Here is a 57,671-nt window from a genome sequence, read left to right on the forward strand (position 1 = left end):
GTACAGTGCGGTCAGCAGGGCGTCCAGGTTGTTCGTCACACAACGATCTTGGACGCCCTGTCTGCGTTCCCGGACACACCGTCAGCATTCGGAATAACTCGTCTAGTCGGGGAGCCGCCGCCCGTGCGTATCCCGGCGGTGGAGTGGGCGGCCTGGCTGGCCGACGAGGCGGTGCGGGCCCGCTACTGGGCCAAGGTCCACCGCACGTCTTCGACGTCGGGCTGCTGGTTCTTCTTCGGCGGCATCTCCAGTACGGGCCACGCGAGTTTCCGGGCGGCGTCACTGCCCGGCCGGACCCGGCGCGGCACGGTGCCAGGCCATTTGTACGGCTACCAGCTCGCGCACGGAGTGATCCCGCGCCTCGGCTGGGACCACGAGAGCCCGACCGTCTGCCACACCTGTGACAACCACTCGTGCCAGCAGCCGACACACCTTCGCCTCGGAACGCCGAAGCAGAACCGGGCGGAATGGCTGGCCCGGCGCCGGGACCCGGGCAGCCCGCTGGCCGACCTGCGCGGTCCAGCCGGCCGCTCGCGGGCGATCGGCGCCGCGATACGAGCCGGACGCGCGGGCGGCAAGTCCGAAGCGGAGATCACCCGTCGGGTTCAGACGGTGATCTCCGCGGGGCGCCCTCTGAGCCTCTGGTGATCACAAACCGCGAACCAGCCATCCGCCCTCGAACCGGAAAGGATCAATAGGGATGAGCGACGACTACCCCTTCTACGAGCCCTTCGGGCCGGACTACGTGCGCCCGTCGCCGGCCGACTGCCCGCACTGCCCGTGCCACACCCTCCGCGTCTGTGAGGGTTTCCAGTGGCACCGCGCCGAGCGGCCGGTTTACAGCGACGGCAGTGCGTACGACGAGCCGTGCCCCTGCGAGAAGGCCGCGGCTCAGCCGGAGGACCGCACCGTGCTGATCGAGCTGGACGGCATCCCAATCGGCGGAAGGCCCCCGGGTTCCGCTTGTTCCCTTCAGGGTCCGTGAACAGCAGCGCATCTTTAGCAAGACGCTTGGCGCGGCTCCGAAGTGTCTGGTCAACCTCGTACAGGGTCCTCGCATGCGCGGGGACCACTCGTCCCTTTAGGGGAGCGTCTGCGCGAGCCGGGAAAAGCCCCGCGTCCACGAGCACGGAGTCATGATGCCCCATGTCGGGTCCAGCCCCGCGTGCGCGGGGACCACTTGGTCGGCAGGCACAGGATGTCGGAGGCCCTGGGTCCGGCCCCGCGTGCGCGGGGACCACGTCGGGGTCGGCGGGCCGGTGCCAGTGGTCGAGGGTCCAGCCCCGCGTGCGCGGGGACCACATCCGCACCCCCACCGTGGTCGCCTGACGGCCGGGTCCAGCCCCGCGTGCGCGGGGACCACGACGTCTACGACACCCCCGCACACACCCTGATGGGTCCAGCCCCGCGTGCGCGGGGACCACATCGCGTCGACCACCCCGAAGCCGCGGACCGAGGGTCCAGCCCCGCGTGCGCGGGGACCACCGTGACGCAGCCGACGTGAACGCGGCGCCCTCGGGTCCAGCCCCGCGTGCGCGGGGACCACGCCTGGCGGTCGAGACGGTCGCGCTCCTGCGTGGGTCCAGCCCCGCGTGCGCGGGGACCACGAGCAGCCTGACCGGGACACGGTGAGCGACTCCGGTCCAGCCCCGCGTGCGCGGGGACCACACCGGCAACGGGGCATGTTGCTGGCGGTCCGGGGGTCCAGCCCCGCGTGCGCGGGGACCACGGTTTCCTCGCTGGCCGTCCCCGTGTCGGTGGGGGTCCAGCCCCGCGTGCGCGGGGACCACCGTCCGCCGCGCGGACGGCGCTGCGGCTTTCGGGGTCCAGCCCCGCGTGCGCGGGGACCACGCAATTATCATCGGCCGCAAAGAGGGCGTCTGGGGTCCAGCCCCGCGTGCGCGGGGACCACAGGCGCCGACCTGCAGTTTCATTTCACGGGAGGCCGGATTTTACCCACTACGGCAGACTCCGACATTTGCCGCATTGCACTCCTAGAGTGACCTCGCGCCGGCGGTTCACAGGTCTTGGCGGTCAGACCGATACAGTGACGGGTGGAAGGGTAGCGCCATGCGCCACCCGGGGAATTGACGCCGACCGCTCCGCAACCCTCCGGAGGGGTTCACGCCCCGAACAGCCCCCATCCACACGAACGAGTGCGGCTCCGCGTGAGGGGCCTACCAGGAGTAGCTACTGTCATCTTCTGCGGCCAGCCTCAAACCGTGGAGTATGGATTGGTCCCCGCACACGCGGGGCTGTCCCGTGGGGAGGTGACGACCCTGGGTGATCCCCGCGTACGCGGGGCTTTCTCCGCACCCCGGTCGACGCCCGCAAGCCTTACATCTCGCTCCGTCCGTGCGGGATGGTTTTCACCTCGTGCAGCCGGGCTTCCTGCGCACCGGAAACGCCCCGCACGTACAGCGCTTCCATCGGAAGCGAACCTGCTGACGGGGCCCAGGCAAGCCCCTTGTGTGCCCCCGGGGGCTCCTGCCCGCGTCGCCTGACAGCCCTTCGGCGATGTGGCTGATGATGTCAACGCGTTCGGGATTGGTTCGCATGGGACGCATCGGCAGGCAAGGGCACTGTCCGGGAGGACCGCGAAAGCGCCTGGGAAGCAACCAGGTTGGGACGACGGCGATGCCAGTGAGGGTGTGCATCGAGTTACAGGACGAGAGCGAACTGGGGAGGTAAAGATTCACCCGCCACCCTGCAACTACCGTTTCACGCAGGGGACTTCAGGTGCGCTACGATCCCCATCCGCCGCTCCAGAGCGGGTCTTCACGCCAACGCGCGTGAGGCCCGCTCCCTCCTCGTAGTGGCGAGGAGAGGCGGGCCCCAGCATGTCCCTAACCCAACACAGGAACGCGAGGAGCTTACCAATGCGCCCTCCCACCCCACTTGACCGCACCCTCGAACGACCCCCGGCCGCCAGCGCGATCGGGCTGGTCGTCACTTCCCTCACCGTCGCCCCGGCTACGCCATCGCCGCAAGCGCCATGGCTGTGGGGAGCGGTCGTGGTCATGGTCGTAGTGCTCGTACTGGTCGACTCCAGGTTCTCGACGCGCCGAGCTTGACCCGAGCGGCAGGGCCGGGCGACGTCGGAGTTGTCCGATGTCGCCCGGCCAGCTTGGAACCGTGCCCCCCTACACCGGTTCCGGGCACCGCGAGAAGGCTTTTGGCGTATCGGCTCCGATGGAGGGTTCGGGATGTCTGATGCTTCTATGAGTGTGGCGGCTGAGGCCCGTTCCTCGGCGTTTCAGGGGTTGCCCTCGGCGGCGCGAGTGGCGTGGGCGAAGCACGACCGTAAGACGGAGGGCTGGCTTCCGTTGTGGCGGCACATGGCTGACAGTGCGGCTGTGGCTGGGGAGTTGTGGGAGCGCTGGGCGCCCCGGTCGGTCAGGGGGCTGGTGGCTGACGCTTTGCCGGGCGCGGAGGGAGATGCTCTTCGGCTGGTGCGGTTCCTCGCAGGGGTGCACGACGTCGGGAAGGCCACGCCCGCCTTCGCCTGCCAGGTCGAATCTCTTGCTGTAGGCATGCGGGACGCCGGGCTCGACATGTTGACCATGAAGGAGTACGGGACGGACCGTCGTCTGGCGCCGCATGGGCTTGCCGGGCAGTTGTTGTTGCAGGAGTGGCTGGAGGAACGGTTCGGGCTCGCGGGCCGGGTGGCAGGGCAGTTCGCGGTTGTTGTGGGTGGGCATCATGGGGTACCGCCGGAGCATCAGCACATTCACGATCTCCAGCTTCGCCCTCATCTCCTGCGGCATCCCGGCGCGACTGAACAACGGTGGCGCGAAGTGCAGTTCGCGCTGATGGACGCGTGCGCGCAAGCCGCCGGGGTGACGGACCGGTTCGCGCAGTGGGCGGGGGTGCGGCTGCCGCAGACGGCGCAGGTGCTGCTGTCCTCGGTGGTGATCGTCTCCGACTGGATCGCCAGTGCGCCGGAGCTCTTCCCGTACGACCCGCAGCCGTGGCAGCCGGCCGGTGCGGTCGGGGAACAGCGTCGGCTGCGGGCCGCCTGGGTAGGGCTGGACCTGCCGGGACCATGGAAGCCGGAGATGCCGCAGGAGCCAGTGTCGGAGCTGTTCGCGGCGCGTTTCCCGCAGTTGCGAGGCTTCGAAGTGCGTCCGGTGCAGGTCGAGGCCGTAAGGGCGGCGCGCGCGATGCCCGAGCCGGGCCTGCTGGTGATCGAAGCACCCATGGGAGAGGGCAAGACGGAGGCCGCACTGGCCGCTTCGGAGGTACTCGCCGCGCGGTCGGGGGCGGGCGGGGTGCTGGTGGCGCTGCCGACGCGGGCGACCAGCGATGCGATGTTCGGCCGCTTGACGGGGTGGCTGGATGCGCTCCCGCGCGAGGAGGAGGATCCGCTCTCGGTCGTACTCGCGCATGCCAAGGCCGCCTTGAACGGCACGTGGAGCGGCATGCTGCGAGAAGGGCGGCGGGCCATCACCGCAGTCGATCCGGACGGGGAGGCCGAGGGTGCGGCCACCGGTGGCCGGCCGGCGGGGCTGCATGCGCACGCGTGGTTGCGGGGGCGGAAGAAGCAGCTCCTGGCGTCGTTCGCGGTGGGGACGATCGATCAGGTGCTGTTCGCCGGGCTGAAGAGCCGGCACCTGGCACTCCGGCACCTGGCAGTGGCCGGCAAGGTCGTGATCATTGACGAGGTGCACGCCTACGACGCGTACATGAGCCGGTATCTGGAGCGGGTGCTGGAGTGGCTGGCGGCCTACCGCGTACCCGTGGTCCTGCTGTCCGCGACGCTCCCGGCCGAGCGCCGACGCGCACTGGCCGCCGCGTACGCGGGGAAGTCCGGGGCCACGGGGGTCGAGACCGACGCCGACGCCTATCCCTTGGTGACTGCGGCGTCGCCGGGCTGCCAGACCGTGAGCGTACGTCCGCAGGCGGCCTCGGAGCGCCGCACCGAGGTGGTGGTGGAGCGGTTCGACGACGACGTGAGCAAGTTGGCCGACCGGTTGGAGGAGGAACTGGCCGACGGGGGCTGTGCGCTAGTCGTCCGCAACACGGTGGCCCGGGTGCTGGACGCGGCGGAGGTGCTGCGCGAGAGGTTCGGGGACGAGGCGGTGACGGTCGCGCACTCCCGTTTCCTGGCTGCTGACCGGGCGGCGAAGGACGCGGACCTGGTGCGGCGGTTCGGGCCGGGCAGCGACGAACGCCCCAGTCGGCATGTGGTGGTGGCCAGCCAGGTGGTCGAGCAGTCGCTGGACGTCGACTTCGACGTGCTGGTCACCGACTTGGCACCGGTCGACCTGGTCCTGCAACGCATGGGACGGCTGCACCGGCACCCGAGGTCTCGCCCAGCCCGGCTGCGCCAGGCACGGTGCCTGATCACCGGAGTAGACGACTGGCAGGCCGCGCCTCCCCTCCCCGTCAAGGGCTCACAGGCGGTCTACGAGGGCGCTTTCACGCTGCTGGCCTCGCTCGCCGTGCTCGGCCCGTACCTGGACGGCGCGCCCCTGTGCCTGCCGACCGACATCAGCCCGCTGGTGCAGCGGGCCTACGGCACTGATCTCGCGGTACCGCAGCCGTGGGCACAGGCGCTGGAGGAGGCGCGGGCAGTCCACACGAAGATGCTGGGCAGCAAGCGGGAGAAGGCGGAGGGCTTTCTCCTGGGGCCGGTACGGCGGGCTGGACGGCCGGTGTACGGGTGGCTGGAAGCACAGGCCGGGGACACCGACGACACCGGTAAGGGCCGGGCGCAGGTACGCGACACCGAGGAATCCCTGGAGGTCCTCGTCGTCCAGCGCCGCGCGGACGGGAACCTGACCACCGTGCCGTGGCTGCCCGACGATACGGAAGGTCCGCGGGCCGGTCTCGTCCTGCCCACTGACTTCCCGCCCGGGCGGCGCGCGGCAGAAGCGGTGGCGGCGAGTTCCCTCACCCTGCCCGCAACCTTCAGCAAGCCCTGGATGATCGACCCCACCATCGCTGAGCTGGAGACCTTGCTGGTCCCGGCCTGGCAGGTGAAGGAATGTCCGTGGCTGGACGGGGAGTTGCTTCTCGTCCTGGACGAGAAATGTCAGACCCACCTGTCAGGCTTCACTCTCCAGTACAGCCCCGTCGAAGGACTGCGGTACGAGCCCGCCGCACCATCTGATACCGACCCGCCGGCGGACGGCGAGCGGGTCTCGGCGGCGGGCGGCGAGGGCGATGGAGGGGACGGTCGGAGTGAGCAGACGAAGGACGAGGGTCGTGGTGCCGAGTGCGTTACGGAGCGGCGGAGTTGGCAGGGCGGTGCGGTGACCAGGGAGCGGCCGGCGGAGGTTGGTCCCGCCTCCTTCAATCTGGTCTCCGAGCCATGGCTGCCCGTACAGCGACAGGACGGGTCGGTGGAAGAGGTCTCTCTTACCGGGCTGTTCGCCGAGGCCGGAGAGATTCGCCGCATGGTGGGAGATCTGCCGACCCAGGAGATCGCTCTGCTGCGGCTGCTGCTGGCCATCGCCTACGACGCGTTGGCGGACGTCCACGGCGCCGCGTTCCCCGGCACGCTGGAGGACTGGGAGGAGCTGTGGCTGTCCGGCGATCCGTTCGCCGAGGTGCCCGCCTATCTCGAACGTCACCGTGACCGCTTCGACCTGTTCCATCCGGAGCAGCCCTTCTACCAGGTGGCCGGGCTGCGGACCGGCAAGGACGAGCTGGCTCCGCTCAGCCGCATCGTCACGGACGTCCCCGTCGGCTCGGTGTTCTTCAGCATGCGGCGTCCCGGCGTCTACAGCATCCCGTACGCGGAGGCGGCCCGCTGGCTGGTGCACGCGCACGCCTTCGACACCTCCGGCATCAAGTCGGCCCTGGTCGGCGACGAGGAGCGGGCGAAGGCGGGGAAGGTCTATCCACTGGGAGTGGGCTCCCTGGGAAATCTGGGCGGCATCTTCGCCGAGGGCGACTCGCTGCGCGAGACGCTGCTGCTGAACCTCCTCGCTCCCGATGAACTCGATCTCGTACAGGACAACGCCGAGGACGACCGTCCCGTGTGGCGCGGCCCGCCGTCCGGAGCCGCGCCGCGTGACTCCGGACGTCCGCTGGGGCTGCGCGACCTGTATACGTGGCAGTCCAGGCGACTGCGGCTGCACCCGGAGAACGGCGAGGTTACCGGCGTCGTTCTCGGCTACGGGGACCAGCTCGCTCTCGCGTCCCCCTGGAAGCTGGAACCCATGACGGCCTGGCGCCGCAGCCCCGTCCAGGAGAAGAAGCAGCAGCGCGGGCTGGTGTACATGCCCAAGAGGCACGACCCCGACAAGACTGCCTGGCGCGGCCTGGCCTCCCTCCTCCCCGCGCGCCAAGGCGCCGATGAGAGGGGAAAGAAGGGGGAAGCACCCCTTGAACTGCGCTCGGGCATCAGCCGGTGGTTCACCCAAGTGATCACAGAGGGGGACGTGGCCCCCGGCAAGCTGGTGCGGCTGCGCCTCGTCGGGGCCGTCTACGGCACACAGCAATCGGTGGTGGACGAGATCGTGGACGACTCCGTCGTCCTCCCGGTAGTCACCCTGCACGAGAAGAACCCGGTGTACGGCGCCGCGGCCCTGGACGGCGTCCAGTGGGCCGAGGGCGCCGTCCTCGCCCTGGGGCAACTCGCCGCAAACCTCGCCCGGGCCGCCGGGAGCGACCCCGTCCCGCCCTCCGGCGCCGCGCGGGACGCAGGGTTCGGCGCGCTCGACAGCCCTTACCGGGCGTGGCTGAGGGACCTGCTGTCCTATCCCGACCTGGAGGCGGCGCGCCAGGCGTGGAAGACCATCGTGCGCCGCCACATCGCGCGTCTGGGGCGCGAGTTGCTCGCCTCCGCCGGACCGGCGGCGGACGAGGGACGGATGGCCGAATTCCCCGGCCTCGGCTTGCGATGGGTGGACGCCGGCCGGGCCAACGTGTGGTTCGCCGGGCGCCTGAACAAGGTGCTGGGCCCGGCCGCCGGCAAGCCCCGCACCGGCCGCTTCCCCGGCGGCCTCCAGAAAGGCGACTCATGATCAGCAGCACGAGTTACACTTCGTACGCGCCGGAGGCTGGTGCGTCCGAGCGCAGCGTCGCCTTGGTGCAGCGCGCCGCCCGCCATACGATCGGCCGTCTGCAGAGCGGCTACCGCCAGGACGTCGCCTTCGCGGTTGCCGCCGTAGCGCGGCTGCGGCGCGAAGCGGGCCGCGATCCGCATGCCTCCCCTACCGCGTGGGGGCTCGACGACCTGGAAGACCTCTCCTATCTGCGGGACAAGGCGGAGCAGGAGGCGCAGGAACGCGAAGAGGGCCGGGCCGCGCCGGAGCGCCTCTCGGCCCGCGCGCGGCAGCGGACCGAGGCGCGGCAGGAGCAGGAGGAACAGGCCGTACACCTGGCGGTGACCCTGTGGGCCCTGCACCAGCAGTCCGTCCGCGACGCCCCGATGCACCAGAGCGGCTGGTACCTCGGGCGGTCGGTGCGGCGGCTCGCCCACGGCAGGACCGGCACCCAGCACCCGCGCCAGGGCGAGGCGCCCGACGCTGGGGAAGGCGGCTCCGAAGACGGCAGCCCAGGGAAGGGCGGTTCCGAAGACCGCAGCCCCGGAGCCAGTGGCCCCGGAGAGAGCGGTTCCGAGGGCAGTGGGTCCCGGTCCGATCGGCAGCCCGTCGAAGACGTCAACGAGGCAATCCGCAAACGTTTCGTCCGGCTCGGCACGTCGACGGACTTCGACGTCCTGAGCGGACGCCTTCGCCAGATCGTGCTCCTGCTGCGGACCGCACGCATCCCCCTGGACTATAGCTACCTCGCGGGCCAGCTCTGGCTCTGGCAGAACGAACCGCTCCAGGACGGCGTACGGCGCGCCTGGGGCCGCGAGTTCCACCTCACGTACGCCGCGCAGTTCCCGGCCGACGACGCCGACGCTGTGTGACGCTCTCCAGCGCGCGCACCACCGGACACGCCTCCGGGACACCCCCCTCCATACGTCATCCGACGGGCCCGACGAGCAGGGCCGTGAGCAGAATGGATCCACGGTGACTCGAACCATCCTCGACATCCATATCCTCCAGACCGTCCCCCCGAGCAATCTCAATAGGGACGACACCGGTACCCCCAAATCTGCCATTTTCGGCGGGGTGCGGCGTGCTCGTGTGTCCAGCCAGGCGTGGAAGCGCGCCACCCGGCGGGCGTTCCAGGACCTCCTGCCTCCGGCGGATCTGGGCGTGCGGACCAAGAAGGTAGCCGCCGCGCTGGCCGAACGGATCGTCGCGCGGAACACGGCATTGGAGCCGGTGGCCGTGCAACTCGCCACCGAGGTACTCAAGGCCGCGACCGGCTCGGCCATCGTGGAACCTAAGCGCAAGTCCAAGGCCGCCGACGGGGAGGAGAGCTCCGAGGCTCCCGAGTCGTCGTACCTGATGTTCCTGAGCAGTCGGCAGTTGGACGCTCTCGCCGAGCTGGCCATGACGGGAGGCGGCGAGGACGGGGACCCGAAGGCACTCGCCAAGTACCTCAAGGACAAGGAGAACAAGGCCCGCGCCAGGCAGGCCGTCGACTCCCAGCACTCGGTCGACATCGCGTTGTTCGGCAGGATGGTCGCCGACTCCGCCGATCTGAACGTGGACGCGGCCACGCAGGTGGCCCACGCCCTCAGCGTGCACAAGTCGGACATCGAGTCCGACTACTACACGGCGGTCGACGACCGCAGCCGGGAGGACGAGAGCGGCGCGGGAATGATCGGCACCATCGACTTCAACTCCGCCACGCTCTACCGCTACGCCGCCGTGGACGTCGACCGGCTGCGACACAACCTCGGGGACGGGCTGCGCGACAACGAGTCGCCCACCACGCCGGTGGAGAAGGCTGTCGGGGCCTTTCTGGAAGCATTCATCACCTCCCTGCCGACCGGGAAGATCAACACCTTCGGCAACCACACCCTCCCCTCGGCCGTGCTCGTCAAGGTGCGCGACCGCTGGCCCGTCAGCTTCGTAGGCGCCTTCGAGGAGCCGGTGCCCAAGACCTCGGCCGGTGGTTACCTGCGCCAGAGCTGCCGCAAATTGGCCGAGTTCGTACCCGAGCTGGAGCGCCAGTACGGGATCACCGACCAGGAACAGAGCTGGGTGTTCCGGGTGGGCGAGGAGACCAGTGCCCTCGGCGAGCTCGGCACGGAAGTCTCCCTGGCCACGCTCGTGGATGAGGTCTCGGAGGCGGTGGGCCGACGGCTGGGGCGTGGCGCATGACCGCGCTGCTGCTCCGGCTGGCGGGCCCGATGCAGTCCTGGGGTGCTGCCGCGCGCTTCGCCCGCCGCAGCACGGAGAACGCCCCCACCAAGAGCGGAGTGCTCGGCCTGCTCGCCGCCGCACAGGGCCGGCCCCGGGACGCTGACCTGTCCGACCTGGCCGCGTTGCGCTTCGGCGTACGGATCGACCAACCCGGATCCCGCATGCGGGACTTCCACACCGCGCACCACGCCGACTCCGGCAAGGCCATGCCGCTCTCGGAGCGCTACTACCTCGCCGACGCGGTGTTCGTCGCGGGTGTGGAGGGCGACGCCACGCTGCTCCAACAGCTGCATGAGGCGCTCCGGGCTCCGTACTACCTTCCGTACCTCGGGCGCCGCTCCTGCCCGCCGTCCCGGCCAGTGGAGATGGGCCCGCCCGCGGACACCTCCCTGGAGGACGCGCTGCGCGGCGTTCCATGGCAGGCGTCCCGCTGGTACGTACGGCAACTGGAGCACGCTGCTGAGTACGATGGCGGACCTTCCGGAACGGAGCCACTGGAGCTGCTGCTCGACTGCCCGCCGGACGAGATGCCGCACCTCTCGCAGCGCGATACCCCGGTCAGCTTCGACCCCCGCCACCGGCGCTACGAACTGCGCGGCCTGATCACCGACCGGGCCGCGCCCGCGTCCCACGACCCGACCACCGGTCTGCGGCCGGTGGGCCCTGGTGACGAGAGCACCACGGAGAGCCTCCCGAGGACCGACTGATGTACCTGACGCGCTTCCGCATCAACACCGCCCGCACCGAGGCCAGGCGGCTGCTGGGTTCACCGCACTTCATGCACGGCGCGGTCAACATGGCCTTCCCCATGCCCCCGCCCCGCCAGGGGCAGGGCCCCCGTGTGCTCTGGCGGCTCGACCACAACCCCTCCGGCCGCCCCGACCTGTTCATCGTCAGCCCCGGCAAGCCGGACCTCACGCACCTCGTCGAGCAGGTGGGCTGGCCCACCGCCGAAGAGCCGGGGTGGACGACGTTCGCCTACGCGGAATTCCTGGACACCCTCAAACAAGGAGACACCTGGGGCTTCCGCCTCACCGCCAACCCCGTCCACCACATCCGTAAACCGGGCAGCACCGAGGGCACCCCCACTAAGCGGACCGCGCACCTGACCCCCAAACACCAGGTGCGATGGCTCCTCGAACGTCAGGAGACCGCCGGCTTCGAGATCACACGTACGCCCGACGCGCGACGCCTGCTGCCCGGCACCGACGGCAATCCCGGCGACGAACACGAGGTGATCGTGCACAACCGCGTCCCCCACCAGTTCCGCAAACGCGAGCCCGGCTCCCGCGGCGACGTCCGGTTCGTGCGCGTCACCTTCGACGGCAGGCTGCGCATCACCGACCCCGACGCCCTCCGCCGCACGCTCACCCAGGGCCTGGGCAAAGCCAAGGCATACGGCTGCGGCCTGATGACCCTGGCCCCGGCCCGATGAGCACCGTCAGCCGCCGGGCCGCCTCCACACCCCGCGAACTCCACCGGGTCGGCGACCGGCTCTCCTTCGTCTACCTGGAGCGGTGCACCGTCCACCGCGACGACAACGCCATCACCGCCACGGACACCGATGGCATCACCCACATCCCCGCCGCCACCATCGGAACGCTCCTGCTGGGCCCCGGCACCCGGGTCACCCACCAGGCCATGTCCGTACTCGGTGAGTGCGGGGCCGGGGTGGTGTGGGTGGGCGAGCACGGCGTGCGCTACTACGCCGGCGGCCGGGCACTCACCCGCTCCTCCGCCCTCGCCGAAGCACACGCCACCGCCTGGGCGAATCGCCGCACGCGGCTGGAGGTCGCCCGGGACATGTACCGCCTGCGGTTCCCCGACGAGGACCCGGGCGGGCATACCCGCGACGAACTGCTGCGAATGGAAGGCCGCCGCCTCAAGGATTGCTACCGGCGGGAATCCGCCCGCACCGGGGTCCCCTGGCGACGCCGCGAATACCACCACGGCGACTTCTCTGCGGGCGACGCGCCCAACCAGGGCGTGACCGCGGCCGCACAGTGCATGTACGGCATCGCGCAGGCGGTAGTCACAGCACTCGGCTGCTCACCGGCGCTCGGCTTCGTCCACTCCGGCCACGAACGCTCCTTCGTCCTGGACATCGCCGACCTCTACAAGACCGACATCGCCATCCCCGCCGCGTTCGACGCGGCCGCACACGGCCCCGACGACGTCGCCACCCGCACCCGACGAGCCCTGCGCGACCGCATCAACGAAACCGCCCTGCTGGACCGCTGCGTACGCGACATCAAGCAACTCCTGCGCCACGACGAGCCCCAGACCGGCGAAGCGACGGAAGCCCAGGACCGCGTCACCCTCCAGACCGACGGCGGCCTCCACCTCGACAGCGGCCGCAACTACGGGGAAGAGCCCATCTGGTGACCGTCATCATCCTCGCCAACTGCCCCGCAGGACTCCGAGGCTTCCTCACCCGCTGGCTCCTCGAACTCTCGCCCGGCGTCTTCCTCGGCTCCCCCTCCGCTCGCGTACGGGACGTCCTGTGGGCCGAGGTACGCGAATACTCCGGCAAGGGCCGCGCCCTGCTCGCCTACCAGACCAACAACGAACAAGGCTTCACCTTCGAAACCCACGACCACGCCTGGCACCCCACCGACCACGAAGGACTCACCCTCCTCCGCCGCCCCAACCCCACCCAACCGCACAAGACCACCCGCCCGACCGACCCCCCGAAACAGGGCTGGAGCAAGGCCGCTAAGCGACGCCGATTCGGAAGAGGTTGAAAGCGATTGGGATATTTGATTCCTATATGGCCGCCATGCCGGAATCTGCAGTAGTGGGTAAAATCCGCTGTCCAGCGCCATAAAACCCCAGGTCGCGCCCTGTGGTCCCCGCGCACGCGGGGCTGTTCCTTCTTCGGCGACTTCGGCTTGCCGGGAACGGGAGTGGTCCCCGCGCACGCGGGGCTGTTCCCGAACGGAAACTCCATGACCATCGTGGATCGCGGTGGTCCCCGCGCACGCGGGGCTGTTCCCATCACTCGGGATTCCAAGAAAGCCACGGTGTAGTGGTCCCCGCGCACGCGGGGCTGTTCCCTGTCCCCCGACGCTAGGAACGCCATGCACCGTGTGGTCCCCGCGCACGCGGGGCTGTTCCCCGTACGGCACTCGCGATGGTGATCACCGTCGCGTGGTCCCCGCGCACGCGGGGCTGTTCCCGCTCCTGGACACGCTGGTGAACCCGGAGGTGCGTGGTCCCCGCGCACGCGGGGCTGTTCCCAGCCTCGGCGCGGAGCGGCAGTGCAACATCTTGTGGTCCCCGCGCACGCGGGGCTGTTCCCTCCACCGCCTGACGCCAGCTCTCCGGAAGGTGGTGGTCCCCGCGCACGCGGGGCTGTTCCCTCCCCGGTGAAGCCGTGGATGCGCACCGAATTGTGGTCCCCGCGCACGCGGGGCTGTTCCCCGGCCGCGCAAGCGCATTCCGTGTGGTCTCCTGTGGTCCCCGCGCACGCGGGGCTGTTCCCTCACCAGGGCCGAACCGGTCAGCGCCGTGTTCGTGGTCCCCGCGCACGCGGGGCTGTTCCCGAGGCTCTGGAGATCGCCGGGATCGTGCGAAGGTGGTCCCCGCGCACGCGGGGCTGTTCCCTGTCACCCTCGGAATGTTCACGGTGGGATTTCGTGGTCCCCGCGCACGCGGGGCTGTTCCACCGATCGCGCGCGCACGACGGGCAGAGGGTCAGTGGTCCCCGCGCACGCGGGGCTGTTCCCCCACCGGTCCGGGGCGGGCGGCCCCCGCCCCGGTGGTCCCCGCGCACGCGGGGCTGTTCCCGACAAGACCACCACCCCCGAGCCGCAGCCGGTGTGGTCCCCGCGCACGCGGGGCTGTTCCCTGCGCGCCCGCGCGCTGCTGTGGCGAGTGCTGGTGGTCCCCGCGCACGCGGGGCTGTTCCTCAGGGAGTGCAGCGCTGCGGGTGGGGTGGTCAGTGGTCCCCGCGCACGCGGGGCTGTTCCCCGCAACGCGGACGCCGTACGGCCCTTCGCCGCGTGGTCCCCGCGCACGCGGGGCTGTTCCCTGCTGCGCGGCCAGGCCGTCGCCGACGCACGGGTGGTCCCCGCGCACGCGGGGCTGTTCCCTGTTCGCTGCCGGGTTCCAGGCCGAGGCGGGCGTGGTCCCCGCGCAGCGGGGCTGTTCCCGGACGCCAGGCCGGTGACGCGCTGTACGTTGAGTGGTCCCCGCGCACGCGGGGCTGTTCCCCCGGCCCTCCTTAAGGAACACACCCACAAGACGTGGTCCCCGCGCACGCGGGGCTGTTCCCTGACGGAGCACTACTTCGGTCTCAAATACGATGTGGTCCCCGCGCACGCGGGGCTGTTCCTCGTGGCGACGCTCGCCCGACAGGACGGCCGAGGTGGTCCCCGCGCACGCGGGGCTGTTTCGCCGCCCGCGTGGAACTTCTTGACCGACTTTGCGTTCTCCTCGCCAACGCGCCTTCCCCGCGGGAACACAATCGGGAGCCGACGCCCTCACATTGTCCCCACATCACCGACTTCTCTTCGCTCGACGGTCACCCCCGATCAATGCGCCCAAGGCCCAAGCCCGTTACCGAAAGTCATCACCATCAAGGCAGGTCAAAGCTCTGGAAACCCCCTGCACACACCCTCCCGTCAGGGGGTTTCCAGGGAGTTCGACCGCTACTCAGGGGGTATCCAGGGGGCGTCAGCGCGGGACGAGCCGGGACGCTGTGGGTGCGGTGTTCCCGGTGTTTTCGCAGGTCAGCTGCCCATTGGATGAAGATCTTCGCAGGTCGACCGTCTGCCGCATCCATGAAGGTGAAATACAAGGAGACGGCGCGGGGCGGGCTCGCGGTCAACGTCATTGAGTGCTGACTGACCTGCGGAGACTCCGTCGTTTCGGCCGGAACGACGTCGCGCATGAGTACGCGTACTCATGCGCACCGCCGCCAGGCTCGGCACTCTGCCGCCATGACGAACACCCTTCCGGCGTCGGAGCGCCGGCGCCCCTGGTCGCACCGAACACGCCAGGGCGTGGACCTCGCCCTCGCCATCCCGCTGCTCCTGCTGGAGACGGCGTGGCTCGTGCTGGACTGGATGTTCGGCCTCGGCTTGGAGGCATGGGCAGCGCAAGGGGACCAGGACCGGATCGACGCGGCCGCCCTCGCGCACATCGGGCGGGTGTGGGTGGTGCTGATCGGCGTACTCGTCGTGGCGGTTCTCGCGGGAGTCTTCCGTGCCCGCTGGACGGTGATCGCGCACCTGCTGGTTGCCCTCCTGGCCTGCGGGGTGCTGGTGACCGCGCAGCACCAGCGGGACCATAGCCACGCCCCGCCGCCGGGGTGCGTCCGCTACAGCGCGCACTGCTGAGTGAGTCGGGCGCGGCTCCGGGCTCGCTGTAGGCGTTGCGGCGCCCGCGTTCTTCTCCGCTGTTCGGAAAATGTCCGTCTGGAAAATGTCCGTTCGGGCCCTGGCGGGCTGACGCCGGCAAGAGGAGGCTCACAAGGACTCGGCCCTCCGGACCCGGCCGTGACGGCTCCCGAGAGGAGCCCGGCGTTGTCCGCGCCCTTGCCGGCCCGCATGGGGAACGCACATCAGCACCGGTCATCGGCGCACGTCGGTACGGTTTCCGTGATGACAGCACGGAGGAGAATGCGCATGCCGCACAGGAAAACCGCCATTCTCGTGGGGCTGCTCTTCATCTCGTCCACGATCACCTTCGCGGCGGGCAGCTCCCTCGTGCAATCCTATTTCTCCGATGCGAAGCCGAGCAGCATGCTGTTCTTCGGGGTTTTTCTTGAGTGGTACACGGCTTTGGCGATAGCCGCAATCGGCATCGCGTTGCTCCCCGTACTCAAGCCGCACGGGAGGCGCCTGTCGGCTGGTTATCTCACTCTTCGGGCCGCGGAAGGAACAGCGATCCTCGTGGTGGGGGTCTATTTCCTGGCGAGCAAACATCAATTCGCGGATTACGACCTGATCATCTATGCCCTGTCCGGCGTCGGGGGACTCATCCTTTCCTACCTGCTGCTGCGCTCCGGGCTGGTCGCCATGTGGCTGTCGCTGCTCGGGCTAGCGGGCTACGCGGCACTCCTGGCAGGAGTGCTGGCCGATGCACTGGGAGCGGCTGATCTCGACGCCGGCGCCGGGATCGCGTTCCTCGTTCCCGGCGGCCTGTTCGAAATAGCGTTTCCCCTGCTGCTCATTTTCAGGGGTTTTCGCGCTGTCGAACCGGCCGCCTCCGCGACGGCCGGTAACGCGGGAGTGTCGTCCCGCAGACCTCGCGGGTGACTTCAGTCGCCCAGGAGCAGCCAGGGGCTCCCCGTCCAGACATTGTCATCCGGGAGGGAAGCATGGAGGCTTCGGATTCAGCGAAGCGAGAGATGCGCGGAGCGGCACTGGCCGCAGGGATCGGGATTCTGGCGATGGCCGTACTCGCCGCCTTCGCCAATTTCGCCGCCGTGGAGAATCTTGTCACCGAAGGAGATGCCGAGAGGACAGCGCACGACATACACAATTCCGAGGTGATGTTCCGCTGCGGTGTCGCCGCGTTCGCGTTGGTGGTCGTTCTCGATGTCATAGTGGCCTGGACACTGCTGACTTTCTTCGCTCCGGTGCACAAGGGCCTCTCCACGCTTGCGGCGTGGTTCCGGCTCGCGTACGCGGCGGTGCTCATGGTCGCCGTAGGCCAACTGGCCGGAGTGCCCGCGCTCACTGGGGACGACGCACGGTCGGGTGCGTCGAGTGCGTCGAGTGCGTCGAGTGCGTCGAGTGCGGGCAGGATGCATGAAGAGGCGCTGACGAAGGTCGACGCCTTTCACGACACCTGGGATGCCGGGCTCATTCTCTTCGCCTTCCACTTGCTGACGCTCGGGTGCCTTGCCTACAGGTCGGGGTACGTACCCAAGGTCCTGGGCCCCCTGCTCGTGATCGCGGGGCTGGGCTACTTGGTGGACAGCTTCGGCGCCCTGCTCTCGGCCGGCTATTCGGCCGAGATCGCCATGTTCGCCTTTGTCGGTGAGTTCCTGCTGATGGTGTGGCTCTTGGCCAAGGGCAGGACAGTCACCTTGAAGGGGGCCCCGGCCTGACCGAGCGGGCCGGGGAAGCCCGCTTCGTCCTGCATCGCCAACTCCTAAGGCACGCCCGGGGCGTCGGGTTCCGGTGGTTGCCGCGGGGTGATTCGAGCGTGTTCGGTGACGCCTTCCTGCCGCAATTCCTCGCGCCGGGTCTCGCCGTCCTGGCGAAGCCGCTCACGTTGTGTTTCGCCGCGTTGCGTGATGGCTGTCTTGGCGAGTTCCGTCCCGTACCGCAGGGCGGCAGCGGAATCGGCCTTTCTGTCGCACGTCTGCTGACGGCCGAGGGCGCTCGGGTCATGGTCACGGGGCGCAGGGAGGCCACGCTGGAATCGGCGAGCCGAGAAGGGCTCGTGGCGGTGCGCAGTGCGCAGCGATGCCACCTCAAGATCCGACCTCGACGCGTTGGCGGGGAAGGTCGAGGAGGCGTTCGGCCAACTGGACGCGGTGTTCCTGAATTCGGGCATCACCGACTCGGTGTCGTTCGAGGCGACGGCCGAGGAGATGTACGACACCGTCTTCGCGGCCAACACCAGGGGGCCCTACTTCACCTTGCAGCGGCTGCTTCCGCTGCTCGCCGAGGGCAGCAGCGTGGTGCTGACCACCTCGGTCTCGAACGTGCTGGGGCAGTTGGACCACAGTGCCTACGCGGCGAGCATGGCGGCCCTCCGGTCGATGACGCGGTCCTGGGCCCGCGAGCTGCTGCCGCGTGGCGTACGCGTCAATGCGGCGAGCCCTGGGCCGATCGACACGGGAATTCTGCACAAGAGCCTGCCGGCTGAGGTGGCGGATGAAAGGGCGGCGGGTTTCGCCGCCCAGATTCCGATGCAGCGCATAGGGCATCCGGAGGAGGTCGCGCGTGCTGCCGTCTTCCTCGCCTTCGACTCGACCTACACGACTGGCGCCGAACTCGCCGTGGACGGCGGTGGCGCCCAATTGTGACGCCGCCCACGTGAACACCCTTCCAGATCAGGGGTGTTCACGTGCCGTGCCGGAGCGGGCCCGCGCTTCCCGCGCGGCCCGTCACGGCCGGGGCGTTCGTCGCCCGCTCACGGCCGTAGCGTTTGCGACCCGCTCACAGCCGGGGACGTCTGCGAGCCGCTCTCGGCCAGAGCGTTTGCGACCCGCCCTCGGCCTTTCCTGGTCGGCGGCAGCCTACGGAATTCCCGGCGTAGCCGCTGTTCCAGTCGCCGGCCTGGACAGTGCTCAGCGGCGCCGTCGAGATCGCTCTCTACAGGCGATCGCCCCCGACAGGAGATAGCCGTCGACAGGTGATCGCAGCCGATCGGCGTTAGAGTCGTACATAGAATTCCCATAAGTCCGCGCATTGCTTGATTCCGACCGGTCTCCCCCTCCGGTGAACCTATTCGGCGCAATGGAGTGCGGTGATGGAACCGTTTCGTATCAAGGCCGTGGAGCCTATCCCCTTGCGTACCGTCGAGGAGCGGGAGCAGATTCTGGCCGAGGCCGACTACAACGTTTTCCGTGTGCATTCCTCCGATGTCACCATCGACCTGCTGACCGACTCGGGAACGACGGCCATGTCGGCCAAACAGTGGGCCTCCATGTTTCTGGGGGACGAGTCCTACGCCTGGGCCTCGTCCTATGAGCGGTTCGAGCGGACCGTGCGGGAGCTGACCGGCTTCCCGGAGGTCATCCCCATTCACCAGGGGCGCGCGGCCGAGCGGCTGCTCTTCACCATGCTGCTGCGTCCCGGCCGGATCACCGCTGCCAACGGCCATTTCGACTCCACGCGCGCCAATGTCGAGCTGCTGGACTGCCAGGCGCTGGATCTGCCGTCCCCCGAGGCCGCCGATCTCGTCAGCGAGGCGCCTTTCAAGGGGAACATCGACCTCGACCGGCTGCGGGAGCTGCTGGACGGCCCGGCCGGCGGGCAGGTGGCCGTGGTGATCATGACGGTGACCGACAACGGCGGCGGCGGCCAGCCCGTGTCGCTGGAGAACCTGCGGTCCGTACGGGAAATGTGCCGGCGGTACGAGGTGCCGCTGCTGCTGGACGCGTCGCGGTTCGCCGAGAACGCTCACCTGATCATCGCGCGGGAACCGGGCCAGCAGGGCCGCACCCCGCGTGAGGTGGCGCGCGCGATGTTCGATCTCGCGGACGGCTGCTGGGCCTCGCTGAAGAAGGACGGCATGGCCAACACCGGCGGTCTCATCGCGCTGCGCGATCCGGAGACGGCGGCGCGCTGCCGTGAGCTGCTGACCACCTCGGAAGGGTTCCCGACCTACGGAGGGCTCGCGGGACGTGACCTGGAGACCTTGGCCCAGGGGCTGCAAGAGGTCACCGACCCCGCCTACCTGGCGCACCGGGCCGACACCGCGGCGTGGTTCGCCGACGCTCTGTCCAAGGCGGGCCTCCCCACCCTGCGGCCGGCCGGCTGCCATGCCGTCTACGCCGACGCCGGGCAGCTTCTGCCGCATATCTCCCCCGCGAACTTCCCCGGCCAGGCGCTGGTCTGCGAGCTGTACCGGCTGGCAGGGGTGCGCACGGTGGAATTCGGCACGCTGACGTTCGGCCACGACGGCCAAGAGGCCCAGCACGAGCTGGTGCGGCTGGCGCTGCCGCGCCGCGTCTACACCCGCTCGCACCTGGAGTACGTGGTGGAGGCGGTGAGCGACCTCGTCGGCCGGGCCGGGGAGCTGACCGGCTTCACGATCACCGGCCCGGAGCCGCCGATGCGGCACTTCACCGTCAAACTCATCCCGCTTCAGGGAAACCAGGAAGGCCAGGAAGACCACGGGAACCAGGTAGGCCACGCAAGCCAGGAAGACCCGGAAAGCCAGGAAGACCCGGAAAGCCAGGGAGACCAGGAAGGCAGGGACCCCCAGTGACGCGCCTGATCACGCTGATCAACCCGAACAAGGTCCACCCGCCCATCACCCCGTACGCGCTGGACGTCCTCACCACCCAGCTGGAGCGGCACGGCTACACCGCGGAGGTCGTGGACCTGTGTTTCGCGCGGGACGCCTGGCCGGAGCTGCTGGAGGAGTACTTCACCTCACGCCCGCCGCCGCTGCTGGTGGGGACCTCGATGCGCAACACCGACACCCTCTACGCGCAGCAGCAGCGCGTCTTCCTCCCCGAGCACCGGCAGATCGTGCGGAAGATCCGCTCCCTGACCTCGGCGCCCCTGGTGGGCGGCGGGGTGGGGTTCTCCACGATGCCGTTCGCGTGCGTGGACTACCTCGGTCTGGACTACGGCGTCAAAGGTCCGGGGGAACGCATCCTGGTGGACCTCGCCGACCGGCTGTCCGACCACGCCGATCCGTCCTCGGTGCCGGGCCTGCTCGTCAACCGGGGGAACGGCCGGGTGACTCGTTCCGCCACCCCCGATCCCGACACCCCCCTGGGCGGTGTGGGGGAGGTCGGCGCCGGGCAGTCGCGCGCCTGGCAGGTCGACACCGACTCCTCCTACACGCGACGCTCCGGCGACCGCTGGAAGGTCGACAACCTCGGCTACTACGAACGCGGCGGGCTGGGAAACATCCTCACCAAGAGCGGCTGTCCCTACGCGTGCGCGCACTGCGTGGAACCCGACGCCAAGGGCACGTCGTTCGCGAAACGGTCCGTGCACGCGGTGGTCGACGAACTGTCCAGGCTGGTGGACCAGGGGGTGTGCGACGTGCACACCGCCGACTCCGAGTTCAACCTCGCCATCGCGAACACCAAGGCCGTTCTGCGCGAGATCGGCCGCCGCAAGGACACCGCCCCCGACTCTCCACTGCACCGGCTGCGCCTGTGGATCTACGCCCAGCCCAAGCCCTTCGACGAAGAGTTCGCCGAGTTGCTGGCGGCGGCCGGCTGCGTCGGGGTGAATGTGGCGCCCGACCACGTGCGCGACGACATGCTGGACGGCTGGAAGGTCACCGCCAAGGGAACCCGCTACTACACCTGGTCCGACACCGAGAACCTGGTGAAACTCTGCAACAAGTACGACATGGCCTGCATGGTGGAGGTCCTGGCGGGGATGCCGGGAGAGACCTGGCCGACCCTGCGCGAGGCCATCGACCGCACCCTGGCGCTGGACGCGACCGTGTCCGGGTTCAGCCTGGGGCTGCGCTGCTTCCCCTACCAGCCGCTGGGCCAGTGGCTGGCCCAGGAGAGCGCGGGCGTACGGCACGTACCCGGCACGCAGTCCGACACCGCCACCGAACCCATCGTGCTGCGCACCGCCGACCAGTGCCACTCCCCCGTGGAGTACGAGCGGCAGTTCATGTTCCAGTCCGACGGCACCGTCCGCCCGGTGTGCTACTTCTCGACCGGCCTCCCCGAGGACCCCGCCACCATGGCCGACCCCGCCGGACGCTGGCTGCACACCGTCGAGTTGATGTGGGAGCACATCGACCCCGCCGACTACCCGCGCGTCATGCTGCCGACCGCTCCCGGCAGTTCCAAGGACGACAACAACTACGCCGACAACCCCTTCCTCACCGCGCTCACCGCCATGGGATACCGAGGCGCGTTCTGGGCGAAGTGGAGGGAACGCGACGCCATCCTCGCCGAAGCCGAGCGGCGGGGGATCGCCTGACGGCCCGGCGCGCCGCCATCCGCACACGTGCGAGCCCCGCCGACTGAGCCCGTACGGGCCCTGAGCACGTACGGGCCCTGTCGCCAGCGCACGTACCGGCGGCGGCACCACCTGCGTACGTACCGGCGGCACCACCCGCGTACGTACGGGCTGCCCGTCCCCGGAGTCGGAGGCCGGTCGGCACCGCGCCCGGCCGTCGAAGGGCCCCCGGGCCCGTGCCCGTACAGCCGGGCGCCCGTGGTATATCCGGCCCCGCACCCCCTGCTGTTACGCTGGCAGAGACCTTGATCGTGCGTTGAGTCGAGGAGCCCAGACATGGTGGTGGACGACGACATCTCCGGGTGATACCCGGACCCGACAGGCCACCGGCCGGTGCGTGGAAGCGCCGCCGTCGTGGTCTCTCTGTCGTCCCCTCCTCCCCTGTCTGCCGCCGGGGCAGAAGTGTCTTCCGCGCCCCGGCCCCCTCCCACGAGGTCACCTCCATGTCCGACGCCTTCGTCGTCTGCTCGAACCTGTCCTTCGCCTGGCCCGACGACACCCCCGTCTTCCAGGACCTGTCCTTCACCGTCGGCTCCGGCCGCACCGGCCTCGTCGCACCCAACGGCGCCGGCAAGAGCACGCTGCTCAAGCTGATCGCCGGTGAGCTACGGCCCAGCGCCGGGTCGGTCTCCGCGGCCGGCACTCTCGGCTACCTCCCGCAGAGCCTCCCCCTGACCGGCGATCTCACGGTCGCCGAGGTGCTGGGCGTCGCCGCGGTCGTCCAGGCCATCGACGCCGTGGAGTCCGGGGACGTCGACGAGAAGCACTTCACGACCATCGGCGACGACTGGGACATCGAGGAACGCACGCGCGCCCAGCTCGACCGCCTCGGTCTGGCCGACCTCGCCCTGGACCGGGGGTTGAGCACCCTCAGCGGCGGTCAGGTCATCTCTCTCGGTCTCGCGGCCCAGTTGCTGAAGCGGCCCGATGTGCTGCTGCTGGATGAGCCCACCAACAACCTCGACCACGATGCCCGGCACAAGCTCTACGACGCCTTGGAGGACTTCAACGGCTGCCTCCTCCTGGTCAGCCACGACCGCGCCCTGCTCGACCGCATGGAACGCATCGCCGAACTCGACCGGGGTGAACTGCGCTTGTACGGGGGCGACTTCACCGCGTACGAGGAGGCCGTGCGGGCCGAGCGGGAGGTCGCCGAGAAGAAAGTCCGCAACGCCGAGCAGGAGCTGAAACGGGAGAAGCGGGAGTTGCAGCAGGCCCGCGAGCGCGCCGAACGCCGGCAGAGCAACGCCGCCCGCAACCTGAAGAGCGCCGGTCTGCCCCGTATCTTCGCCGGCAACATGAAGCGGGGCGCGCAGGAGTCCGCGGGCCGGGCGGGCCAGGTGCACGCCGGGCGGGTCGGCGAGGCGAAGGCCCGGCTGGACGAGGCCGGGCGCGCGCTGCGCGAGGACCAGCGCATCACGCTCGACCTGCCGGACACGGACGTGCCCGCGGGGCGCAATCTGTTCCTCGGCGAGCGGCTCCACGTACGCCTCGGCGACAAGGACGTGTTCGCCGGTCAGGGCGTCGACCTGACCGTACGGGGCCCCGAGCGCATCGCGCTGACCGGCCCCAACGGCGCCGGCAAGAGCACGCTGCTGCGCCTGCTCCACGGCGACCTGACACCGCGCGGCGGCACGGTCAAGCGGGCCGACGGCCGCATCGCCTACCTCTCGCAGCGCCTCGATCTGCTGGACCCGGATCGTACGGTCGCCGAGAACTTCACCGACTACGCCCCCGAGCGGCCGGAGGCGGAGCGGATGAACCTGCTCGCCCGCTTCCTCTTCCGCGGGCCCCGGGCGCATCTGCCCGTCCGGGTGCTGTCCGGAGGCGAGCGGCTGCGCGCCACCCTGGCCTGCGTGCTGTGCGCGGAACCGGCTCCGCACCTGCTCCTGCTCGACGAGCCGACGAACAACCTCGACCTGGTCAGCGCGGGCCAGTTGGAGAGCGCCCTGAACTCCTACCGGGGGGCCTTCGTGGTGGTCAGCCACGACGAGCGGTTCCTGCGCGAGATCGGCGTGAACCGGTGGCTGCGGCTGGCCGCCGGGGAGCTGACGGAGACGGCGGCCCCTGAGGTGTGAGCCGACGGCGTGTCGAACCGGCCCGCGTACGAGGCATTCCGCCCCGCGGGCCGCACATCGATCGTGTTGGACGGACACCGATCACGTTGGACGGACCCCATGCCTCAGCCCGCTCTGCTCGCCCATGACCTCATCCGCACCCTCGGCGACCGACGGGTGCTCGACGGTGTCTCCCTGACCGCCTCGCCCGGCCGCCGCATCGGGCTGATCGGGGAGAACGGTGTCGGCAAATCGACCCTGCTGCGCCTGTTGGCCGGCGCGGACGAGCCCGACTCCGGCAGCCTCACACGCCCGCCCGACCTGGGCTTTCTTCAGCAGGAGATGCCGTACGACGCCGACGCGACGATCGCCGGAGTACTCGACGACGCCCTGTGCGAGGCCAGGGAGGACCTCGCCGAACTGGAACGGCTGGCCGAGCGGCTCGCGCGGACCGCGCAGAACGCGCCCGAGTACGCCGGCCTCCTCGACGCGTACGGCGTACGGCTCGAACAGGCCCGGGAACGGGAGGCATGGGACGCCGAGCGGCGTGCCGCGCTCGTACTCGACGGCCTGGGCCTCGCCCCCTTCGAACACAACCGGAGGCTCGGGACCCTCTCCGGCGGCCAGCGCGGCAGGCTCGCACTGGCCGCGCTGCTGGTGCGGCGGCCCTCCGCGCTGCTGCTGGACGAACCGACCAACCATCTCGACGACGGCGCCGCCGCCTTCATCGAGGAACAGGTGCGCGCCCTGCCCGGGGCCGTCGTCCTGGCCAGCCACGACCGGGCCTTTCTCGACGCCGTGTGCACGGATCTGATCGATCTGGACCCGGCGGTGGACGGCCCGGTCCGCTACGGCGGCAACTACAGCGCGTATCTGGCGGAAAAGCGTGCCGAGCGGGACCGCTGGGAACGGCGCTGGGCCGAGGAACAGGAGGAACTGGCCGCGCTGCGGGTCTCCGCCGGGACCACCGCGCACCGCGTCGCACCGGACCGGGGGCCTCGCGACAACGAGAAGATGGGCTACGGCCGCCGAGCCGGCCGGGTGCAGCACCAGATCTCCCGGCGGGTGCGCAACGCCGCCCGCCGCCTGGAGGCGCTGGAACGCTCCCAGGTCGGCGAGCCGCCGAAGCCCCTGCGGTTCGAGAGCACCGGGCTCGCCGCCGCGCCCTCGGCGGAGGGCGACGGTCCGCTGGTGTCCCTGGACGGCGTATGGGTGCCGGGTCGGCTCGCGCCGGTGAGCGCGGAGCTGTCGGCGGCCGACCGCCTGCTGGTCACCGGCGGGAACGGGACCGGAAAGTCGACTCTGCTGGCCGTACTCGCCGGGCGGCTCGCGCCCGAGGGCACGATGCGGCGGCGGCACGGACTGACCGTGGGGCTCCTCGCCCAGGACACCGTCTTCGCCCGGCCGGAGCGGTCCGCCCGGGACACGTACGAGCTGACGCTGGGCGCCCGGCGGGCCGAGGCAGTACCGCTGGGCTCGCTGGGGCTGATGCACGAGGCGGACCTGGACAAGCCGGTCGGCCGGTTGTCGGTCGGCCAGCGGCGACGGCTCGCGCTGGCGCTGCTGGTGGCGCGCCCGCCGCAGTTGCTGCTCCTCGACGAACCCACCAACCACCTGTCGCCGCGTCTGTGCGACGAGTTGGAGGCGGCCTTGGGGCCCGGTTCCGGCGCGGGAGGCTCCGGCTCCGGCGCGGGAAGCTCCGGGGGCGTTGCGGGAAGCTCCGGCGCGATCGTGCTGGCCAGCCATGACCGCTGGTTGCGGGAGCGCTGGCAGGGGCGGGAACTCCAGCTCCACACCGGCTCTGGCCGCTCGGCCACCGAACGCTCGTACAGCGCCGACCACCACCCTCTCACCGCCGTAAGTCGCGGCACCAGCAGGGGATTTGACCAGGACAACGGCCGAAAGGACTGACAGAGTCGGCCCGCGGGCCACGCACACCCCAAGGCCAGAACAGCCATTCTGGTAGGGTCAGAATGGCCATTCTAAGAATGGTCATTCTTGGGGCTCTCGGCTCCGACACGCCCGTTTCGGGCACCCCCGTGAAACGCGAAGGAGTAGCTGTGCGACTGCGACGTATGGGATGGGCGGGCGTCGAGCTCGAACACGACGGTCAGACGCTGGTCATCGACCTCATCGAGGACGCCTCACCGCTGTTCTCGGACGAGAGGTTCCCCGAGGCGTCACGCCCCGGGGAGACGACGGCGGCGCTGGTGACGCACCTGCACTCGGACCACGCCGACCCGGTGGCGATCCGGAAGGCGCTGGCCGCCGGGGCGCCGACATACCGGCCCGAACCGTTCCCCGGATCGGGCGACGATCTCAAGTGGACCTGCGAGACCGAGGATTCGTTCCGCGAGCACGGCATCGCGACCGAGGCCGTACGGCCGTGGGAGGAACGCACCGTGGGCCCGTTCCGCATCGCGGCAGGTCCGTCCATCGACGGGCTGGGCGACCCGCAGCTCTGCTGGGTCGTCGAGTGCGACGGAATCCGCGTGTTCCACGGCGGAGACACGATCTTCCATGGATTCTGGTGGGCGATCGCGCGCCGCTTCGGGCCCGTGGACATCGCGTTCGTCCCCATCAACGGCGCGATAGTCGAGCTCCCCCACCTCCAGCCGCCGAGCCCCTTCAACGCCTCGATGCTGCCGGAGGAGGCGGCGGTCGCGGCGCACATCCTGGGCGCCCGTACCGCGGTCCCCATCCACTACGACACGCTGCACAAGCCCCCGATCTACATCGAGACCCCGCGAGCGGTCGAGCGTTTCGAGGAGCGCGCGACCGAACTCGGGATGACCCCGCTGGTCACGACGCCCGGCGAGTGGTTCACTCCGCAGCAGCCGGCGCCAGTACACTAGAACCAGCGTTCTAGTACGGGAGGGTTCCGAGGTTGAGAGTGGACGACGACGAGGCGCGGGCGCGCGTACTGGAGACCGCCGAAGAGCTCTTCTACCAGCGCGGCATCCACGCGGTGGGGATGGCCGAGGTCCGGGACGGCGCGGAGGTGTCGCTGGCGCGCCTCTACAAGCTCTACCCGTCCAAGCACCACCTCGCCGCCGCCTACTTGCGGACGCACGGCCGGCGGCTGCGTACGCGGCTGGCCGAGTCCGTCGAACGGGCCGCCCCGGCCCCGGACGGCTCGCGGGCGCGGCTGCTCGCGGCGTTCGACAGCCTCCAGGAAACCATCGACGCACCGGACTTCCGGGGCTGCGCCTTCGTCAACGCCTGGGCCGAACTCGGCGGGCGCGGAGCCGAAAGCCATCCGCTGGTGACCGAAGCGGTGCGGGAGCACAAGACGCTGTTCCGCGACTACCTGATCGGGCTCGCCGAGGACTACGACGACCCGCGGGCCGTCGGCGAGAGCATGCACGTACTGGTGGAAGGGGCCCTGGTGACGTCCGCCATCCTGGGCGCGCGCGCCGCCGACCAGGCCCGCGGCGCCGCGTCGGCCGTACTCGCCACAGCCGAGGCCGCGCACAAGGCGTGAAACTCCGTCGGCAGCCGCCGAATATCGACACGCAGCAGCCGACCAAGGCGCTCCCACTCGCCGGATGAAAATCCATTCGGCGCGGAATCGCGCGGCCGAGCCCGGCGTCCGTCACATGATCTTTGCGGCGCGGGTGTCATCGAGCGGCCATAATAATGAATACGCCCGGGAGCACGCCCCGCCGCCCGGAGGAATTCCCCACTCAGCGCCACCGCCGTCCCGAAACGGGCGTACCCGCGATTCCGCTGATTCGTTATCGCGGACATGATCCTTAGCACGAACCTCCGGTTGAGGAGTGAGTTCCCGTGGCCGTGAGCTGGGCGAAACGAATCGCCACCACGGAGCCCGCGCCGAAAGTCGTCCGTTACGCCCGGTACCTCGCGCCCCATTGGCAGGGGTTGCACCGGATGGACAGCGAGAACGGGATCGGCCTGATTCCGGCTGTCGCGTTCTTCGTCACGGTCGCGGCGATTCTGTTCGGCGCGGGCGGCGCGGGCGCGGCCTTCCTCGTCGACGCGGCCCTGGGACGCCACAGCCTGTCCCGCTGCTGGGCGGCGTTCGACGCCGCGGCCGCCGCGGCGCTCGCCGTCTCCTACTGGCTCGTGGGCCGGTACGGGCTGCGGTTCTACGATGCCGATCCGGCGTCCAACGACCTGTGGCGGCTGGCCACCGTCGCCAATACCGCCTGGCGCTCCCTGCCCCGCGCCCACAGAACCGCGCAGAAGCCGCGTCTGCGCGCCGCCAATACAGCCGCTCGCATCCTGCTGGCGGACCCGGGCGACGCCCGGACCCGCCAGACCCTCAGCGTGCACGCGGACGCCTTGCGGCAGCTGTCCGTCACCGTTCTCACGGACGTCCGACGCGGGCAGATCGAACAGAGCGAGGAGACACCCTCCGCCTTCATGGCACACCCCGCGGACCCGGGGACCGTTGACGAGGCCGCCCCTACCACTTCGTCACCGACGAATCGCATCATCAGAATGCGCGCACAGTCGTGATCCGACACCACGCGACGCCTGGTACAACAGCGCGAACGCGTGGTGCGGACGAGGCTCGTACGGGCGGGGCTGGTACGGAGTCGACGGGGGACGCCTGATCCCCCCCCCCAGAGCAGACCGTCCACGGCCCACAGTCCACGTCCCACAGCAGCCCACGAACCACAGCCCACACCCCACCCGAAAGCTTCATCCGAGAAATTTGATAATCACTGGGATATTGTGAATTAAGTAGAACCAATGGATCCGAATGGCCGATATCTGATTCCCGGCAGTCGTCGTTTCAGTGGTTATGACAGATATCGCCCATGCTCCCCACCCTCCTGTTCGACCGACTCGATCCATGGGCAAGTGGCTCCTCAAGCCGATCACGGCTCCCTCGACCGTTGACCGCCCCGCGTCGTCCTACCTGGCATGCGGGAGCGAAGAGGTCCGACTGGAGCACTCCGCCGACCTTGTGGAGCGCCTGCTCGCCGAACTGGACCGCATCGAGGCCGCTCTGTGTGCGCGGACGCTCATCGCGGGCCCTCGCCCGCCCGCGGGACCACCGCCCGTGTACCGGCCCCTGCCGGTCGCGGTCTGAGCGCACCGCTCCCGTTCCGCACCCCTTACTCACAGCACGGAGTCACCGTGTACGACCCCAACGTCTCCCCCTTGTTCCAGCCCTCGCCCACCGACGCGCACTGGGCCTCCGAGCCGCGGTACGGCCTGGGCGACGGCCCGCTCTTCAACGGCGCGGCCCCGCACGAAAGCCTGGCGGACGCCTGTGACGCGATCGCCGCGACGAACGGCACCTACCTGGACGCCGAGCTCGCCGACCTGCTCAGCACCGCCGAACACCCGCCCGTGGCCGCCGACGTGCCGCACGCCGCCGCCCCGCACAGCCACCGCAAGGCCACCTGTCTGCCCTCCCGCCGCGACGGCGAGGGCGGCCGGGCCTGGAAGCGGCTGCTCGGCCTCGTATCCATCGCGCTGACCACCGTGCTCGTGGCCGCCGTCGGCATCCTCGGCGCCGCGGCGTCGTACCCGGCGCTGCACGGTCTCGCCAGCGGCGTCGCTCCCGGCGGAGTCGCGCTGCTGTGGCCGCTGCTCGTCTACGGGCCGTGGCTCGCCGCCACCCTCTCGATCCTGCGGGCCCGCGCCTACCGGCGCCGCACCGCCCACTCCTGGTGCGTCATCGTCCTCTTCGCCGCCATCGCCATGGCCCTGTGCATCATCCACGCCCCCACCACCCCGGCGGGCATCATCGTGGCCGGACTGCCACCCGTGACCGTGCTGCTCTGCTTCCACCAGCTCATCCGCCAACTCGACCTCACCCCCGGCCCCACCCCGACCACCCGCCACGCCTCCACCGCCCGCGGCGCCCACCGCCAACGCGTCACGGGCTGAGGAATCCATTCAGCAGACGGTGCGTCGTTGCGTCCGTGCGTCCGCGCACGGCGCCGCGCGGTGAGCGGGTCGGGGGAGGCGTAATTCGATGGCATACGCCGAACGGTGCGTCCACCCTGGTCCTCATGGCAGAACCCAAGTACCGCGTGCGCGCCGTGCACACAGACTCAACGGTCACCGTCTACCAGGCGTACGCACCGGAGATCGGCCTCCCGGCGGCGCGGGAGGGCCGATTCCCGGCCGCGTGGAAACGCGACCGGATGACCTGGATCAAGCCGTCGTTCCTGTGGATGATGTACCGCTGTGGCTGGGGCGCCAAAGAACGCCAGGAAACCGTCCTCGCCGTGGAGATCACCCGTGAGGGCTTCGAGTGGGCGCTGGAAAACGCCTGCCTGTCCCATTACGAACGCGGCCTCCACGCCGACCACGCGACGTGGAAGCGCCGGCTGACACAGGCTCCGGCCCGTGTGCAATGGGACCCCGAACGCGACCTGCGCCTCCAGCCCCTCCCCCACCGCTCCCTCCAGCTCGGCCTCACCGGCGAAGCCGCGCGGCTCTACGCCGACGAGTGGACCGTCTCCATCACCGACGTCACACCGCTCACCCATGCGGTCCACGCGCACGTACGCACCGGGGACCTGGACGCCGCACGGCGACTCCTGCCCCGCGAACGGCCCTACCCCGTGAACGAGGAGACCTTGGCTCACCTGCTGGCGACGCCTGAAGCCACTCCCGCGGCGATCACCGGCTCCGACACCCGCTCTTAAGACGACACCCGCTCTTGAGACCGGGCCCTGCGCGCCCCGGGCGCCAGGCCGCGCACGCCTCGACCTCATGAAGTGACGGCGCGTACCAGGCTGCGCGTACCAGACTGTGTGTACCAGGCCCGGGAGTCCGACGGCCGCATCAGGTCCGGTACGCGCGCAGCGCCTGCGACAGCGCGTCGACGGTCACGCCCACGATGGCCAGGAGCTGCGCCGGGCTCGCCCCGGCCCTGCTCATGACGGCGAGCGACTGGTTCACAGCCGCCGCGTGCACAGCGAAGGTCTCGGCGTCCCGGTCGGCCAGTCCGCCGGCCTTCAGCGCGGCGCGCAGGCGCAGGAGCTGGAAGCCGAGCGCCTGCTCGGCGTGGGCCGCGACGTTCGGACTCAGCACTGGAATCGCCATGGCCGACTGCGCGATCAGGCATCCGTCGGGCAGCTCGGGATCGGCGATGCGATCGAGAGTGACGCCGAAGAACGCACGGACGGCGGCAACGGGTTCCGAGGCCGCACACGACAGGGCTGCGTCGTACTTCTCGCCGTAGCGCGCGGCGTAGAGATCCAGGCAGCGCAGGAAGAGCGTGTCCTTGTCGCCGAGGGAGGAGTAGATGGAACTGCGGTTCAGGCCGGTCACCCGGGACAAATCACCCAATGAGGTGTCGGCGTAGCCGGCGCGCCAGAACTGGATCATCGCGGCGTCGAGCGCCGTGCCCATGTCGAACTGCTTCTTGCCTGCCACGCGGTACTTCCTTGCCGATGCGTCGATGGTTCGGGCTGCGCTGCGTACCATCCTATCTTGAACCAATCAGTTCAAGATGAGTTAGCCTTCAAACGTGGTCATCGCCAGGCAGGCCGCGCACTTCGCGACCGCGCCGTCGTGCCACACCGTCCCGACCGCAGACCGCAGACCGCACGCCTGACGCCTGACACCTGACACCTGACACCTGACACCTGACACCTGACACCGATGGAGGACCCCCGTGACCGGCCCAGCAACCAGCACTCCGCACGTCTCCGAAAGCAACCCCATCCGCGACCTCCCTCTACAGGATCTGGCCGGATTCACTCACCGCTGGATCGACGCGGACGGCGTCCGTCTCCATGCCGTCGAAGGCGGACGGCCGAACGGCCCGGCCGTCGTCCTGCTCGCCGGATTTCCGCAAACCTGGTGGGCCTGGCGGAAGGTGATGCCCGGCCTCGCCCACCGGTTCCGCGTCATCGCGATCGACCTGCCGGGCCAAGGCCACTCAGAGCGCCCGGAGCACGGCTACGACACGCACACGGTCGCCGCGTACGTCCACACCGCCGTGAAGGCTCTCGGAGTGTCGACCTACTCCCTGGTCGCCCACGACATCGGCGCCTGGGTCGCCTTCTCCCTCGCCCTCGGCTTCGAGAGCCACCTGCGCGGGGTGGCCCTGCTCGACGCCGGAATTCCCGGTATCACTCTCCCGGAGTCCATTCCCACCGACCCGGACCGAGCGTGGAAAACCTGGCACTTCGCGTTCCACCTCGTGCCCGACCTGCCCGAGACGCTGCTCGACGGCCGCGAACGCGAGTACGTCGGCTGGTTCCTGAAGGCGAAGGCCCTGTCTCCCGACACGTTCGACGACGCCGAACTCGACCACTACGCGGCGGCCATCGCCGCCGACGGCGGTCTGCGCGCCTCGCTCGCGTACTACCGAGACGCCGCGGAATCGACGCGCAAGAACCGCGAGGCGCTCAAGCGGCGCCACCTGACCGTGCCCGTCCTCGGAATCTCCAGCAGCCACGGCTCCATTCCGGACATGGCCGCCTCCATCAGCCCATGGGCCGACAACACCACCCGCATCGTCGTGCCCGACGCCGGACACTTCATCCCCGACGAGCAGCCCGAAGCCATCGCCGCCGCGATAACAGACTTCATCGCCGACGACGACTGACACCCGCCGAACCCACCCGGCCGCGTCGCCCAAGGCCGCGCGATCTGTGAAAGCGCTGCCCATGCGATCGGCAGATGCCGCGCTTTTCTTTGAAGACGAAGCGGGGCCGCTGGGCCGCAACGGCTCGGGTAGGGCTTGCCTCGTCAGCCCGAGAGCGCGATTTTCGTCGCCAGCGCGACGATGAGAGCGCTGGACAACAGCGCGGTGACAGTGCGGCCTCGTTGGCTCGTCAGGAAGCGGCCCAGTATTGCCCCTCCCCCGGCCAGGAGGAGTTGCCAGCTGCCGGAGGCCGCGATGATGGCGGCGACGTAGACGGTTTCTTCCGCCGGCGTACGTCCGTGGGATTGCCTGCCCAGAACCAGTGCCACAAAGTAAATGGCCGGCCAGGGGTTCAATGCCGTCAGGCCGAGGAATGCGAAGTAGGAGTGCAGGGGTTTCATCCGCTCCGGTTCGGACTTTCGGGCCTCGTGGATATCGTGGCGCTGCTTCAACGCCGACACTGCGATGCGAATCGCCATTCCGATGAGGATCAGCGCGGCGACCGAGCGCAGCGGTCCCGCGAACGGCGCGACCGCGGTGGCCAGTGCGCTTCCGCCCAGAACTGCCGCCACGGCATAGAAGGCGTCGGCTGTGGTGGCGCCGATGGCAGCGGCGGCGCCTACTCGGAACGACGTACGGGCCGTTGTATTGATCATGAGCACAGCCACCGCGCCCACCGGTACGGAAAGACCGTAACCCGCCCACATTCCAGCGATTATGGACTCGGTCATGAAATCCCATAACGATCGGGAGATTCACTTCGGGGCGGATTCCATCCGATGCGAATGGCAGGCGGATAACCGGTCGTCAAAGTCATGTGATCAGTCTCACCGGAATGAACTTCCGGGTCCATCGAATCTTTCCGAACAGTATCGTGTTGTCTGGTCGAATGATCGACTCTCGGCTACAGACCCTGCGCGTGCTGAACGAGGAGAAGACCATCACCGCGGCCGCAGCGGTGCTCCATCTCTCCCCCTCCTCCGTCTCGCAGCAACTGCGTCAGCTCTCCGCCGACCTCGGCATCGAGCTGTTGGAGCATTACGGGCGCAACGTGCGGCTCACGGCCGCCGCGCGGACCCTGCTCGGCCACGCACACACCCTGTTCGCCCAATGGGAGCGGGCCTGCGGGGACCTGGCCATGCACCGGGAGGGCGAGGCCGGGGAGCTGCGGGTGTCCGGGGTGGCCACGGCACTGGCTTCGGTGGTGGCGCCGGCCGTCGCGAAGCTGCGGGGCCGGTATCCGCAGATGTCGTTCCACCTCGGCGAAGACCCTGACGAGGACCGTTTCCACCTGCTGCTCATGGACCGTACGGACATCGCCGTCGTCATCCCCGCGTCGAGCACCCCGGCGCCCGACGACGAGCGGTTCGAGCAGCATCCTCTGCTCGAAGAGCCGCAGGATCTGCTCGTTCCCACGGGCCACCCCTTCGCCGGATCGGGGTCCGTCGCGCTGGCGGACGCCGCCGGGGAGGACTGGCTGCGGGCGGGCGACCCGCGGGACCAGCACCAGCTGTTCGTCACGGCGTGCGCTTCAGCGGGGTTCGCGCCTCGGGTCAGGCACGGCGCGGTCGACTGGAGTGCGGTGGCGGCGCTGGTCGCGCAGGGCTTCGGGATCTGTCTGGTGCCGCGCCTCGCGGCCGTCCCCGACAGTTTCGGCGTCGTCAGGGTCCGGCTGCACGGCGAACCCACGCCCGTACGCAAGGTGGTGGCGTGCGTCCGTCGGGGCAGCAGTGCCGTGCCCACGATCGCCCGCGGACTCGACGCCCTCAGGGAAGCAGCGTCGGACTGGCAGCTCTCGGCAGGCTCGGGCCGCCGGTGGCACGGGCACGTCAGTGGGCCGTACGGGTGAGCAGGGACGATTCTGCTTGACCCCTTCGGGTGAAGCAGGGCTTTTTGAACACTGACTTGGGCAACGTCGAGGAGCCATATCACCGCCTCGAACCAACTCGAACCAACTCGAACCAAAGGGGTTGCCCTCGTGCGTATTCGAACCTTCACGGCCGCCGTCGTCAGTGGACTTGCGCTGCTCGCCGCCGTGCCCGGCTCCGCCTCCGCCGCCGAAGGGCAGTTCCGGTACACGTACAAGACCACCGAGGGGTACGAGGCCGTCGGATTCCTCAACGACCCGCGGAGCGGGAAGTGCATCAACCTTCACGGCGTCGGCTCCGACTCCCTTCCGCCCGGATACTCGCCGAAGAACCGGACGGACCGGACGGCCACCGTCTTTCTGCACGCCAACTGCGCAGGCGGGGAGTACTTCTCCTTGCGTCCGCACACCGGTGGCGGCTCGGAGCGGCTGAAGGTGCGTTCGGTCGTATTCTCCTGAGCAACTGAGGACTGAGCGACTGAGCGGCTGAGCAGCCGCCTCCCCCGGACGCCTGCGCCCGGGTCCTTCCCGTCGCGGACGTACCGCTTCGGCCAGGGCCCGGGCGCAGGCAGTAGGGGGTGCCCTGTTCGTAGATCCGCCGGGTCCGTGACCGCTGGGTCGCCCCGGATACGGGACCGGGCGGCCTCGTCCGAGAGGCGGAAACGCTTCCGGCGCGAGACGGTGAGCATGAGTACAGGCATCGGGCGCGACAGCTCCCGAGGAGTGCCCGAGGAGTGCCCGAGGAGTGCCCGGGGAGTGCCCAGGGAGTGCCCGAAGAGCATGTGACGGACGGCGGAGACCATGAGTGACGGCGGATCGCGGCGCTGCCTGGTGACGGGCGCCACGGGCTACATCGGCGGCCGGCTCGTACCCGAACTGCTGGCGGCCGGGCACCGGGTGCGCTGTCTGGCCCGGTCCCCGCAGAAGCTGCGCGACCATCCCTGGGCCGACCGGGTCGAGGTCGTACGCGGCGATGTCACCGATGCCGACTCGGTCGGCGACGCGCTGCGCGGCATCGAGGTGGCGTACTACCTGGTGCACGCCCTCGGCACCGGTTCCGGGTTCGAGGAGACCGACCGCCGGGCCGCCCGTGTCTTCGGCGAGCAGGCCCGTGCGGCGGGGGTGCGGCGCGTCGTCTACCTGGGCGGCCTCACCCCGGCGGGCGTCCCGGACCGGGAGCTCTCCCCCCACCTGCGCTCGCGCGCCGAAGTGGGCCGGATTCTCCTCGGCTCCGGCGTACCGGCCACCGTGCTGCGCGCCGCCGTCATCATCGGGTCCGGCTCGGCGTCGTTCGAGATGCTGCGCTACCTCACCGAACGGCTGCCCGTGATGGTCACCCCGAGCTGGGTGCGGACCCGGATCCAGCCGATCGCCGTCCGGGACGCCCTGCGCTACCTCGTCGGCAGCGCGACCATGCCCGACGACGTCGCCCGCTCCTTCGACATCGGCGGCCCGGAGGTCCTGACCTACCGGGACATGATGCGCCGGTACGCGGCCGTGGCCGGGCTGCCGGACCGCCTCGTCGTGCCCGTACCGATGCTCTCGCCCGGGCTGTCCAGCCACTGGGTCGGCCTGATCACCCCCGTGCCCCGGTCCATCGCCCGGCCGCTCGCGGAGTCCCTGCGCCATGAGGTGGTGTGCGCCGAGCACGACATCGCGCGGTACATGCCCGATGCCCCCGGCGCGCCCCTCGACTTCGACGCGTCCCTCTCCCTGGCGCTCCAGCGGGTACGGGACGCGCAGGTCAGCACCCGCTGGTCGTCGGCGTCCGTACCCGGCGCGCCCAGCGACCCGCTGCCCACGGACCCCGGCTGGGCGGGCGGCAGCCTCTACACCGACCGGCGCGAACGTACCGTCGAGGCCCGCCGGGATCAGCTGTGGCGGGTCATCGAGAGCATCGGCGGCGACAACGGCTGGCACTCCTTCCCGCCCGCCTGGGCGGTACGGGGCTGGCTCGACCGGCTGGTCGGCGGGGTGGGGCTACGACGCGGGCGCAGGGACGCCCAACGGTTGCGGGTCGGGGACTCGCTGGACTTCTGGCGGGTCGAGGAGATCGAGCGCGGCCGGCTGCTGCGACTGCGCGCCGAGATGCGGCTGCCGGGGCTGGCGTGGCTGGAGATGTACGCGGACGAGGACGACGCGGGGCGGACGCGGTACCGGCAGCGGGCCTTGTTCCACCCGCGCGGCCTGCTCGGACACGCCTACTGGTGGAGCGTGGCGCCGTTCCACGCCCTGGTCTTCGGCGGCATGGCCCGCAACATCGCCCGTGCGGCCGAGACGTCGGACGAGGAGGCCGAGCGTCCAGAGCCTGCGGATCGAGAGGGAGCCGCACGGAGCCGACCGCGCCCCTGACCGTATCCGGCCCGGGGCCATTCCCCCAGGCCCATTTCCCAAAGCCCACACCCCACCCGGCATAAGGAGCCCGCTCGCGTGAGTGTTTCCGTGGTGCTGTTCACCTCCGACCTGCGCGTGCACGACAATCCGGTGCTGCGCGCCGCGCTGCGCGAGTCCGACCAGGTCGTGCCGTTGTTCGTGGTGGACGACGGGGTGCGCGACGCCGGGTTCGACGCGCCGAACCGGCGCGCGTTCCTCGCCGACTGCCTCGCCGACCTGGACGCCTCGCTCCGCTCGCGCGGCGGTCGCCTGGTGCTCCGCCGGGGCGACGTGGTGGACCGGGCGTGTTCCGTCGCGGCGTCCGTACGAGCGTCCCGACTGCACGTCGCGGCCGGGGTGAGCCGCTACGCGCTGCGGCGCGAGGAGCGGCTGCGGACCGCGCTGGCGGAGGCCGGCTGCGAGCTCACGGTGCACGACGCGGTGGTGACGGCCATCGCGCCCGGCCGGCTGACGCCGTCCGGCGGCGATCACTACGCCGTGTTCACGCCGTACTTCCGGCGCTGGAGCCAGGAGGGCGTACGGGCCGCGGTGGGCGCCCCGCGTACGGTGCGCGTGCCCGACGACGTGTCCAGTGAGCCGCTGCCGTCCCGCGCGAAGGTCACCGGGGTGTCCGAGGGGCTGGCCGAGGGCGGTGAGACGGAGGCTCGGCGGCGGCTGACCGCGTGGTGTTCCGGCGGTCTGGCCCGGTACGAGGCCGGCCACGACGACCTGGCGGGCGATGCCACCTCCCGCCTCTCGCCGTATCTGCACTTCGGCTCGGTGTCGGCGGCCGAGGCGGTCCAGCGGGCGCGACGGAAGCCGGGGCCCGGCGGCGAGGCGTTCGTACGGCAGATCGCCTGGCGGGACTTCCACCACCAGGTGCTCGCCGCCCGGCCCGAGACGTCCGCGGCCGACTACCGGCCGCGGGGCGACCGGTGGCGCGGGGAAGCCGGGGAGATCGCGGCCTGGCGTACGGGGTGTACGGGCTATCCGCTGGTGGACGCGGCGATGCGGCAGCTGCGGCACGAGGGGTGGATGCACAACCGGGGCCGGATGCTGGCGGCGAGTTTCCTGACCAAGACGCTGTACACGGACTGGCGGGTGGGCGCCCGGCACTTCCTGGACCTCCTGGTGGACGGGGACATCGCCAACAACCAGCTCAACTGGCAGTGGGTGGCGGGCACCGGCACCGACACCCGGCCCAACCGGGTGCTCAACCCGGTGACGCAGGGCAAGCGGTTCGATCCGCGCGGCTCGTACGTGCGCCGGTGGGTGCCGGAGCTCGCGGAGGTGCCGGACCGGTACATCCACGAGCCGTGGCGGCTGGAGGAACAGGGCGGCGCCCCGGACGGCTACCCGGCTCCGATCGTCGAACTGTCCCGCGGCCGCGACCGTTTCGAACGGGCTCGCAACGCGTCGGACGGCTGAGCACGCGACCTGCCGCCCCGGCCTCCGCCCCTCTGTTCCGGCCGCTGTCCCTCTGCCCTCTGGCCCTCTGTTCCGGCCCCTGTCCCTCTGCGCCGCCCCTGCTCGTACCGCCCGAGCGGCAGGCGGCGCGGTCGGCGGGTGGGGCGTTGTCAGTGGTGGCGCGTACGCTCCGGAGCATGAGTTACGCAGACCTGCGCGAACTCCAGAGCGCGCTCAGCACCGCCTCGGACATCGCCTTCTCGATCGAATCCGCGCCCGCGGCGCACGAGGCCGACCAGCTCGTCGACGCCCTGCGCCGGGCGCTGGCCGCCGCGACCTCTCTCGGAGCGGGCGGCGGGGCCACGGGCTGCCCTGAGCATCCGCGAGGGGCGGTGGACCCGCTGTTCGGCGACAAGAACGACCCGCTGCCGCAGGGGTGGGGCCGGTGCCTGCTGTGCAACGACCGGCGGCGGCGGGCCAGCGCACAGCGCCGGGGCTGGCGCTGACCCGCACCGGCGCGGCGGTCGGCGGTTGACGCCGGCCCGCACCGGCGCGGCGGTCAGCGGTTGACGCCGGCCCGCACCGGCGCGGCGGTCAGCGGTTGATGGCGGCCCAGAACTCCTCGAAGGACAGCACGCCGTCGGCGTCGGCGTCCTTGGCGTTGATGACGGCCTGGGCCACGCTCTCGGTGACGTAGGGGTCGCCCAGCTCGGCCATCACCTTCTTGTACTCGGCGGCGGTGACCAGCCCGTCGCCGTCCTTGTCGTACCGCTCGAACGCTGTACGCGCAGCCTCGATGTCCGCCACGGGTCCACCCCTGTCTGTGTACTGATCCCAAGCCGGTGTGCTTGTCCGACCGGCACAGATTAGCGGTAGCGCCGGGCGCCGCCGCGGGGCGGACGCCGCCCGGAGCCCCGGCTCCGGCGGACGGCTCCGACGGGCGGCACCGACGGGTCAGGCCGCGTTGACGAGCCGCATGTACCGGTTCCAGTCCCAGTACCGGCCGGGGTCGGTGTGGTCCGTGCCGGGCACTTCGACATGGCCGATGATGCGGCTGCGGGTCTTGGGGATGGAGTACCGGTCGCAGATGGCCGCGGTGAGCGTCGCCGAGGCGCGGTACAGGGCGTCCGTGAAGTACTCCGGCTTGTCGACCCAGCCCTCGTGCTCGATGCCGATGCTGCGGGTGTTGTGGTTCCAGTTGCCGGCGTGCCAGGCGACGTCCTTCTCGCGGACGAACTGGCCGATGTAGCCGTCGGCGGAGGCGATCGCGTAGTGCGCGGAGACCTTCGAGGACGGGTCCTTGAAGATCTTCATCGTGTTGGGGAACGTCGCCTGCGTCACGTGGATGACGACGAAGTCGAGCGGGTACGCGGTGGGGCGGTTGGAGACCGTGTAGTTGGCGGGGCTGGCCGGGATCCAGTGGAGCGGCGGGTAGGACGGGGCGGGCTTCGGCGCGGCGGACGCGCTGTGGTCGGCCATCCGGGCGGCGGCGGTGAGGCCGAGGCCCGCGGCGCCGATGAGGGTCGAACCGCGCAGAAGGCGCCTGCGGGACAGGCCGGGTCTGTGGTGCTCTTGCTCTGCCATGCGTTCTCCCGAGTCCGTAGCTGCTGGTACAGGCAGGTACATGCCACTCACTGGCGCCCCTCCATGCTGAGGTTTCAACGACTCCACGCCAAGAACCGCACGGCACGGAGAGTTTCCTCCACCCCTCTTATGGGAGGCAATTCCGTTGAGGCGAAGGGGAATTGGACACGGGCGTTCTGGGCGGCGGCGTGTCCGCCGTCCAGCGCTCCATAATCCCGAATGTCGCAACCAGATTCCCTTGGCTACATATCCATTCACCCATTGTTTGCAAGGCTCGTGTCACACGTCACCTTTGATTCACTTTTCTTTTGTCTAGTTTGGTGCGGTATTTTACGACTATGGCCCATTAGCGGGACAGCGCACCGTCTGCCATAGTCGGTCTCACGACCCCCATTGACCCGGGCAAGGTCGACCACAACGCCGTGGACAACACCCCTTTCGTCCGCGGCGGCACACAGAGGCCCCCGCACCGCCGCAAGACGACGGATGGGGGCCTCTGTGTTTCCGGACGCGTTTCCCGCGCGCCGGGGTCAGCGGTCGCCTGCGCGCATCTCGAACCAGGTCGTCTTGCCGCGCGGCAGCAGGTCAACCCCCCAGCGGTCCGAGAGCTTGTCCACCAGAAAGAGGCCGCGACCGCTGATGTCGAGCTCTCGCACCGGCATCAGGCAGGGCAGCCCCCGGGAAGGGTCACGGACCTCGATCCGTATCCAGCCGCGTCGCCGGAGTATCCGCAGCCCGAAGGAGCGGGCGCCCGTGTGCCGGACCGCGTTGCCGACGAGTTCGGACACCAACAGGACCGCGTATTCGGAGAGTTGAGGAGAAAGCCCCCACTTGCGCAGCACCACGCACTGGGTCAGCCGGCGGGCGGAGGCCGCGGATTCGGGGCGGGAGGGCAATCGCACCTCTTGGGTCGCCGGATCGCCGAACAGCTCGAACGCCCTGACCGTCAGTTCATCGTCGACGGCCGGCGTCCACCGCGCCCCGGCCATAGCGGCTCGCGGCTGCGGCTGCCCCATTTCCTCCAAGCCCGCCATGGCACCATCATGGCCGTCAAAAAGACCCCCCGGGGTGGAACGGGGGGATTCATGCGGCCGGAATCCGCCGTTCCACGCAACCCTCCCGACATATGCCAACGGCAGTTAATCTCTTGCATCACCCCGCTGACCTGCGGTGACTTTTCACGCATGGAAGATCACCAAACGTCCGCGGGAGGGGAAAATTAGGCTGGCGCAAGCCCGGGATAATTCCCCCGCAAGGAGCACGGCACGTCGAGCACTGCCCATAACTCACAAGGGATCAGCGGAACTTGGCCTTGCCGGGACCGTCCTCGACAAAACTCCGCATCCCGGTCTCCCGGTCCTCCGTCGCGAACAGCCCGGCGAACCAGCCGCGCTCGATGGCCAGCCCGGTGTCGATGTCGGTCTCCAGCCCCGCGTCGACGGCCTCCTTGGCCGCGCGCAGCGCGATGGCGGGCCCCGCGGCCAGCCGGGCCGCCCACGCGTGCGCCTGCTCGTAGACCTCCTCGGCCGGTACGACCCGGTCCACGAGCCCGAGCGTCAGCGCCTCGTCGGCCCGCACCTGGCGGCCGGTGAAGATCAGGTCCTTGGCCTTGGACGGGCCGACGAGCCGGGACAGCCGCTGGGTGCCGCCCGCGCCGGGGATCAGGCCGAGCAGGATCTCGGGCTGGCCGAGCTTGGCGTTCTCCGCGGCGATCCGGTAGTCCGCGCAGAGCGCCAGCTCGCAGCCGCCGCCGAGCGCGTAACCGGTGACGGCCGCGACGACGGGCTTGGGGATGCGGGCGACGGCGGTGAAGGCGCCCTGGAGGTCGCGGGCACGGGCCACCATCGCGGCGTGGTCCATGTTCCGCATCTCCTTGATGTCCGCGCCGGCCGCGAACACCTTCTCCCCGCCCCAGATCACCACGGCGCGCACGTCCTCGCGCCGCGTCGCCTCCTCGGCGAGCTCGCGCAGCCGGTCCTGGGTGGCGGCGTCCAGGGCGTTCATCGGCGGGCGGTCCAGGCGGATGGTACCGACGCCCTCGGCGGCCTCAAGATGCACAGTCATGGCAGCAGGTTAGCTGCCGTTAACGCCGCGCGCGCCGGTGCCTTCGGTCACATGGACCCGGCCGCCCCGCCCCATCCCGTCCCGTCCCGCTCAGCGCCGGTTCCAGTCGGCCCAGGACATGTTCCAGCCGTTGAGGCCGTTGTCCGGCTGAACGGTCCGGTCCTTGGAGTTCTTCACGATCACGACGTCGCCGATGAGCGAACTCCCGTAGAACCAGGCCCCGGGGGTGGACCGGTCGCCCCCGCCGCGCTGGTCGGAGAGGCCGACGCAGCCGTGGCTGGCGTTGACCGATCCGAAGGTGCCGGCCCCCGACCAGTAGTTGCCGTGGATGAAGGTGCCCGAGTTGGAGAGCCGCATCGCGTGCGGCACGTCCTTGATGTCGTACTCGCCGCCGAAGCCGACCGTCTCGCCGTTCATCCGCGTCACGTCGTACTTCTCGCTGATCACCATCTGGCCGTTGTACGTGGGGTTGGAGGGGCTTCCGGAGGTGATCGGGATGGTCTTGACGACCTTGCCGTCACGCTTGACGGTCATCTCCTTGGAGCTCGCGTCCACCGTGGACACCTGGGAGCGGCCGACGGTGAACTTCACGGTCCGCGTCTGGGTGCCGTACACGCCGGGCCGGCCCTCGATGCCGTTGAAGTCGAACGACAGCGTCACCTTGGTCCCCGCCGCCCAGTACTTCTCCGGGCGGAAGTCGAGCCGGTCGTTCCCGAACCAGTGCCCCTTGACCGGCACGGACGGCTCGGCCATGACCTTGATCGCCGACTCGACGGCCTTCGGGTCGGTGATGCCGCGGTTGAACCGGAGCGAGACCGGCATGCCGACGCCGACCGTCGAACCGTTCTCCGGGGTGTAGTAGCCGACGAAGGTGTTCTTCGGCGTGAGCGTGGTGAAGGTCGAGTGCTTGGCGGACTCCCGGCCGTCCTTGTCCCGCGCGACGACGTCCACCGTGTACTTGGTGGCGGCGCCCAGGTGCCCGGTCGGCGTCCAGGCCGTCCCGGCGGCGGCTATCTTCCCGTCGACCTCGTTCCCCTTGGAGTCGACGACCTTCACGGTCTTCAGCGTGCCCTTGTCGGCGGTGACCCTGAGGGCGCCGCTGGTCGCGGCGTCGGCCGTGCCGTCCTTGGGCACGATGGTCACCACGGCCCGCGACTCGGCCTTGTCGCCGAGCTTCGCGCCCGCCTTCTTCCCGTCGTCCGAGCCGCCGCCGCCCCCGCCGCACGCGGTCACCAGCAGCAACAACGCCCCGAGCAGCAGTGCCACCAGGCCCTGCCGCCGCCTCCCCGATCCCGGCTGCGCATCCAAAGCGGTCGTCTCCCCTCGAACGGCCCGCGGCCCCGCGGTATTTCAGCGGCGCGCCACACCGCGCCTGGCGATAGGTAACCACAGGGCACTGACAGATCACCTTCCGCGAATGTCACCGTTCGGTCCCAAGTGGGGCCGCTGGTAAGGGCCGTGCGAACGGGCGTGCTGGGGCGTGCCCGGAAGGCGTGAACCGTACGGTCCGCTCCGGGCCCCCGCCCGGCGCCGGGACGCGACGGCTCGCCGCCCGCCTCAGCGCAGCGCCGACCCGGCCCGCCACCGCTCCCACGACATGTTCCAGCCGCTGAGCCCGTTGTCCGGGGCGACCGAGCCGTCCCGCGAGTTGACCACCTCGACCACGTCGCCGATCAGCGTCTTGCCGAAGAACCAGCCAGCCGGTGTGGACGGGCTGCCGCCCTGCTCGTCGCGGAGCCCCACGCAGCCGTGGCTGGTGTTGACGGAGCCGAACGTATTGGCGGGCGCCCAGTAGTTGCCGTGCAGGAACGTCCCGGAGCGGGTCAGCCGCATCGCGTGCGGCACGTCCTCGATGTCGTACTCGCCGCCGAACCCGACCGTCTGCCCGTTCATCCGCGTCACGTCGTACTTCTCGCTGACCACCAGCTTGCCGTTGTACGTGGCGTTCCCCGGCCCGCCCGCGGTGACCGGCAGCGTCGCGAACCGCCGGCCGTCGCGGACGACGGCCATGGTGTGGGCGGCCGCGTCCACCGTGGAGACCTGGGAGCGGCCGATGGTGAAGGTGACCTTCTTCTGCTGGATGCCGTACGCCCGCGCCGCGCCGCGCACATCGCGCAGCCGCAGGTCGAGGGTGACCTTGGTGCCCGGCTTCCAGTACGCGCGCGGGCGGAAGTCCAGCCGCCCGGAGCCGAACCAGTGGGCGGCCACCTCGGTCCGCGGCTCGGCCGTGACCCGGACGGCGCGTTCGACGGCGGCCCGGTCGGTGACGGGGCGGTTGAAGTCCAGGGAGACGATCATTCCGGTGCCGACGGTGGACCGGTGCTCGGGCTGGAAGTAGCCGACGAAGCGGTGCTCCGGCACGTACGTGGTGAACGCGGTGTGCCGGGCGGCGCGGTGGCCGCGAGCGTCCAGGGCGACGGCGTCCACGGTGTACTTCGCGGCGAGGCGCAGCCCGGCCCGGCCGGTGGGCCGCCAGCTGCGGCCGTCCGCCGAGATCCGCCCCGGCACGGACCGTTCGTCGCCGTCCTCGACGGCGGCGACCCGTACGCGCTCCAGCTTTCCGCCGGGGGCGTCCACGGTGAAGGCGTCCGCCGCGCGTACGCCTTTCGCGCCGTCGCGCGGTGCGACCTTGATGACTTCCTCGGCCGGCCGCGCGCCGCCGTCCGGCGCGGGCTCGCCGCGTCCGCACCCCGTGAGCGCCGCGAGCCCCGTCAGCGCCGATACGGCCGTTGCGAAGCAGAGTCCTGCCCCCGTGCGCGCCCCGCGCTTCGTTGCATGTGTCACGCCGGGACCAACGACCGTTTCCACCGGGGGAAACGAGGGGGTATGCGGCCGCCGGTCCCGGCCGTAGGTGTGATGACATGCCCTGTTCTGGGAAGAACAGGTAAAAGGACGGGATCGCCGCCGCACGGCCGGGACGCCTGAGCGGTGGCGGTGCCGTCCTGTGCAGCAGGAAGCAGCCGTCCGCGAGCCGCCCGGAGGCGAAACAGGTGTCGAGCGCAGCCGAGCAGGGGACCGTCCGGGGAGGACCGGCAGAGATCCGTACGAACGGCGCCCCTCCCCCGGCCGCCCCCGGCCCGCCCGCGCCGGCCCCCGCCGGGCCCGGCGCCCGCAATGGCGGGCGGCGGGCGGCGGCCCGGGTGTGGACCGGGAGCTCGGAGCCGCTGGGGGCGCGCTTCAGAGTCGGGCCGGACGGAGTGGCGGGGACGAACTTCGCGCTCTGGGCGGGCGGCGCGGAGGCGGTGGAGCTGTGCCTGTTCGCGGCGGACGGCACGGAGACGCGCTGCATGCTCGGCGAGCTGACGCACGAGATCTGGCACGGCTTCGTGCCCGGCGTCCTCCCCGGCCAGCGGTACGGCTACCGCGTGCACGGCCGCTGGGACCCCTGGATGGGCGCCCGCTGGAACCCGGCCAAGCTGCTCCTCGACCCGTACGCGCGCGCCGTGGACGGCGAGTTCACCGGCTACGGGCGCACGGGGACCGGGCGGGGCGCGCTGCCCGCCGAGATGTACGGGCATGTGCGGGACTGGCCACAGCAGCATGTCGCCGACACCGTGCGCGACGAGCGCGACTCGGCCCCGTACGTGCCCAAGGGCGTCGTCGTCCATGACGACGACGACTGGGCGGACGACCACCGGCCGAAGACCCCGTGGGCCGATTCCGTCATCTACGAACTGCACGTGCGCGGCTTCACCATGCGCCATCCGCGGATTCCGGAGCGGCTGCGCGGCACGTACGCGGGGCTCGCGCACCCGGCGGCGATCGACCACCTCAGAGGGCTCGGGGTGACAGCGGTGGAGCTGCTGCCGGTGCACCAGTTCGCCCATGAGGACCATCTGCTGCGGCGGGGCCTCGGCAATTACTGGGGCTACAACTCGGTCGGCTATTTCGCTCCGCACGCCGCCTACTCGGCGTCGGGGACGCGCGGCGAGCAGGTCGGCGAGTTCAAGCGGATGGTGCGGGCGCTGCACACGGCGGGCATCGAGGTCATCCTCGACGTCGTCTACAACCACACGGCCGAGGCGGGCGAGTACGGCCCGACGCTGTCCCTGCGCGGCATCGACAACCGGGGCTACTACCGCCTCCAGGGCGATCTGCGGCGCTACGCGGACTACACGGGCTGCGGCAACACCCTCCATGTGGTGCAACCCAACGTCCTGCGGCTGATCACCGACTCGCTGCGCTACTGGGTGACGGAGATGGGGGTCGACGGGTTCCGCTTCGATCTGGCGGCGGCGCTGGCGCGCTCCATGCACGACGTCGACATGCTCTCGCCGTTCCTCGCCGTCATCGCCCAGGACCCGGTGCTGCGGCGGGTCAAGCTGATCGCCGAGCCGTGGGACGTCGGCTCCGGCGGCTACCAGGTGGGGTCCTTCCCGCCGCTGTGGACCGAGTGGAACGACCGCTACCGGGACGCGGTGCGCGACTTCTGGCGGGGCTCCCTCCCGGACGTGCGCGACCTCGGCTACCGGCTCTCCGGCTCCAGCGACCTGTACGCGTGGGGCGGCCGGCGCCCGTACGCCTCCGTCAACTTCATCACCGCGCACGACGGTTTCACGCTGCGCGACCTCGTCTCGTACGAGCACAAGCACAACGAGGCCAACGGGGAGGGCAACCGGGACGGCACCGACGACAACCGGGCGTGGAACTGCGGGGCGGAGGGCGAGAGCGACGATCCGGCCGTACGGGCGCTGCGGCGGCGGCAGCTGCGCAACATGCTGACCACGCTGCTGCTGTCCACGGGGGTGCCGATGCTCGTCGCGGGCGACGAGATGGGGCGCACCCAGGGCGGCAACAACAACGCCTACTGCCAGGACGACGAGACGAGCTGGGTGGACTGGTCGCTGCTGGAGGAGCCCGGCTGGCGCGCGCTGCGCGACCTCACGGCCCGGCTGATCGCACTGCGCCGCGCCCATCCGGTGCTGCGCCGCCGCGCCTTCTTCTCCGGCCGGCAGACCCCGGACGGGCTGCGGGACCTGGCCTGGTTCACGGCGGACGGGGCGGAGATGACGGAGGCCGACTGGTACGCGCCGACCTCGACGATCGGCATGTACCTGTCGGGCCGGGACATCGCGCAGCGCGACCCGCAGGGCGTGCCGGTCATCGACGACAGCTTCCTCGCGCTGCTGCACACGGGCGACGAAGCGCTGCGCTGCACACTGCCGGGAGCGCCGTGGGCGGGGGCGTACGAGGTGCTGGTGGACACGGCGAGCGAGGCGGACCAGGGGGTGGGCGTCCGGCACCGCGCCGGGACCCGGTTGACGGTCGGGGCGCGCTCGGCCGTCCTGCTGAAGGTCGTCGAGGCGGCCGGGCCCGCGGCGGCCAGGACCGACACGGGCCGGAAAACCGAGTGAGCGTTGTCAGTGGTGAACCGTAGTCTCGCCACTGATGCCCACGACGAGCGAGGTACCCCATCCGAAGGAGGACGCGGAGCGCGCCCCGCGCCGCTCCGCCGTCCGTTCACTGCTGCGCCTGCTGCCGTACCTGCGGCCGGTGCGCGCCCGGCTGGTCACGGCGGCGGTGATCGCCGTCGTGGCGTCCTGCATCGGCCTGGTCATCCCGCTCGCGCTCAAATGGATCGTGGACGGGCCGGTCGCCGGCCGCGACCCGTCGGGGGTGTGGCTGGGCGGCGGGATGCTGCTGCTCCTCGGCTTCGCGGAGGCGGGGCTGTTCGGGCTGCGGCGGTGGCTGGTGGCGCGGCCCCTGGCCCGGATAGAGGCGGACATGCGCTCGGACCTCTACCGGCACCTCCAGCGGCTCCCGGTCTCCTTCCACGACCGCTGGCCGTCGGGGCAGTTGCTGTCGCGGGCCACGACCGACCTGATGCTGTTGCGCATGTTCTTCGCCTTCCCCATGACGTTCCTGCTGGTCAACGGCGTCACGGTCGTCGTCGGCTGCGTCATCCTGTTCGTCCAGCAGTGGGGGCTGGGGCTCGTGCTGCTGGCGCCGATCCTGCCGATCGTGGTGCTGTGCTCGGTCTTCGAACACCGCTACGCGGTGGCGGCGCGCGCCTCGCAGGACCAGATCGGCGACCTGACGACGGTCGTCGAGGAGAGCGTGCTGGGCATCCGCATCATCAAGGGCTTCGGCCAGCACCGGGCGCAGGAGCGCGCGTTCCGGGCGCTGTCGCGGCGGGTGCGCGGGACGGAGCTGCGCAAGGCCGGACTGCTGGGCTGGCTCTGGGGTGTGATCACGACGCTGCCGGAGCTGGCGATCGCCGCGGCTCTGGTGCTCGGCACGGTGCAGGTGGCCGACGGCGTGCTGTCGGCGGGGACGCTGGTGGCGTTCCTGTCCACCGCGCTCGCGCTGCGCTGGCCGGTCGAGTCCATCGGCTTCCTGCTCGCGATCAGCAACGACTCGGCGACGGCGACGGACCGGCTGTTCGAGGTGCTGGACGCGCCCGTGCCGGAGGACGTACCGGCCGGCCGGGACGGGGAGGGCGGGACGCGCAGGCGTCCTGGCGAGGGTCCGGACGGAGAGGAGCGGGCGCGGCGCAGGCTTCCTGCAGACGGCACGGACGGGGAGGGCGGGGCACGTACGCGTCCTGGCTACGGCCCGGACGGAGAGGAAGGGGCACGGCGCACGCTTCCCGCTGACGGCACGGACGGACAGGACGGAGCACGCACGCGCCCTGGCGACGGCCCGGACGGAGAGGAGCGGGCGCCGCTCACGCGCCCTGGCGACGGCCCGGACGGGCAGGACGGGGTGCGCAGGCATCCCGCCGATGGCTCGAACGCGGGCGACGGCGCGCGCAGGCATCCCGGCGTCGGCGCGGACGAAGACGGCGACGCTCGCACTCTTCCGGCCGCCGGCCCGGACGCGGACGACGGCGTGGGCGCGCGTCCCGCCGACGGCCCGGGCGCGGGCGCGGACAGCGGCGCGGGCAAGCGCCCTGCCTGCGACCCGGACGGAGGCGTCGGCGCACGGAAGCGCACTGCCGCCGGGAGTACGGCGGCGGCTCGGCCGGAGGGCGACGGGCTGCGGCTCCGCGGCGTCGGGTTCCGCTACGCCGACGCGCCGCCGCACGCCCCGGCCGTCCTGCACGACGTGGATCTGCACGTCCGGCCCGGCGAGACCATGGCGCTCGTCGGGGCCACGGGCAGCGGCAAGACGACGCTCACCACGCTGATCCCCCGGCTCCAGGAGCCGACCGAGGGCCGCATCACGCTCGACGGCGCGGATGTGCGGGCGCTGCCCCGGGAGAGGGTGCGCGCGCTGGTCGCCGTGGCGTTCGAGGAGGCCACGCTGTTCTCCGCCACGGTCGGGGAGAACGTCCTGATGGGCGCCGAGGACGTGGCGGAGGGCGACCTGGCGCGGGCGCTGGAGGTGGCGCAGGCCGGGTTCGTACACGATCTGCCGGAGGGCGCCCGGACGCAGGTCGGCGAGCAGGGGCTCAGCCTCTCCGGCGGTCAGCGGCAGCGGCTCGCGCTGGCCCGCGCGGTGGTGGGCAGACCGCGGTTCCTCGTGCTCGACGATCCGCTCTCCGCGCTCGACGTGCATACGGAGGCCCTGGTGGAAGCCGCGCTGCGGGAGGCGCTGGCGACCACGACGGCGCTGATCGTCGCACACCGCCCCTCCACGGTCCTGCTCGCCGACCGCGTCGCGCTGCTGTCCGGCGGCCGGATAGCGGCCGTCGGCACCCACCACGAACTGCTGCACGGCAACGCCGAGTACGCGTCGCTGATGTCCGGTCACGACAGCCACGACAGCCACGAGGGGGGCGTACGACGATGAGCACCACCGTTTCCGACCAGCCGGTCACCGACGAGGAGCGCCCCGCGCCCGCCGCGGTGGACGATTCGTTCGACAATGACGTGCTGCCCGCGCCCAAGGGCGCGTCCTGGGCGCTGCTCCGGTCGCTGCTGAGGCCCGCCCACGGGCGGGTGTGGGTGAGCGTCCTCGTACTGCTGGTACAGCAGGCGGCGGTGCAGGCGGGCCCGCTGCTCGTCGCGTTCGCGATCGACCGCGCGGTGCCCGCGTTCCGTCGGCACGACTACGGCCCCTTGATCGCGGTGGGCACCGCCTATGTGGTCTGCGCCCTGCTCGCGGGCCTGCTGCAACTCGCCTTCGTCCGGCTCTCCGCGTGGATCGGCCAGGACGCGCTGCTCGATCTGCGGGGCCGGATCTTCCGGCACGGGCAGGCGCTGAGCGTGGACTTCCACGACCGGTACACCTCCGGCCGGCTCATCTCCCGCGCCACCACGGACGTCGAGTCGATCCGCGAGCTGCTCAACGACGGCCTCCAGGAGCTGATCGGGGTCGGGCTGTCGACGGTGTTCATCGCGGCGATGCTGCTCTACCTCGACTGGGGGCTGGGCGGCGCGGCGCTGTTCGCCTTCGTCCCGCTCTACCTGCTCATCCGGAACTTCCAGCGCCGTTCGATGGTCGCCTACCGGGCGCGGTCCACGGCCATAGCGAAGGTCATCGTGAAGTTCGCGGAGACGATGAACGGGATCCGGCCCGTGCAGGCGTTCCGCCGGGAGCGCGTCAACGAGGAGCAGTTCGCGAAGCTCAATCGGCACCACGAGCGGGTCAACGGCTCCGCGATACTGGAGATGGCGCGCTACGTCGTCTCGTCGCGGCTGGTGGCGAACTCGGCGCTGGCGGCGATCGTGGTGTGGGGCGCGTACCGCGTCGCCTCCGGCGAGCTGGCGCTGGGCGTGCTCGCGGCGGCCGTGCTCTATCTGCGGCGGCTGTACGACCCGATCGACCGGCTGGGCATGTTCCTCAACTCCTACCAGTCCGCGGCCGCTTCGCTGGAGAAGATCGCGGGACTGCTCGCCCAGCGGCCCTCCGTACCGGAACCGGCGTCCCCGCGACCGCTGCCCGAGCCTCCCGCCGGCCGGCCCGGCCGGGAGGTCGTCTTCGACGGGGTGCGCTTCGGGTACCGCAAGGGCGGCGAAGTGCTGCCCCGCTTCGATCTGACGCTGCGCGCAGGTCAGACGGTCGCGGTCGTCGGGGCGACGGGCGCGGGCAAGTCGACGCTGGCGAAGCTGCTCGCCCGGTTCTACGACCCGACGGGCGGCCGGGTGCTGCTGGACGGCGTGCCGCTCGCCGAACTGGCCGGCGCGGACCTGCGCGGCAATGTGGTGATGGTGACGCAGGAGGCGTTCCTCTTCTCCGGCACCGTGGGCGAGAACATAGCGATCGGCAAGCCCGACGCCACGCCCGAGGAGATCGAGCGGGCGGCGAAGGCGATCGGCGCGCACGAGTTCATCGACGCGCTCCCGGACGGCTACGACACGGACGTGCGCAAGCGCGGCGGCCGCATCTCGGCGGGCCAGCGGCAGCTCGTCGCCTTCGCCCGCGCGCTGCTCGCCGATCCGGCGGTCCTCATCCTCGACGAGGCCACGTCCTCGCTCGACATCCCCGGCGAACGGGCCGTGCAGCGCGCGATGGACACGGTGCTGCGCGGCCGTACGGCCGTGGTGATCGCGCACCGCCTCTCGACGGTGGAGATAGCGGACCGGGTGCTGGTGATGGCCGACGGCCGCATCGTCGAGGACGGCGCCCCGGCCGAACTCATCGCCGGGACGGGCCGGTTCGCGGACCTGCACCGGGCCTGGCGGGAGAGCCTGGTCTGACGGGTCCGGAGTACGGGTCCGGGCCGAGCGCCGAATCCGGGTTCCGCAGGTGGGCTTGAGGCGTCGGTGCGTACGGGCGGGCGGCGGGCGCTACGGGCACGCCGCGCCGCCCGCCGCCCCGAGCCCAAGCAGGTCACGCAGGTCAAGCAGGTCAAGCAGGTCAAGCAGGTCAAGCCTGCGAACCTGCGGGCCGGTCCCGCGCTCAGGCCGGCCGGTCGGCGAAGTAGTGCCCCTTGTCGAGGTCGTCGAGGAGCCCGGGGCCGGTCGGCCGCCAGTCCAGCAGTTCGCGCGTACGGGCGCTGGAGGCGGGGCTGTCCAGGTCGAGCGTGGGCGCCAGCCAGCCGAAGTGCGCGGGCGCGTCAGCCGGGGAGATCGAGGCCGTGGGCAGGCCGAGGCCGCGGCCGATCGCCTCGGCGATGTCGCGCATCGGCACCCCTTCGTCCCCGGCCGCGTGCAGCGTCGAGCCCGCCGGCGCGCTCTCCGCCGCGAGCCGGAAGAGGCGCGCGGCGTCGAACCGGTGCACGGCGGACCAGCGGGCGGCGCCGTCGCCGATGTAGCCGGCGACGCCCCTTTCGCGGGCGACGCCGATGAGGACGGGGAGGAAGCCGTAGTCCCCGTCGCCGTGCACGGTCGGGGCGAGCCGCACGACGGACGAGCGGACGCCGCCCTCCGCGAGGGCGACCGCCGCGTGCGCGTTGGCCATGCGCGTGGCCGGGCCGCCGCTCTGAGCGCTCCCCTCGGCGGCGCTCCCCTCGGCGGACGCCTGGCCGTCCTGCTCCGTGAGGATCCGGCCCGGAGTCACTCCGAGGGTTCCGTTGGCGATGACGAGCGGGCGTCCGGAACCGGCCAGCGCCTCGCCGAACGCGTCGATGGCACGCCGGTCCGCCTCGACGGCCGCGCCGGCATCTCCGCCGATCATGAGGTCGTGCTTGTAGGCGAGGTGGATCACTCCGTCGGAACCGGCGGCCGCGCCGCGCAGGACGCCGAGGTCGTCGAGCGTCCCGCGGCACACCTCGGCGCCCGCCTCGGCGAGCGTGGCGGCCGACTCGTCGGAGCGGGCGAGCCCGAGGACCTGGTGGCCCGCGCCGATGAGTTCGGGGACGACGGCTGAACCGATCCAGCCGGATGCTCCGGTGACGAATACGCGCATGGGGAATACCTCCGCATAAGCCGTCCGCCACGCCTGTGCGCCGCGCGGCGGACGAGTCGATGTCAGCAACTGTCATCGACAGTAGCACCTCGATGTCAGTGACTGTCATCGCGTAGAATCGCCGCATGAGCCGATGGGAGCCCAACGCGCGCGGACGCCTCGAACAAGCGGCGCTGGACCTCTTCGGCGAGCGCGGGTTCGAGCAGACCACCGCCGCGCAGATCGCCGAGCGCGCCGGACTCACCGAGCGGACGTTCTTCCGGCACTACGCCGACAAGCGCGAGGTGCTCTTCGGCGAGGCGCACACGCTGGAGCAGGCCTTCGTCGACACCTTCACCGGCATCCCGGACACGGTCGCGCCGATCGACGCGATGGCCTCGGCGCTGGAGACCATCGCCGCCCGGTACTTCGACCCCCGCCACGAGCGGGTCCGGCAGCGCCACGCCGTCATCATGGCCAACGCGGAGCTGCGCGAGCGCGAGTTGATCAAGCTGGCGTCACTGTCCGCCGCGCTCGTCGCCGCGCTGCGCCGCCGCGGCATCGAACCCTCGGCCGCGCACCTCACCGCGGAGGTCGGCATCGCCGTCTTCAAGGTCGGCTTCGGGCGCTGGATCGGCGACACCGGGGAACGCACTCTGGCGGACTTCTTCCGGGAGTCCCTCGATGGACTCAGAGTGGTGATCGCGGGCGGGTGACCGTACGCCCGGCGGCCCTGGCCACAAGCGGCCCTTTAGCGGCCGTAGCCGCGAGCAGTCGTCAGTTCTCCGGCGGGCCGTCATGCAGAATCCGCTGGAACATGCGGTGGTCCCGCCATTCCCCGTCGATGTGCAGATAGCGCGGCGCCATGCCGATCGGCTCGAAGCCGTTCTTCTCCAGCACGCGTTGCGACGCGGCGTTGTCGAGCAGCGTGGCGGCCTCGATGCGGTGCAGGCCGACGCGGTCGCGCGCCGCGCGGCAGACGCTGGCCACAGCGGCGCCGGCCAGCCCCCTGCCCTGCTGGTCGGCGGCCACCCAGTACCCCAGGTACGCGCTACGGAAGGGCCCGAAGGTCAGTCCCGAGAGCGTGATCGTGCCGATGACGGCGCCGTCGCCCTCGATGACCCAGGGCACCGCGCGCCGCTCCGAGAAGTTCAGCAGCTGCTCGGCGACGCGTGCCGCCTGGCCCTCGACGGTGAAGAAGCTCTCCGGGCGGCGGGGCTCCCAAGGGGCCAGATACTCCCGGTTCGCCGTGTACGCGGAACGCAGTGCTTCCGCGTCGTCGCCGGAAAGGAGTCGCAAAAGGACGCCGCCGGGCAGCATTTCGCCAGGAATGATCATTGATTCACTCTAGCCGGGGCGACGAAAGCGCATCCGCGAGCCCGCGGACCCCCGGGCGGGCGGCCCCGTCACCGCTCCGCGCGCAGCACCACCAGGCGGCACGTGACCGGTTCGCTCGTGTGGTACGTCTGGTCGGGGCGGTCCTCGACGACGGTGACGGCGCCCTGGCTCGTCAGTTCGGCCACGTGGCGGGCGAAGCCCATGTCCTCCCACACCTGGGTCAGCACCGTCATCACGACGTACCCGCCCCGGCGCGCGGCCGCGACGAGCGGGTCGATGCCCTCGGGGCCGACGTGTCCGGCCGTGAAGGTGCCCGCGCAGCTCACCGCGCCGTAACCGCCGGGGGCGAAGGGCAGCGGGCGGGTGATGTCCGCGCACTCCAGCCGTCGGTAGACGCCCTTGCTCCGGGCGACCTTCAGCATGCCCTCGGAGAGGTCGACGCCGTCGACGGCCGTGAAGCCGCGCGCCGCCAGTTCGGCGCCCACCAGGCCCGTACCGCAGCCGGCGTCCAGGACCGGGGTGTCGGCGGGGACCAGTTCCGCCACGAGGCCGGCGACCAGGGGCGGGCCGACGTAGCCCAGCTGCTCGACGGTGTCCTCGTCGTACGCGCCGGCCCAGTCGTCGTAGATGCCCGTGCGCTTCTCGACGTCGCCGTCGAGGTGGTACATGCGCTTCAGGATCGGGTGCTGCACGTTCAACCGCTCTGCCACGGGTGCCGCCTCTCGACGCCGGTGCTGTCGCCGCCGGCCCCCGGCGCCGGTGGAAGCCGACGGAGCGATAGGAGGAGGCTAGGGCGGAAGCGGATCGGCGGACAACCACGCCACGCCCCGCCGTACCGCGCGCTCTCCGCCGTCACCGCGGTCCGGCCCCTTTCCTGCCGCCCTTCCCGCCCCGCGGCCTCGGGTACGACGGCATGCGCCAGCGGGCCAGCCGGCGGCGGACCGCGCGGGTGTCGGGGTGGTCCGGGCCCAGGACGCGTTCGTGCTCGGCGAGCAGATGCGCCAGCGTCTCGTTCGCCCCGGCCCAGTCCCCCGAGCTCTCCCACCAGGTCGCGAGCCGCCGCCGGGTGGCGAGCAGGTCCGGGTGGTCCGGACCCAGCAGCCGCCGCTTCTCGGCCAGCACCTCCTCCAGCGTCTCCATGGCCCCGTCCCAGTCGCGGGACATGCCCACCCAGTGCGCCAGGTGGAGGCGGGTCGTCCAGGTCTCGGGGTGGTCCTGGCCCAGTTCGGCGCGCTGTTCGGCGAGGACCTCGTGGAGCGTGCCGACCGCGCCCGCGATGTCCCCGGCCTGGCCCCGGCGGTCGGCGAGCCGGCGGCGGGTCGCCCAGGTGTCGCGGTGCGCCGGGCCCAGCAGCCGCCGCTGGTCGGCGAGGAGTTCCTCGGTGACGGCGATGGCGCCCGCCCAGTCCCCGGCGTGGCCGCGGCGTTCGGCTATGGCGCTGCGGGTGGCCAGTGTGGCGGGGTGGCCGCGGCCCAGCACCCGTTCCTGTTCCACGAGGAGCGCCTCGGTCTCGGCCATCGCCCCGGCCCAGTCGCCCGCCTGCCCGCGCCGGGCCGCGAGCGTACGGCGCATCAGCAGCGTCTCGGTGTGGTCCGGTCCCCACAGCCGCGCCAGCTCCGCCAGCAGTTCCTCGGTGTCGGCGATGGCGCCCGCCCAGTCGCCCGCCTGTCCGCGCCGGTCGGCCAGTGCCCGGCGGGCCGCGAGGGTGTCGGGGTGGTCCCGGCCCAGCAGCCGTTCCAGGTCGCCGAGCAGCACCTCGGTCTCGGCGACCGCGCCCTGCCGGTCCCGTACGTGCACGAGCCGGTCGGCGAGGTGGCGGCGGGTGGCGAGGGTGTCGGGGTGGTCGCGGCCCAGGACGCGCGCCTGCTCCTCCAGCAGTTCCCGGGTCTCGGCGGCGGCGCCGGCCGGGTCGCCCGCCTGCGCCCGCCACTGGGCGAGGTGGAGCCGGGCGGCGAGGGTGCCGGGGTGCTCCCGGCCGAGTTCCCGCTCGCGCTCGCTCAGCAGCTCCTCCCAGACCGCGACCGCCCCGGCCCGGTCTCCCGCGGTCAGCCGCCATTCGGCGATCCGGTGACAGGTCGGCAGGATGGAGGGGTCCGCGAGACCCAGCAGCCGCTTCTGCGCGGCGAGCACGTCGGCGTTGTCGGCGGCCCCGCCCTCCCGGTCGCCGCTGTCGCGGCGGAGTTGGGCGAGGTTGCGGCGGGTGGCGAGGAGGTCCGGGTGGCCGTCGCCCAGGGCCTCCTGCTGGGTGGCGAGCATGGCCTCGGTGACGGCGATGGCGCCGAGCCAGTCGCGGCCGTTGGCGAGCCAGCCCGCGAGGTCGCGCTGGGTGAGGAGCGTCTCCCGGTGGGCGGGGCCCAGCGTCCGCTGCCGTTCGGCGAGGAGTTCCGCGGTCGCGGCGGCGGCCTTCGCCCAGTCCCCCGCGCGCCCCTGCCGCAGGGCCAGTTCGCCGCGGACGGCGAGGGTGTCGGGGTGCGCGGCACCGAGGTGCCGCTCCGCCGATTCGTACAGCCGGCGGGTGTAGCCGATGGAGGCGACGACGGCCCCGGACTCCCAGAGGCTCTGGGCGGCCCGTACGAGCACGGGGTGGGCGGCGGCCGACCACAGCCGGGGGCCCGCGTGGGTGTCCAGGGCGTCGGCGTTGGCGCGCAGCACCCGGTGGTCGGCGGCCGTCTCGGCCGCCGGCCACGCTTCGAGTACGGCCCCGGAGGCGGCCCGTACGGCCCAGTCGAGGGCGTCCTCGGTCAGCTCGTCGCGGGTGGCGCGCTGGATCAGGCCGTGTACGCGCAGGGAGCGGTGGGCCGCGTCGGCGTACGTGCGTACGGGCGCGGCCGGGGCGCCGGGGCCGGGCACCGACGGGTCCGTGAGGTCCGCGAGGTTGAGCCGGTGCAGGCAGTGCAGGGCGTCGCTCGCGTTCTCCTCGTCCACGTCCCGGCCGCCCGCGTCCGCCCGGTGCTCGGTGAGGTAGGCGAGGGCCGCGGGGCTGGTGAGGACGGTGGCGGGGATGCCGTTGGGGTCGAGGAGGCAGGCCAGTTGGATCAGCGGCCGGGCGAGGCCGCGCGGGGCGAGCCGGTCGGCCAGCTCGATGGAGAGCGACCAGGTCGCGGCCACCGACGTCCGCTGCTCGTCGGGGAGGGCGCCGTCCTCGGGCAGCACCTCGGCGAGGGCGCGGCGGCGGTCCGCGAACCGCTGGCGGTAGGCGGCGCAGTCCAGGCCGCGGTCGATCAGATACGCGGCGGCCTGCGCGAGGGCCAGCGGCAGGCAGCCCAAGTCGGCTGCCAGCGCGCGGATCTGCGCCTCGTCGTCGGCCCGGCCGTGCGTGGCGAGCGTCGCCGTCAGATAGGCGGCGGCCTCCCGCGGGCTGAACAGGCCGACGCTGATGAGCCGCCGGCCGCTGCCGGTCAGCGCGGCGTCGCGGCGGCGGGTGGTGACGATGACCCGGCCGGCCCCGGCGCGCGGCGGCCACAGGCCGCGCAGCAGGCCGGGGTCGGCGAGGTCGTCGAGGACCACGAGCCAGCGCACCGCCGTGGTCTCCAGCCAGCTCAGGAACGTACGGGCGGCCTGCTCCGGATCGGTGTCGCCAGGATCGGCGACCTGGGCGGCGGCGTGCGCGTAGGCGGAGACGACGGCGTCCCGGCCGCTCGCGGTGACCCACACCAGCAGGTCCACCCCGCCGCTGTCCCACTGGCGGCGGGCGTAGTGGGCGGCGAGCTGCGTCTTGCCGACGCCGCCGGTGCCGGAGATGACCTGGCAGAGCACGGCCGTGCCGCCGTCGGCCACCGCCGCGTCGAGGTCGTCGACGGCCAGCCGGTGCTGGAAGCAGTCGGCGCG

Annotated in this window: 45 protein-coding genes and 2 CRISPR repeat arrays (1 of these 47 running past the window's edge); of the genes, 33 read left to right on the forward strand and 12 right to left on the reverse strand. The window is 71.1% G+C overall.

The features are described 5' to 3' along the window. Positions 1–123 precede the first annotated feature (123 nt). The 23 genes from AB0I22_RS34450 (at position 124) to AB0I22_RS34560 (ending at position 30,545) form a co-directional block, all read left to right on the forward strand. Positions 124–648, forward strand: a complete 525-nt coding sequence (locus tag AB0I22_RS34450; RefSeq protein ID WP_363134930.1) for a hypothetical protein — start codon at positions 124–126, stop codon at positions 646–648. A 52-nt stretch (positions 649–700) separates the two neighbouring features. Next, positions 701–985, forward strand: coding sequence for a hypothetical protein (locus AB0I22_RS34455; RefSeq protein ID WP_363134931.1), 285 nt, complete (start codon positions 701–703; stop codon positions 983–985). Positions 986–1,151: 166 nt separating this feature from the next. Beyond that, positions 1,152–1,912: a CRISPR direct-repeat array (repeat unit 29 nt; unit sequence GGGTCCAGCCCCGCGTGCGCGGGGACCAC). Between the two features lie 1,309 nt (positions 1,913–3,221). Further along, on the forward strand, positions 3,222–7,976 hold the full coding sequence (gene casA / locus AB0I22_RS34460) for a type I-E CRISPR-associated protein Cse1/CasA (RefSeq protein ID WP_363134975.1): 4,755 nt from the start codon (positions 3,222–3,224) through the stop codon (positions 7,974–7,976). Beyond that, on the forward strand, positions 7,973–8,869 hold the full coding sequence (casB, locus tag AB0I22_RS34465) for a type I-E CRISPR-associated protein Cse2/CasB (RefSeq protein ID WP_363134932.1): 897 nt from the start codon (positions 7,973–7,975) through the stop codon (positions 8,867–8,869). Before casA ends, casB begins: the two co-directional genes overlap by 4 nt. Positions 8,870–8,972: 103 nt before the next feature. Next, positions 8,973–10,178, forward strand: coding sequence for a type I-E CRISPR-associated protein Cas7/Cse4/CasC (gene cas7e, locus AB0I22_RS34470; protein WP_363134933.1), 1,206 nt, complete (start codon positions 8,973–8,975; stop codon positions 10,176–10,178). Further along, positions 10,175–10,927 carry a type I-E CRISPR-associated protein Cas5/CasD gene (gene cas5e, locus AB0I22_RS34475; protein ID WP_363134934.1) on the forward strand — a complete coding sequence of 251 codons (753 nt, stop codon included), beginning with the start codon at positions 10,175–10,177 and terminating at the stop codon, positions 10,925–10,927. Before cas7e ends, cas5e begins: the two co-directional genes overlap by 4 nt. Continuing rightward, positions 10,927–11,655, forward strand: a complete 729-nt coding sequence (gene cas6e, locus AB0I22_RS34480) for a type I-E CRISPR-associated protein Cas6/Cse3/CasE (RefSeq protein ID WP_363134935.1) — start codon at positions 10,927–10,929, stop codon at positions 11,653–11,655. The genes cas5e and cas6e overlap by 1 nt, the downstream gene beginning before the upstream one ends. Then, on the forward strand, positions 11,652–12,605 hold the full coding sequence (gene cas1e, locus AB0I22_RS34485; protein WP_363134936.1) for a type I-E CRISPR-associated endonuclease Cas1e: 954 nt from the start codon (positions 11,652–11,654) through the stop codon (positions 12,603–12,605). The genes cas6e and cas1e overlap by 4 nt, the downstream gene beginning before the upstream one ends. After that, positions 12,602–12,964: a type I-E CRISPR-associated endoribonuclease Cas2e gene (cas2e, locus tag AB0I22_RS34490; protein WP_363134937.1), complete on the forward strand. Its 363-nt coding sequence runs from the start codon at positions 12,602–12,604 to the stop codon at positions 12,962–12,964. The genes cas1e and cas2e overlap by 4 nt, the downstream gene beginning before the upstream one ends. Before the next feature lie 101 nt (positions 12,965–13,065). Continuing rightward, positions 13,066–14,618: direct repeats of the CRISPR family, unit length 29 nt; unit sequence GTGGTCCCCGCGCACGCGGGGCTGTTCCC. Positions 14,619–15,163: 545 nt separating this feature from the next. After that, positions 15,164–15,562, forward strand: a complete 399-nt coding sequence (locus tag AB0I22_RS34495) for a DUF6234 family protein (RefSeq protein ID WP_363134938.1) — start codon at positions 15,164–15,166, stop codon at positions 15,560–15,562. 288 nt (positions 15,563–15,850) lie between these two features. Further along, the gene (locus tag AB0I22_RS34500; RefSeq protein WP_363134939.1) at positions 15,851–16,483 is read left to right on the forward strand and encodes a DUF4386 family protein; all 633 of its coding nucleotides are present in this window, start codon (positions 15,851–15,853) and stop codon (positions 16,481–16,483) included. A gap of 62 nt (positions 16,484–16,545) precedes the next feature. Next, on the forward strand, positions 16,546–17,280 hold the full coding sequence (locus AB0I22_RS34505) for a DUF4386 domain-containing protein (protein WP_363134940.1): 735 nt from the start codon (positions 16,546–16,548) through the stop codon (positions 17,278–17,280). 351 nt (positions 17,281–17,631) lie between these two features. Next, positions 17,632–18,207, forward strand: coding sequence for an SDR family oxidoreductase (locus AB0I22_RS34510; protein ID WP_363134941.1), 576 nt, complete (start codon positions 17,632–17,634; stop codon positions 18,205–18,207). A 446-nt stretch (positions 18,208–18,653) separates the two neighbouring features. After that, the gene (locus tag AB0I22_RS34515; protein ID WP_363134942.1) at positions 18,654–20,117 is read left to right on the forward strand and encodes a tryptophanase; all 1,464 of its coding nucleotides are present in this window, start codon (positions 18,654–18,656) and stop codon (positions 20,115–20,117) included. Further along, the gene (gene tsrT, locus AB0I22_RS34520) at positions 20,114–21,814 is read left to right on the forward strand and encodes a tryptophan 2-C-methyltransferase (protein ID WP_363134943.1); all 1,701 of its coding nucleotides are present in this window, start codon (positions 20,114–20,116) and stop codon (positions 21,812–21,814) included. The genes AB0I22_RS34515 and tsrT overlap by 4 nt, the downstream gene beginning before the upstream one ends. Positions 21,815–22,296: 482 nt before the next feature. After that, positions 22,297–23,931 (forward strand): ribosomal protection-like ABC-F family protein, encoded by a 1,635-nt coding sequence (gene abc-f, locus AB0I22_RS34525; RefSeq protein WP_363134944.1) that lies wholly within the window; start codon positions 22,297–22,299, stop codon positions 23,929–23,931. A gap of 99 nt (positions 23,932–24,030) precedes the next feature. Continuing rightward, positions 24,031–25,821 carry an ABC-F family ATP-binding cassette domain-containing protein gene (locus tag AB0I22_RS34530; protein ID WP_363134945.1) on the forward strand — a complete coding sequence of 597 codons (1,791 nt, stop codon included), beginning with the start codon at positions 24,031–24,033 and terminating at the stop codon, positions 25,819–25,821. Between the two features lie 149 nt (positions 25,822–25,970). Then, on the forward strand, positions 25,971–26,765 hold the full coding sequence (locus AB0I22_RS34535; protein ID WP_363134946.1) for an MBL fold metallo-hydrolase: 795 nt from the start codon (positions 25,971–25,973) through the stop codon (positions 26,763–26,765). A 38-nt stretch (positions 26,766–26,803) separates the two neighbouring features. Continuing rightward, positions 26,804–27,394 carry a TetR/AcrR family transcriptional regulator gene (locus tag AB0I22_RS34540; protein WP_363134976.1) on the forward strand — a complete coding sequence of 197 codons (591 nt, stop codon included), beginning with the start codon at positions 26,804–26,806 and terminating at the stop codon, positions 27,392–27,394. Positions 27,395–27,699: 305 nt separating this feature from the next. Continuing rightward, positions 27,700–28,392, forward strand: a complete 693-nt coding sequence (locus AB0I22_RS34545) for a hypothetical protein (protein WP_363134947.1) — start codon at positions 27,700–27,702, stop codon at positions 28,390–28,392. A 340-nt stretch (positions 28,393–28,732) separates the two neighbouring features. After that, a complete protein-coding gene (locus tag AB0I22_RS34550; protein ID WP_363134948.1) occupies positions 28,733–28,972 on the forward strand; it encodes a hypothetical protein in 240 nt (79 codons plus the stop codon). A 47-nt stretch (positions 28,973–29,019) separates the two neighbouring features. Then, the gene (locus tag AB0I22_RS34555; RefSeq protein WP_363134949.1) at positions 29,020–29,778 is read left to right on the forward strand and encodes a DUF2637 domain-containing protein; all 759 of its coding nucleotides are present in this window, start codon (positions 29,020–29,022) and stop codon (positions 29,776–29,778) included. A 125-nt stretch (positions 29,779–29,903) separates the two neighbouring features. Beyond that, positions 29,904–30,545 (forward strand): DUF4291 domain-containing protein, encoded by a 642-nt coding sequence (locus tag AB0I22_RS34560; RefSeq protein WP_363134950.1) that lies wholly within the window; start codon positions 29,904–29,906, stop codon positions 30,543–30,545. Positions 30,546–30,684: 139 nt separating this feature from the next. On the opposite strand, the gene AB0I22_RS34565 is transcribed toward AB0I22_RS34560, so the two are convergent. Continuing rightward, positions 30,685–31,278, reverse strand: coding sequence for a TetR/AcrR family transcriptional regulator (locus tag AB0I22_RS34565; RefSeq protein WP_363134977.1), 594 nt, complete (start codon positions 31,276–31,278; stop codon positions 30,685–30,687). A 241-nt stretch (positions 31,279–31,519) separates the two neighbouring features. On the opposite strand from AB0I22_RS34565, the gene AB0I22_RS34570 reads away from it, so the two are divergent. Beyond that, a complete protein-coding gene (locus tag AB0I22_RS34570; protein WP_363134951.1) occupies positions 31,520–32,458 on the forward strand; it encodes an alpha/beta hydrolase in 939 nt (312 codons plus the stop codon). Between the two features lie 143 nt (positions 32,459–32,601). Here the strand turns inward: AB0I22_RS34570 and AB0I22_RS34575 are convergent, their stop codons facing one another. After that, on the reverse strand, positions 32,602–33,228 hold the full coding sequence (locus AB0I22_RS34575; protein ID WP_363134952.1) for a LysE family transporter: 627 nt from the start codon (positions 33,226–33,228) through the stop codon (positions 32,602–32,604). A gap of 158 nt (positions 33,229–33,386) precedes the next feature. Between AB0I22_RS34575 and AB0I22_RS34580 the strand changes: the two genes are divergently transcribed. The 5 genes from AB0I22_RS34580 to AB0I22_RS34600 all read left to right on the forward strand — a co-directional run bounded on the left by AB0I22_RS34580 (position 33,387) and on the right by AB0I22_RS34600 (position 38,650). After that, positions 33,387–34,346 carry a LysR family transcriptional regulator gene (locus AB0I22_RS34580; RefSeq protein ID WP_363134953.1) on the forward strand — a complete coding sequence of 320 codons (960 nt, stop codon included), beginning with the start codon at positions 33,387–33,389 and terminating at the stop codon, positions 34,344–34,346. A gap of 129 nt (positions 34,347–34,475) precedes the next feature. Further along, positions 34,476–34,823, forward strand: a complete 348-nt coding sequence (locus AB0I22_RS34585; protein ID WP_363134954.1) for a hypothetical protein — start codon at positions 34,476–34,478, stop codon at positions 34,821–34,823. A gap of 342 nt (positions 34,824–35,165) precedes the next feature. Continuing rightward, positions 35,166–36,716: an SDR family oxidoreductase gene (locus AB0I22_RS34590; protein WP_363134955.1), complete on the forward strand. Its 1,551-nt coding sequence runs from the start codon at positions 35,166–35,168 to the stop codon at positions 36,714–36,716. Positions 36,717–36,794: 78 nt separating this feature from the next. Beyond that, positions 36,795–38,165 carry a deoxyribodipyrimidine photo-lyase gene (locus AB0I22_RS34595; protein WP_363134956.1) on the forward strand — a complete coding sequence of 457 codons (1,371 nt, stop codon included), beginning with the start codon at positions 36,795–36,797 and terminating at the stop codon, positions 38,163–38,165. Positions 38,166–38,341: 176 nt separating this feature from the next. Further along, on the forward strand, positions 38,342–38,650 hold the full coding sequence (locus AB0I22_RS34600; RefSeq protein WP_363134957.1) for a hypothetical protein: 309 nt from the start codon (positions 38,342–38,344) through the stop codon (positions 38,648–38,650). Between the two features lie 88 nt (positions 38,651–38,738). On the opposite strand, the gene AB0I22_RS34605 is transcribed toward AB0I22_RS34600, so the two are convergent. The 6 genes from AB0I22_RS34605 to AB0I22_RS34630 all read right to left on the reverse strand — a co-directional run bounded on the left by AB0I22_RS34605 (position 38,739) and on the right by AB0I22_RS34630 (position 44,576). Beyond that, positions 38,739–38,951, reverse strand: a complete 213-nt coding sequence (locus tag AB0I22_RS34605; protein ID WP_363134958.1) for an EF-hand domain-containing protein — start codon at positions 38,949–38,951, stop codon at positions 38,739–38,741. Positions 38,952–39,098: 147 nt separating this feature from the next. After that, entirely contained in the window at positions 39,099–39,728 is a 630-nt protein-coding gene (locus AB0I22_RS34610) for an N-acetylmuramoyl-L-alanine amidase (protein WP_363134959.1), read from the reverse strand. Positions 39,729–40,258: 530 nt separating this feature from the next. Beyond that, positions 40,259–40,762, reverse strand: a complete 504-nt coding sequence (locus AB0I22_RS34615; RefSeq protein WP_363134960.1) for an ATP-binding protein — start codon at positions 40,760–40,762, stop codon at positions 40,259–40,261. A 262-nt stretch (positions 40,763–41,024) separates the two neighbouring features. Further along, positions 41,025–41,792: an enoyl-CoA hydratase-related protein gene (locus tag AB0I22_RS34620; protein WP_363134961.1), complete on the reverse strand. Its 768-nt coding sequence runs from the start codon at positions 41,790–41,792 to the stop codon at positions 41,025–41,027. 90 nt (positions 41,793–41,882) lie between these two features. After that, positions 41,883–43,100: an Ig-like domain-containing protein gene (locus tag AB0I22_RS34625; RefSeq protein ID WP_363134962.1), complete on the reverse strand. Its 1,218-nt coding sequence runs from the start codon at positions 43,098–43,100 to the stop codon at positions 41,883–41,885. A gap of 249 nt (positions 43,101–43,349) precedes the next feature. Then, entirely contained in the window at positions 43,350–44,576 is a 1,227-nt protein-coding gene (locus AB0I22_RS34630; protein ID WP_363134963.1) for an Ig-like domain-containing protein, read from the reverse strand. A 356-nt stretch (positions 44,577–44,932) separates the two neighbouring features. Here AB0I22_RS34630 and glgX point away from each other — a divergent pair, with 356 nt between their 5' ends. Genes glgX through AB0I22_RS34645 form a run of 3 tightly spaced genes read left to right on the forward strand, consistent with a single transcriptional unit; the run spans position 44,933 to position 51,376 of the window. Continuing rightward, positions 44,933–47,146: a glycogen debranching protein GlgX gene (gene glgX / locus AB0I22_RS34635; protein WP_363134978.1), complete on the forward strand. Its 2,214-nt coding sequence runs from the start codon at positions 44,933–44,935 to the stop codon at positions 47,144–47,146. A gap of 34 nt (positions 47,147–47,180) precedes the next feature. After that, positions 47,181–49,526: an ABC transporter transmembrane domain-containing protein gene (locus AB0I22_RS34640; protein ID WP_363134964.1), complete on the forward strand. Its 2,346-nt coding sequence runs from the start codon at positions 47,181–47,183 to the stop codon at positions 49,524–49,526. Continuing rightward, positions 49,523–51,376, forward strand: coding sequence for an ABC transporter ATP-binding protein (locus tag AB0I22_RS34645; RefSeq protein ID WP_363134965.1), 1,854 nt, complete (start codon positions 49,523–49,525; stop codon positions 51,374–51,376). The genes AB0I22_RS34640 and AB0I22_RS34645 overlap by 4 nt, the downstream gene beginning before the upstream one ends. Positions 51,377–51,578: 202 nt before the next feature. Here AB0I22_RS34645 and AB0I22_RS34650 read toward each other — a convergent pair whose 3' ends face one another. Then, positions 51,579–52,526, reverse strand: a complete 948-nt coding sequence (locus AB0I22_RS34650; RefSeq protein WP_363134966.1) for an SDR family oxidoreductase — start codon at positions 52,524–52,526, stop codon at positions 51,579–51,581. A gap of 125 nt (positions 52,527–52,651) precedes the next feature. Here AB0I22_RS34650 and AB0I22_RS34655 point away from each other — a divergent pair, with 125 nt between their 5' ends. Then, positions 52,652–53,221 carry a TetR family transcriptional regulator gene (locus AB0I22_RS34655; RefSeq protein WP_363134967.1) on the forward strand — a complete coding sequence of 190 codons (570 nt, stop codon included), beginning with the start codon at positions 52,652–52,654 and terminating at the stop codon, positions 53,219–53,221. A 61-nt stretch (positions 53,222–53,282) separates the two neighbouring features. Here AB0I22_RS34655 and AB0I22_RS34660 read toward each other — a convergent pair whose 3' ends face one another. From AB0I22_RS34660 to AB0I22_RS34670, 3 genes are all read right to left on the reverse strand, one after another. Continuing rightward, positions 53,283–53,843, reverse strand: coding sequence for a GNAT family protein (locus AB0I22_RS34660; RefSeq protein ID WP_363134968.1), 561 nt, complete (start codon positions 53,841–53,843; stop codon positions 53,283–53,285). A gap of 68 nt (positions 53,844–53,911) precedes the next feature. Beyond that, on the reverse strand, positions 53,912–54,553 hold the full coding sequence (locus AB0I22_RS34665) for a class I SAM-dependent methyltransferase (protein ID WP_363134969.1): 642 nt from the start codon (positions 54,551–54,553) through the stop codon (positions 53,912–53,914). 142 nt (positions 54,554–54,695) lie between these two features. Continuing rightward, positions 54,696–57,671 carry the 3' portion of a tetratricopeptide repeat protein gene (locus tag AB0I22_RS34670; RefSeq protein WP_363134970.1) on the reverse strand. It continues 132 nt past the right edge of the window, so only the last 2,976 of its 3,108 coding nucleotides appear in the window; its start codon lies beyond the right edge, outside the window — the gene reads right to left on this strand; its stop codon occupies positions 54,696–54,698.

It is taken from the genome of Streptomyces sp. NPDC050610 (assembly GCF_040654875.1).
Lineage (GTDB): Bacteria > Actinomycetota > Actinomycetes > Streptomycetales > Streptomycetaceae > Streptomyces.

Coding starts and splice junctions, on each gene's coding strand:
- AB0I22_RS34575 (WP_363134952.1), bottom strand. CDS start 33,228: ATGACCGAGTCCATAATCGCTGGAATGTGGGCGGGTTACGGTCTTTCC.
- AB0I22_RS34600 (WP_363134957.1), top strand. CDS start 38,342: ATGAGTTACGCAGACCTGCGCGAACTCCAGAGCGCGCTCAGCACCGCC.
- cas5e (WP_363134934.1), top strand. CDS start 10,175: ATGACCGCGCTGCTGCTCCGGCTGGCGGGCCCGATGCAGTCCTGGGGT.
- cas1e (WP_363134936.1), top strand. CDS start 11,652: ATGAGCACCGTCAGCCGCCGGGCCGCCTCCACACCCCGCGAACTCCAC.
- cas6e (WP_363134935.1), top strand. CDS start 10,927: ATGTACCTGACGCGCTTCCGCATCAACACCGCCCGCACCGAGGCCAGG.
- AB0I22_RS34495 (WP_363134938.1), top strand. CDS start 15,164: ATGACGAACACCCTTCCGGCGTCGGAGCGCCGGCGCCCCTGGTCGCAC.
- AB0I22_RS34655 (WP_363134967.1), top strand. CDS start 52,652: ATGAGCCGATGGGAGCCCAACGCGCGCGGACGCCTCGAACAAGCGGCG.
- AB0I22_RS34590 (WP_363134955.1), top strand. CDS start 35,166: ATGAGTGACGGCGGATCGCGGCGCTGCCTGGTGACGGGCGCCACGGGC.
- casA (WP_363134975.1), top strand. CDS start 3,222: ATGAGTGTGGCGGCTGAGGCCCGTTCCTCGGCGTTTCAGGGGTTGCCC.
- AB0I22_RS34660 (WP_363134968.1), bottom strand. CDS start 53,843: ATGATCATTCCTGGCGAAATGCTGCCCGGCGGCGTCCTTTTGCGACTC.
- abc-f (WP_363134944.1), top strand. CDS start 22,297: ATGTCCGACGCCTTCGTCGTCTGCTCGAACCTGTCCTTCGCCTGGCCC.
- AB0I22_RS34455 (WP_363134931.1), top strand. CDS start 701: ATGAGCGACGACTACCCCTTCTACGAGCCCTTCGGGCCGGACTACGTG.
- AB0I22_RS34500 (WP_363134939.1), top strand. CDS start 15,851: ATGCCGCACAGGAAAACCGCCATTCTCGTGGGGCTGCTCTTCATCTCG.
- AB0I22_RS34640 (WP_363134964.1), top strand. CDS start 47,181: ATGCCCACGACGAGCGAGGTACCCCATCCGAAGGAGGACGCGGAGCGC.
- AB0I22_RS34645 (WP_363134965.1), top strand. CDS start 49,523: ATGAGCACCACCGTTTCCGACCAGCCGGTCACCGACGAGGAGCGCCCC.
- AB0I22_RS34515 (WP_363134942.1), top strand. CDS start 18,654: ATGGAACCGTTTCGTATCAAGGCCGTGGAGCCTATCCCCTTGCGTACC.
- AB0I22_RS34530 (WP_363134945.1), top strand. CDS start 24,031: ATGCCTCAGCCCGCTCTGCTCGCCCATGACCTCATCCGCACCCTCGGC.
- AB0I22_RS34560 (WP_363134950.1), top strand. CDS start 29,904: ATGGCAGAACCCAAGTACCGCGTGCGCGCCGTGCACACAGACTCAACG.
- AB0I22_RS34620 (WP_363134961.1), bottom strand. CDS start 41,792: ATGACTGTGCATCTTGAGGCCGCCGAGGGCGTCGGTACCATCCGCCTG.
- AB0I22_RS34505 (WP_363134940.1), top strand. CDS start 16,546: ATGGAGGCTTCGGATTCAGCGAAGCGAGAGATGCGCGGAGCGGCACTG.
- AB0I22_RS34615 (WP_363134960.1), bottom strand. CDS start 40,762: ATGGCGGGCTTGGAGGAAATGGGGCAGCCGCAGCCGCGAGCCGCTATG.
- casB (WP_363134932.1), top strand. CDS start 7,973: ATGATCAGCAGCACGAGTTACACTTCGTACGCGCCGGAGGCTGGTGCG.
- AB0I22_RS34650 (WP_363134966.1), bottom strand. CDS start 52,526: ATGCGCGTATTCGTCACCGGAGCATCCGGCTGGATCGGTTCAGCCGTC.
- AB0I22_RS34550 (WP_363134948.1), top strand. CDS start 28,733: ATGGGCAAGTGGCTCCTCAAGCCGATCACGGCTCCCTCGACCGTTGAC.
- AB0I22_RS34580 (WP_363134953.1), top strand. CDS start 33,387: ATGATCGACTCTCGGCTACAGACCCTGCGCGTGCTGAACGAGGAGAAG.
- AB0I22_RS34610 (WP_363134959.1), bottom strand. CDS start 39,728: ATGGCAGAGCAAGAGCACCACAGACCCGGCCTGTCCCGCAGGCGCCTT.